At 58.4% G+C, this 54,483-nt stretch carries 61 protein-coding genes (2 of these 61 only partly in view); 24 read left to right on the plus strand and 37 right to left on the minus strand.

Going from position 1 to position 54,483, the window contains the following annotated elements:
• Window positions 1–416, minus strand: partial view of a bifunctional helix-turn-helix domain-containing protein/methylated-DNA--[protein]-cysteine S-methyltransferase gene (locus ACR0DX_RS15255; protein WP_170355983.1) — the beginning only. The gene continues 427 nt to the left of window position 1, outside the view; 416 of the gene's 843 nt are visible here — the first part of the coding sequence; it begins with the start codon at window positions 414–416; the stop codon falls past the left edge of the window.
• Window positions 417–532: 116 nt separating this feature from the next.
• On the opposite strand from ACR0DX_RS15255, the gene nth reads away from it, so the two are divergent.
• Window positions 533–1,177, plus strand: coding sequence for an endonuclease III (nth, locus tag ACR0DX_RS15260; RefSeq protein WP_170355982.1), 645 nt, complete (start codon window positions 533–535; stop codon window positions 1,175–1,177).
• Window positions 1,174–2,163: an adenosine kinase gene (locus tag ACR0DX_RS15265; protein WP_170355980.1), complete on the plus strand. Its 990-nt coding sequence runs from the start codon at window positions 1,174–1,176 to the stop codon at window positions 2,161–2,163. Before nth ends, ACR0DX_RS15265 begins: the two co-directional genes overlap by 4 nt.
• Window positions 2,164–2,167: 4 nt before the next feature.
• On the opposite strand, the gene ACR0DX_RS15270 is transcribed toward ACR0DX_RS15265, so the two are convergent.
• Window positions 2,168–3,007: a DUF547 domain-containing protein gene (locus tag ACR0DX_RS15270; protein ID WP_170355978.1), complete on the minus strand. Its 840-nt coding sequence runs from the start codon at window positions 3,005–3,007 to the stop codon at window positions 2,168–2,170.
• Window positions 3,004–4,377, minus strand: coding sequence for a radical SAM protein (locus ACR0DX_RS15275; protein WP_170355976.1), 1,374 nt, complete (start codon window positions 4,375–4,377; stop codon window positions 3,004–3,006). The genes ACR0DX_RS15270 and ACR0DX_RS15275 overlap by 4 nt, the downstream gene beginning before the upstream one ends.
• A 142-nt stretch (window positions 4,378–4,519) precedes the next feature.
• Here ACR0DX_RS15275 and ACR0DX_RS15280 point away from each other — a divergent pair, with 142 nt between their 5' ends.
• Window positions 4,520–5,197, plus strand: coding sequence for an NYN domain-containing protein (locus tag ACR0DX_RS15280; RefSeq protein ID WP_170355974.1), 678 nt, complete (start codon window positions 4,520–4,522; stop codon window positions 5,195–5,197).
• On the opposite strand, the gene ACR0DX_RS15285 is transcribed toward ACR0DX_RS15280, so the two are convergent.
• Complete coding sequence (locus ACR0DX_RS15285; RefSeq protein ID WP_170355973.1) at window positions 5,185–5,670, minus strand: RNA pyrophosphohydrolase; 486 nt, start codon at window positions 5,668–5,670, stop codon at window positions 5,185–5,187. The two genes, ACR0DX_RS15280 and ACR0DX_RS15285, sit on opposite strands and share 13 nt — an antisense overlap.
• 139 nt (window positions 5,671–5,809) lie before the next feature.
• On the opposite strand from ACR0DX_RS15285, the gene ACR0DX_RS15290 reads away from it, so the two are divergent.
• Window positions 5,810–7,837, plus strand: a complete 2,028-nt coding sequence (locus ACR0DX_RS15290; RefSeq protein ID WP_480846617.1) for an FAD-dependent oxidoreductase — start codon at window positions 5,810–5,812, stop codon at window positions 7,835–7,837.
• A gap of 39 nt (window positions 7,838–7,876) precedes the next feature.
• Here the strand turns inward: ACR0DX_RS15290 and ACR0DX_RS15295 are convergent, their stop codons facing one another.
• Window positions 7,877–8,317: a DUF4399 domain-containing protein gene (locus ACR0DX_RS15295; RefSeq protein WP_170355970.1), complete on the minus strand. Its 441-nt coding sequence runs from the start codon at window positions 8,315–8,317 to the stop codon at window positions 7,877–7,879.
• Between the two features lie 227 nt (window positions 8,318–8,544).
• Between ACR0DX_RS15295 and ACR0DX_RS15300 the strand changes: the two genes are divergently transcribed.
• The gene (locus ACR0DX_RS15300) at window positions 8,545–9,450 is read left to right on the plus strand and encodes a LysR family transcriptional regulator (protein WP_170355969.1); all 906 of its coding nucleotides are present in this window, start codon (window positions 8,545–8,547) and stop codon (window positions 9,448–9,450) included.
• A gap of 51 nt (window positions 9,451–9,501) precedes the next feature.
• Here ACR0DX_RS15300 and ACR0DX_RS15305 read toward each other — a convergent pair whose 3' ends face one another.
• The 4 genes from ACR0DX_RS15305 to ACR0DX_RS15320 are packed head-to-tail and all read right to left on the minus strand — an operon-like array spanning window position 9,502 to window position 12,415.
• Window positions 9,502–10,404 carry an OmpA family protein gene (locus ACR0DX_RS15305; RefSeq protein ID WP_170355967.1) on the minus strand — a complete coding sequence of 301 codons (903 nt, stop codon included), beginning with the start codon at window positions 10,402–10,404 and terminating at the stop codon, window positions 9,502–9,504.
• Entirely contained in the window at window positions 10,401–10,973 is a 573-nt protein-coding gene (locus tag ACR0DX_RS15310) for a peroxidase-related enzyme (RefSeq protein ID WP_170355965.1), read from the minus strand. Before ACR0DX_RS15310 ends, ACR0DX_RS15305 begins: the two co-directional genes overlap by 4 nt.
• Window positions 10,974–10,988: 15 nt before the next feature.
• Window positions 10,989–11,696 carry a GNAT family N-acetyltransferase gene (locus tag ACR0DX_RS15315; RefSeq protein WP_170355963.1) on the minus strand — a complete coding sequence of 236 codons (708 nt, stop codon included), beginning with the start codon at window positions 11,694–11,696 and terminating at the stop codon, window positions 10,989–10,991.
• Entirely contained in the window at window positions 11,693–12,415 is a 723-nt protein-coding gene (locus ACR0DX_RS15320) for a molybdopterin-binding protein (RefSeq protein WP_170355961.1), read from the minus strand. Before ACR0DX_RS15320 ends, ACR0DX_RS15315 begins: the two co-directional genes overlap by 4 nt.
• Before the next feature lie 51 nt (window positions 12,416–12,466).
• Here ACR0DX_RS15320 and sfsA point away from each other — a divergent pair, with 51 nt between their 5' ends.
• Window positions 12,467–13,168, plus strand: coding sequence for a DNA/RNA nuclease SfsA (sfsA, locus tag ACR0DX_RS15325; protein WP_170355959.1), 702 nt, complete (start codon window positions 12,467–12,469; stop codon window positions 13,166–13,168).
• Between the two features lies 1 nt (window position 13,169).
• Here sfsA and ACR0DX_RS15330 read toward each other — a convergent pair whose 3' ends face one another.
• Window positions 13,170–13,472 carry a hypothetical protein gene (locus ACR0DX_RS15330; RefSeq protein ID WP_170355958.1) on the minus strand — a complete coding sequence of 101 codons (303 nt, stop codon included), beginning with the start codon at window positions 13,470–13,472 and terminating at the stop codon, window positions 13,170–13,172.
• Window positions 13,473–13,776: 304 nt separating this feature from the next.
• Between ACR0DX_RS15330 and map the strand changes: the two genes are divergently transcribed.
• Window positions 13,777–14,589 carry a type I methionyl aminopeptidase gene (gene map, locus ACR0DX_RS15335; RefSeq protein WP_170355957.1) on the plus strand — a complete coding sequence of 271 codons (813 nt, stop codon included), beginning with the start codon at window positions 13,777–13,779 and terminating at the stop codon, window positions 14,587–14,589.
• Here map and ACR0DX_RS15340 read toward each other — a convergent pair.
• From ACR0DX_RS15340 to ACR0DX_RS15355, 4 genes are read right to left on the minus strand one after another with little or no spacing between them, the layout of a single operon-like run.
• The gene (locus ACR0DX_RS15340) at window positions 14,577–14,756 is read right to left on the minus strand and encodes a hypothetical protein (RefSeq protein WP_170355955.1); all 180 of its coding nucleotides are present in this window, start codon (window positions 14,754–14,756) and stop codon (window positions 14,577–14,579) included. The genes map and ACR0DX_RS15340 overlap by 13 nt on opposite strands.
• A gap of 22 nt (window positions 14,757–14,778) precedes the next feature.
• Window positions 14,779–15,414 (minus strand): HAD family hydrolase, encoded by a 636-nt coding sequence (locus ACR0DX_RS15345; protein WP_170355953.1) that lies wholly within the window; start codon window positions 15,412–15,414, stop codon window positions 14,779–14,781.
• Window positions 15,407–15,964 carry a 16S rRNA (guanine(966)-N(2))-methyltransferase RsmD gene (gene rsmD, locus ACR0DX_RS15350; protein WP_170355951.1) on the minus strand — a complete coding sequence of 186 codons (558 nt, stop codon included), beginning with the start codon at window positions 15,962–15,964 and terminating at the stop codon, window positions 15,407–15,409. The genes ACR0DX_RS15345 and rsmD overlap by 8 nt, the downstream gene beginning before the upstream one ends.
• Window positions 15,961–17,172 carry an FAD-dependent oxidoreductase gene (locus ACR0DX_RS15355; protein ID WP_170355949.1) on the minus strand — a complete coding sequence of 404 codons (1,212 nt, stop codon included), beginning with the start codon at window positions 17,170–17,172 and terminating at the stop codon, window positions 15,961–15,963. The genes rsmD and ACR0DX_RS15355 overlap by 4 nt, the downstream gene beginning before the upstream one ends.
• 99 nt (window positions 17,173–17,271) lie before the next feature.
• On the opposite strand from ACR0DX_RS15355, the gene ACR0DX_RS15360 reads away from it, so the two are divergent.
• The 4 genes from ACR0DX_RS15360 to ACR0DX_RS15375 all read left to right on the plus strand — a co-directional run bounded on the left by ACR0DX_RS15360 (window position 17,272) and on the right by ACR0DX_RS15375 (window position 18,801).
• Complete coding sequence (locus ACR0DX_RS15360) at window positions 17,272–17,757, plus strand: peroxiredoxin family protein (RefSeq protein WP_170355947.1); 486 nt, start codon at window positions 17,272–17,274, stop codon at window positions 17,755–17,757.
• A gap of 100 nt (window positions 17,758–17,857) precedes the next feature.
• Window positions 17,858–18,103 carry a glycine zipper 2TM domain-containing protein gene (locus ACR0DX_RS15365; protein WP_170355945.1) on the plus strand — a complete coding sequence of 82 codons (246 nt, stop codon included), beginning with the start codon at window positions 17,858–17,860 and terminating at the stop codon, window positions 18,101–18,103.
• Window positions 18,104–18,113: 10 nt separating this feature from the next.
• A complete protein-coding gene (locus ACR0DX_RS15370) occupies window positions 18,114–18,461 on the plus strand; it encodes an EF-hand domain-containing protein (RefSeq protein ID WP_170355943.1) in 348 nt (115 codons plus the stop codon).
• Window positions 18,462–18,489: 28 nt separating this feature from the next.
• Window positions 18,490–18,801, plus strand: coding sequence for a hypothetical protein (locus tag ACR0DX_RS15375; protein WP_170355941.1), 312 nt, complete (start codon window positions 18,490–18,492; stop codon window positions 18,799–18,801).
• On the opposite strand, the gene ACR0DX_RS15380 is transcribed toward ACR0DX_RS15375, so the two are convergent.
• The 4 genes from ACR0DX_RS15380 to ACR0DX_RS15395 are packed head-to-tail and all read right to left on the minus strand — an operon-like array spanning window position 18,798 to window position 21,540.
• Window positions 18,798–19,091 (minus strand): 4a-hydroxytetrahydrobiopterin dehydratase, encoded by a 294-nt coding sequence (locus tag ACR0DX_RS15380; protein ID WP_170355939.1) that lies wholly within the window; start codon window positions 19,089–19,091, stop codon window positions 18,798–18,800. The two genes, ACR0DX_RS15375 and ACR0DX_RS15380, sit on opposite strands and share 4 nt — an antisense overlap.
• Window positions 19,088–20,275 (minus strand): GNAT family N-acetyltransferase, encoded by a 1,188-nt coding sequence (locus ACR0DX_RS15385; protein ID WP_170355938.1) that lies wholly within the window; start codon window positions 20,273–20,275, stop codon window positions 19,088–19,090. Before ACR0DX_RS15385 ends, ACR0DX_RS15380 begins: the two co-directional genes overlap by 4 nt.
• A gap of 45 nt (window positions 20,276–20,320) precedes the next feature.
• The gene (locus ACR0DX_RS15390; protein ID WP_170355936.1) at window positions 20,321–21,088 is read right to left on the minus strand and encodes a glycerophosphodiester phosphodiesterase family protein; all 768 of its coding nucleotides are present in this window, start codon (window positions 21,086–21,088) and stop codon (window positions 20,321–20,323) included.
• Window positions 21,085–21,540: a RidA family protein gene (locus ACR0DX_RS15395; protein ID WP_170355934.1), complete on the minus strand. Its 456-nt coding sequence runs from the start codon at window positions 21,538–21,540 to the stop codon at window positions 21,085–21,087. Before ACR0DX_RS15395 ends, ACR0DX_RS15390 begins: the two co-directional genes overlap by 4 nt.
• Window positions 21,541–21,882: 342 nt before the next feature.
• Here ACR0DX_RS15395 and ACR0DX_RS15400 point away from each other — a divergent pair, with 342 nt between their 5' ends.
• Together ACR0DX_RS15400 and ACR0DX_RS15405 are read left to right on the plus strand one after the other, a co-directional pair.
• The gene (locus ACR0DX_RS15400; RefSeq protein ID WP_480846626.1) at window positions 21,883–22,653 is read left to right on the plus strand and encodes an MlaA family lipoprotein; all 771 of its coding nucleotides are present in this window, start codon (window positions 21,883–21,885) and stop codon (window positions 22,651–22,653) included.
• Window positions 22,643–23,251, plus strand: coding sequence for an MlaC/ttg2D family ABC transporter substrate-binding protein (locus tag ACR0DX_RS15405; protein ID WP_170355932.1), 609 nt, complete (start codon window positions 22,643–22,645; stop codon window positions 23,249–23,251). Before ACR0DX_RS15400 ends, ACR0DX_RS15405 begins: the two co-directional genes overlap by 11 nt.
• A 71-nt stretch (window positions 23,252–23,322) precedes the next feature.
• Here the strand turns inward: ACR0DX_RS15405 and ACR0DX_RS15410 are convergent, their stop codons facing one another.
• The 4 genes from ACR0DX_RS15410 to ACR0DX_RS15425 are packed head-to-tail and all read right to left on the minus strand — an operon-like array spanning window position 23,323 to window position 27,496.
• Window positions 23,323–24,417 (minus strand): ABC transporter ATP-binding protein, encoded by a 1,095-nt coding sequence (locus ACR0DX_RS15410; protein ID WP_170355929.1) that lies wholly within the window; start codon window positions 24,415–24,417, stop codon window positions 23,323–23,325.
• Window positions 24,418–24,422: 5 nt separating this feature from the next.
• Window positions 24,423–25,328, minus strand: coding sequence for a carbohydrate ABC transporter permease (locus tag ACR0DX_RS15415; protein WP_170355927.1), 906 nt, complete (start codon window positions 25,326–25,328; stop codon window positions 24,423–24,425).
• Window positions 25,321–26,193, minus strand: coding sequence for a carbohydrate ABC transporter permease (locus ACR0DX_RS15420; RefSeq protein WP_170355925.1), 873 nt, complete (start codon window positions 26,191–26,193; stop codon window positions 25,321–25,323). Before ACR0DX_RS15420 ends, ACR0DX_RS15415 begins: the two co-directional genes overlap by 8 nt.
• A gap of 58 nt (window positions 26,194–26,251) precedes the next feature.
• Window positions 26,252–27,496: an ABC transporter substrate-binding protein gene (locus ACR0DX_RS15425; protein ID WP_170355923.1), complete on the minus strand. Its 1,245-nt coding sequence runs from the start codon at window positions 27,494–27,496 to the stop codon at window positions 26,252–26,254.
• Window positions 27,497–27,715: 219 nt separating this feature from the next.
• Here ACR0DX_RS15425 and ACR0DX_RS15430 point away from each other — a divergent pair, with 219 nt between their 5' ends.
• Both ACR0DX_RS15430 and ACR0DX_RS15435 read left to right on the plus strand, forming a co-directional pair.
• Window positions 27,716–28,450 (plus strand): response regulator transcription factor, encoded by a 735-nt coding sequence (locus ACR0DX_RS15430; protein ID WP_170355922.1) that lies wholly within the window; start codon window positions 27,716–27,718, stop codon window positions 28,448–28,450.
• Complete coding sequence (locus tag ACR0DX_RS15435; RefSeq protein WP_170355920.1) at window positions 28,447–29,889, plus strand: ATP-binding protein; 1,443 nt, start codon at window positions 28,447–28,449, stop codon at window positions 29,887–29,889. The genes ACR0DX_RS15430 and ACR0DX_RS15435 overlap by 4 nt, the downstream gene beginning before the upstream one ends.
• 4 nt (window positions 29,890–29,893) lie before the next feature.
• On the opposite strand, the gene fliP is transcribed toward ACR0DX_RS15435, so the two are convergent.
• The 4 genes from fliP to fliF are packed head-to-tail and all read right to left on the minus strand — an operon-like array spanning window position 29,894 to window position 33,090.
• Window positions 29,894–30,625 (minus strand): flagellar type III secretion system pore protein FliP, encoded by a 732-nt coding sequence (fliP, locus tag ACR0DX_RS15440; protein ID WP_170724683.1) that lies wholly within the window; start codon window positions 30,623–30,625, stop codon window positions 29,894–29,896.
• Window positions 30,625–30,912, minus strand: a complete 288-nt coding sequence (locus ACR0DX_RS15445; RefSeq protein ID WP_170724681.1) for a FliM/FliN family flagellar motor C-terminal domain-containing protein — start codon at window positions 30,910–30,912, stop codon at window positions 30,625–30,627. Before ACR0DX_RS15445 ends, fliP begins: the two co-directional genes overlap by 1 nt.
• Complete coding sequence (locus ACR0DX_RS15450; protein ID WP_170724680.1) at window positions 30,905–31,501, minus strand: ABC transporter ATP-binding protein; 597 nt, start codon at window positions 31,499–31,501, stop codon at window positions 30,905–30,907. Before ACR0DX_RS15450 ends, ACR0DX_RS15445 begins: the two co-directional genes overlap by 8 nt.
• Window positions 31,501–33,090 carry a flagellar basal-body MS-ring/collar protein FliF gene (gene fliF / locus ACR0DX_RS15455; RefSeq protein WP_170724678.1) on the minus strand — a complete coding sequence of 530 codons (1,590 nt, stop codon included), beginning with the start codon at window positions 33,088–33,090 and terminating at the stop codon, window positions 31,501–31,503. The genes ACR0DX_RS15450 and fliF overlap by 1 nt, the downstream gene beginning before the upstream one ends.
• 119 nt (window positions 33,091–33,209) lie before the next feature.
• On the opposite strand from fliF, the gene ACR0DX_RS15460 reads away from it, so the two are divergent.
• From ACR0DX_RS15460 to ACR0DX_RS15480, 5 genes are read left to right on the plus strand one after another with little or no spacing between them, the layout of a single operon-like run.
• On the plus strand, window positions 33,210–33,707 hold the full coding sequence (locus ACR0DX_RS15460; protein WP_480846632.1) for a flagellar basal body-associated FliL family protein: 498 nt from the start codon (window positions 33,210–33,212) through the stop codon (window positions 33,705–33,707).
• Window positions 33,708–33,716: 9 nt separating this feature from the next.
• On the plus strand, window positions 33,717–34,184 hold the full coding sequence (locus ACR0DX_RS15465; RefSeq protein ID WP_170355908.1) for a hypothetical protein: 468 nt from the start codon (window positions 33,717–33,719) through the stop codon (window positions 34,182–34,184).
• Window positions 34,181–34,753, plus strand: a complete 573-nt coding sequence (locus ACR0DX_RS15470) for a MotE family protein (RefSeq protein WP_480846634.1) — start codon at window positions 34,181–34,183, stop codon at window positions 34,751–34,753. The genes ACR0DX_RS15465 and ACR0DX_RS15470 overlap by 4 nt, the downstream gene beginning before the upstream one ends.
• A 46-nt stretch (window positions 34,754–34,799) precedes the next feature.
• Entirely contained in the window at window positions 34,800–35,669 is an 870-nt protein-coding gene (gene motA / locus ACR0DX_RS15475; protein ID WP_170355904.1) for a flagellar motor stator protein MotA, read from the plus strand.
• The gene (locus ACR0DX_RS15480; protein ID WP_480846637.1) at window positions 35,666–37,807 is read left to right on the plus strand and encodes a hypothetical protein; all 2,142 of its coding nucleotides are present in this window, start codon (window positions 35,666–35,668) and stop codon (window positions 37,805–37,807) included. Before motA ends, ACR0DX_RS15480 begins: the two co-directional genes overlap by 4 nt.
• Before the next feature lie 19 nt (window positions 37,808–37,826).
• Here the strand turns inward: ACR0DX_RS15480 and ACR0DX_RS15485 are convergent, their stop codons facing one another.
• Window positions 37,827–39,188, minus strand: a complete 1,362-nt coding sequence (locus ACR0DX_RS15485; RefSeq protein WP_170355901.1) for an MmgE/PrpD family protein — start codon at window positions 39,186–39,188, stop codon at window positions 37,827–37,829.
• Window positions 39,185–41,629, minus strand: coding sequence for an FAD-dependent oxidoreductase (locus ACR0DX_RS15490; protein WP_170355899.1), 2,445 nt, complete (start codon window positions 41,627–41,629; stop codon window positions 39,185–39,187). Before ACR0DX_RS15490 ends, ACR0DX_RS15485 begins: the two co-directional genes overlap by 4 nt.
• A gap of 371 nt (window positions 41,630–42,000) precedes the next feature.
• Between ACR0DX_RS15490 and ACR0DX_RS15495 the strand changes: the two genes are divergently transcribed.
• Entirely contained in the window at window positions 42,001–42,330 is a 330-nt protein-coding gene (locus ACR0DX_RS15495) for a hypothetical protein (protein ID WP_170355897.1), read from the plus strand.
• 3 nt (window positions 42,331–42,333) lie between these two features.
• On the opposite strand, the gene ACR0DX_RS15500 is transcribed toward ACR0DX_RS15495, so the two are convergent.
• Together ACR0DX_RS15500 and trhO are read right to left on the minus strand one after the other, a co-directional pair.
• The gene (locus ACR0DX_RS15500) at window positions 42,334–42,834 is read right to left on the minus strand and encodes a potassium channel family protein (protein WP_170355895.1); all 501 of its coding nucleotides are present in this window, start codon (window positions 42,832–42,834) and stop codon (window positions 42,334–42,336) included.
• A 69-nt stretch (window positions 42,835–42,903) separates the two neighbouring features.
• Window positions 42,904–43,809, minus strand: a complete 906-nt coding sequence (gene trhO, locus ACR0DX_RS15505; protein ID WP_170724674.1) for an oxygen-dependent tRNA uridine(34) hydroxylase TrhO — start codon at window positions 43,807–43,809, stop codon at window positions 42,904–42,906.
• Between the two features lie 92 nt (window positions 43,810–43,901).
• Here trhO and pncA point away from each other — a divergent pair, with 92 nt between their 5' ends.
• A complete protein-coding gene (gene pncA / locus ACR0DX_RS15510) occupies window positions 43,902–44,495 on the plus strand; it encodes a bifunctional nicotinamidase/pyrazinamidase (RefSeq protein ID WP_170355892.1) in 594 nt (197 codons plus the stop codon).
• Here pncA and ACR0DX_RS15515 read toward each other — a convergent pair.
• Window positions 44,492–45,025: a hypothetical protein gene (locus ACR0DX_RS15515; RefSeq protein ID WP_170355890.1), complete on the minus strand. Its 534-nt coding sequence runs from the start codon at window positions 45,023–45,025 to the stop codon at window positions 44,492–44,494. The two genes, pncA and ACR0DX_RS15515, sit on opposite strands and share 4 nt — an antisense overlap.
• Before the next feature lie 163 nt (window positions 45,026–45,188).
• Between ACR0DX_RS15515 and pncB the strand changes: the two genes are divergently transcribed.
• Entirely contained in the window at window positions 45,189–46,481 is a 1,293-nt protein-coding gene (pncB, locus tag ACR0DX_RS15520; protein ID WP_170355888.1) for a nicotinate phosphoribosyltransferase, read from the plus strand.
• Window positions 46,482–46,484: 3 nt separating this feature from the next.
• Here the strand turns inward: pncB and ACR0DX_RS15525 are convergent, their stop codons facing one another.
• The 6 genes from ACR0DX_RS15525 to ACR0DX_RS15550 are packed head-to-tail and all read right to left on the minus strand — an operon-like array spanning window position 46,485 to window position 53,972.
• Complete coding sequence (locus ACR0DX_RS15525; protein WP_170355886.1) at window positions 46,485–47,936, minus strand: aldehyde dehydrogenase family protein; 1,452 nt, start codon at window positions 47,934–47,936, stop codon at window positions 46,485–46,487.
• A 32-nt stretch (window positions 47,937–47,968) separates the two neighbouring features.
• A complete protein-coding gene (locus tag ACR0DX_RS15530; RefSeq protein ID WP_170355885.1) occupies window positions 47,969–49,567 on the minus strand; it encodes a dipeptide ABC transporter ATP-binding protein in 1,599 nt (532 codons plus the stop codon).
• A complete protein-coding gene (locus ACR0DX_RS15535; protein WP_170355883.1) occupies window positions 49,564–50,379 on the minus strand; it encodes an ABC transporter permease in 816 nt (271 codons plus the stop codon). Before ACR0DX_RS15535 ends, ACR0DX_RS15530 begins: the two co-directional genes overlap by 4 nt.
• Window positions 50,376–51,323, minus strand: coding sequence for an ABC transporter permease (locus ACR0DX_RS15540; protein ID WP_170355881.1), 948 nt, complete (start codon window positions 51,321–51,323; stop codon window positions 50,376–50,378). The genes ACR0DX_RS15535 and ACR0DX_RS15540 overlap by 4 nt, the downstream gene beginning before the upstream one ends.
• Before the next feature lie 40 nt (window positions 51,324–51,363).
• Entirely contained in the window at window positions 51,364–52,425 is a 1,062-nt protein-coding gene (locus ACR0DX_RS15545; RefSeq protein ID WP_170355880.1) for a ligand-gated ion channel, read from the minus strand.
• A 59-nt stretch (window positions 52,426–52,484) separates the two neighbouring features.
• A complete protein-coding gene (locus tag ACR0DX_RS15550; RefSeq protein ID WP_170724673.1) occupies window positions 52,485–53,972 on the minus strand; it encodes an ABC transporter substrate-binding protein in 1,488 nt (495 codons plus the stop codon).
• 170 nt (window positions 53,973–54,142) lie between these two features.
• Here ACR0DX_RS15550 and panB point away from each other — a divergent pair, with 170 nt between their 5' ends.
• Window positions 54,143–54,483: the 5' end (the start) of a 3-methyl-2-oxobutanoate hydroxymethyltransferase gene (panB, locus tag ACR0DX_RS15555; protein ID WP_170527510.1), read on the plus strand. It continues 499 nt past the right edge of the window; 341 of the gene's 840 nt are visible here — the first part of the coding sequence; the start codon lies at window positions 54,143–54,145; its stop codon lies beyond the right edge, outside the window.

Genomic DNA, 54,483 nt, shown 5'->3' on the forward strand with positions numbered 1-54,483 from the left:
ATACCCTTGTCGGTGCCCATCACCAGCGTCGGACCAAAGGGGCAGTCGAACCAACCCCAGTAGACGGTCAGGCCAGCGCCTTTGCGGGCGTATTCGCCGGGGCTCATGGATTCCCATTTCAAGAATAGATCGTGCAGGCGACCTGACCCAGATAGCCCCACATTATGCGCCGTCTCCAGCGTGGTGAAACGCTCGCGCAGCAGCGCCTTGGCGTGGCCCAGCGTTAGATATTGCTGATAGCGTTTCGGCGACACCCCGGTCCAGCGCGAGAACAGACGCTGAAAATGCGCCGGGCTCATGTCCATCTGGCGGGCCAGCTCGTCCAGCGACAGGGATTCGCCGCCCTGATCGATCAGCTCGATCGCGCGGCGCATGACGTTGTAGTGGTATCCGCTTTCGGGGGTCTGGACGTTCATAACTCACCTCATCTGCTGCCCCGGACCATAGCCCGCGCGCCCGGCCACCGCGACCCGAAACCTGCGCATTGGCTTTGGGCTTGTGTCACAGGCCCTTGGGCGGCATTAAGGCCCGGATGGCAAAGCAACTCGACTACCACACGATCCGCGAGATCTTTACGCGTTTTCAGGACGCCGACCCCGAACCCAAGGGCGAGCTGGATCATGTGAACGTCTACACTCTGGTCGTCGCCGTCGCGCTGTCGGCGCAGGCCACCGATGCGGGCGTCAACAAAGCCACCAAAGAGCTGTTCAAAATCGCCGACACGCCGCAAAAGATGCTGGATCTGGGCGAAGAAGGCCTGACCGAGCATATCAAGACCATCGGCCTGTTCCGCCAGAAGGCCAAGAACGTCATCAAACTCAGTCGTATTCTGGTCGATGAGTATGGTGGCGAAGTGCCCAATTCCCGCGCCGCGCTGCAATCGCTGCCCGGCGTCGGGCGCAAGACGGCCAATGTGGTGCTGAACATGTGGTGGCGGCAACCGGCGCAGGCGGTGGACACGCATATCTTTCGCGTCGGGAACCGTACCGGTATCTGCCCCGGCAAAGACGTGGACGCGGTCGAGCGCGCCGTCGAAGATAATATTCCCGCCGATTTTCAACTGCACGCGCATCACTGGCTGATCCTTCATGGACGCTATCACTGCAAGGCGCGCAAACCCCTCTGCGGAACCTGTATCATCCGCGATCTCTGTCAATTCGAGGACAAAACCCTATGAAAACCTACCAGCTCACCGGTATCGGAAATGCCGTTGTGGACGTGATCTCACAGGCCGATGACAGCTTTCTGGAGCTGATGGGCATCGAAAAAGGCATCATGCAGCTGATCGAGCAGGAACGCGGCGAGGTGCTCTATGCATCGATGGAGGGTCGCGTGCAGACGCCGGGTGGCTCGGTTGCCAACACCATCGCGGGTGCGGGCGCGCTGGGTCTGGATGCGGCATTCATTGGCCGGGTGCATGACGACGCGCTGGGGCGGTTCTATGCCGATGCGATGAATGAGGACGGCGTCGATTTCGTCAACCCGCCGGTGCCGGGTGGCGAGCTGCCGACCTCACGCTCGATGATCTTTGTCTCGCCCGATGGCGAACGGTCAATGAACACCTATCTGGGCATTTCCTCGGAACTGTCGTCTCAGGACGTATCCGAGGACGTGTCAGGCAACAGCCAGATCATGTTCCTTGAGGGGTATCTGTTCGACAAGGAAAAGGGCAAAGCCGCGTTTCTTGAGGCTGCGCGCACCTGTCACAAGGGTGGCGGCAAGGCGGGGATCGCGATTTCCGATCCGTTCTGCGTGGAACGTCACCGGGTCGATTTCCTGCTGCTGATCGAGAACGAGCTGGATTTCGTGATCGGCAACGAGGCCGAGATCAAGTCGCTGTTCGAAACCGATGATCTTGAGGACGCTCTGGCCAAAACTGCCGCGATTTGCCCTCTGGTCGTATGTACCCGGTCGGGTGATGGCGTGACGGTTTTGTTCGGCGGTCAGCGCGTGGATGTACCGGTGGAAAAGGTTGTGCCCGTGGACGCCACCGGTGCGGGCGATCAGTTCGCGGCAGGGTTCCTGTTTGGCATGGCCACAGGGCGCGATTACGAGACCTGCGCCAAGATCGGCAATGTCTGCGCCCGCGAAGTGATCAGCCATATCGGCCCCCGCCCCGAGGCAAACATGCAGGAGCTGCTGCGGGCAGAAGGCTTGCTGTAAGCGCCTAAGACCCCGCTGCCGCGTCGTTCAGGGCCCAATCATATTGATAGGCCCGAACACGCGGCACGTCCTGCAATCGTGCCTTCAGATCCGGATCGGCGGCAGTCTGGATATACGCCAGAATCGCCTGCTCGTTCGGTCCGAAATCCTCGCGGAACCAGATGAAAATCTTGGACAGGATCAGTCCGCCATTGTCAGTGAATCGGATCCCGCGCGGGTCGTTGATATAGGCGCGCTCGGCGGCAGCAAAGTCACGCTCTAACGTCTCGGCCTGCCAAGCACGGTCCATCAGGTTGGGGCAGCCCACGGCGGCGCAGTTCAGGGCATAGTGAATGCGCGGCTCGTTGAATTCGGGCCGGATGATGCGGTGCTCGATCTCGTTCAGAGTCAAGCTCTGCCCAGCGACCGTGACCAGAGGCCGGTTCCATGGCCCGATCGACAGCGGCCCGTCCTTGATGTCGCGGATTGAGGCGACGGGGTGGTTTTCAAGAATCACATCCACCGTCACCGCGTTGTACATGTTGATCCAATAGGCCAACTGTTGATCACGGGTCAGCGCCGCAGGGTCCACTGCTTGCAAATCTTCGATATACCCGTCCAGACGCAACCTGTCGTCGGCCGAGACCTGCCCGTAAGCCACGCGATTTACCCCCTGCGCATCAGGCGCGACATATCGGTTCAGAAAGGCGGTCCAGTCGCGGTGATCCACACGCTCTCCGGGTGGTTGGGCAGCGCGGGTCAGGGCACTGTTTGTCAAAGGTTCGGGCGCAGGAAGGGCCAAACGTTCGACACTGGCACAAGCCGCCAGCAAGGGCAGCAACAGAAGGATCAGCAAACGTCTCATGAGGCATCCTTTCGAGCTTGGCGCAGGGCGCGCATCTGCCCTTTCAGCCGTTTCATCGGGGCAAGAGCTGGGTCGCTAAGCTCGGGCAGGTCCGGCCCATTCGACAAGCGCGGAACAGCGGCGTTCCACCAGCTTGGGCCGGTGGGCCCGTCAAGACGATCAGGACTGGCCAAGTGCATATCGCGTTGAGCGTTGTGGACGCACATCGACAGCGGCCCATTCGCCGTGGCCACCATGAACACGCACGAGGCGCAGCGATCCTCCTCCAGCTGATCCGCCGCCATGAAATTGTGAATGAACACGGCTTGCCGCCTCACCGGGCCACGCAACAGACCAGTGCCCAGACGAGCGACGCTCAGCCCAAGTTGACCCAATGCGCGCAAGGCCAGCAAAGGATGCCGCCGGATCATCCGCATGACCTTGGGACGAATGCGGATATGGGCATCCTGATTGTCGTCCACCCCTTCCAGAGCCGCCATCACCCGATGCACCAGCGGTTGGTTTGACAACAACGAAACAGCCCGCCCCCCTGCTGTGACAACACTGGCATAACTGTTGCACTTGGAATGCCCTACAGCTGCCGTGCCGAAATGCAGCGGGGCCTCGTATCCCGCTTCAATCGAACGCGCGACGCTGTCCTGAGTGATCATCTCGGGGCGTTCGCGCAGAACACCGCGCCCGGTATCGGCCTGCATCTGGAACGAGACAAAGGCGACCTCGGGTCGGTCACGCAGAAACCGCGCCAATGCGGGAAGGTCATCAAAATTCCCCTCGAACACGGTGGTGTTGAACAGGATGCGCAGGCCCAACCCGCGCGCGCGTCGGATATAAGCACGGCGGACGGTGTTCAGCTCGACCTCGGAGGTGAACCCCTTGCGCTCTTGCGTCATATCCACGTGAAAGGCCACATCATCCAGCCCCGCCGCCGCCAACCGCGTCAGGAAAGCGCGGCTGGCGCGGATACCATTGGTCATCAGGCAGGACCGCATCCCCAAACGCTTGATTTCGCGGCATAGCGCCTCAAGGTCTTCGACCTTGCGCAGGGTCGGGTCGCCCCCAGTCAGCTGAACCGACACTCCGGTACCATAGTGGCTGTAGATCGTCTTCAACCGCGCGAACAGAACCGAAAGAGGCGGGTCATAGGTCATCTCGGCCCGGTCCGAGAGATAGCACAGCGTGCAATCCAGATTACATCGCTGCGTGACCTCAAGCGCGACGCAGGCGATAGGATAGAACCGCCCCGCCGTCTGCCCGGCGTGATATTCCCCACAGCTTTGCAATCCCTCGCGCAGAGGCGCGCGGCGGTCGTAACCGGTGAATTTGCGCCCGGCGGGGACGATGGCGGGGGGGCTGTGAACGGTGTCTCTCATGCGCACCAAGCTAGAGACGGGCCGACGTGCGAACTACGCCCCCTCACGGCAAGTTGTCGCAGGGTGAGTGAAGGGGGGGCCCAAGTTTCGCCTTAAACCGAAACTATCAAACCGAGAATTGAACAAAGGATATTTAATACGCATGACACAGCGCGTTGCCGTATTGGTCGATGGCGACAATTTGAGTGCCCATCACAGCGATATGATCCTACAGGCCGGTCATCAGGCGGGTCGGGTGGACGTCGCGCGGGTATACATGAATGCAAGGCGCAATTCCTCCTGGCATGAGGTCGGCGCTTTTCAACTGATCCACAGCGGAAGCGGAAAGAACGCGACCGATCTTTTGCTTGCCATCGACGCGATGGACGTGGCTCTGCAACAAGGTATCGACGTTGTCGTGATCGCAAGCTCGGACGGGGACTTCGTTCACCTGCACCGGAGATTGCGCGAGCGTGGCGTGACCACAATCGGTGCAGGTGAGGGCAAAACTCCTGAAAGCATACGCGCGTCCTGTGTTCGTTTCGTCGAGTTAATACTTTCGGAACCTAAGGCGCTGCGACCCAAATCGGTCTCTGATTTGGATTGCCAAATCCGCAATATTATTGCGAGCAACAGCAAAACCGGGACAGGGATGCAACTGACCATCCTTGGGGCCAAAATGCACCGGCAGCACGGCATCAGAATTAGCGACCGCCCCGAGAAAACCTGGCGGCAATACCTGAAATCCAAGCCTGAATTATATGAGTTGGACCCGGCTGGTCAGAATGCACATGTGCGGCTCAAACCGGACGGGTTTGAACAAATCGCTCAGTCCAGGTGATCCGCAAAAGCGGCGATCACTTGTTCGTAAACGCCCCGCTTGAAAGGCACGATCTCGTCCACCAGATGGGCGGGCTCCTGCCATTTCCATTGGGTGAATTCCGGGTGTTCAGTTTCGATATTGATCTGATCATCGCGCCCCGTGAAACGCAGCAGGAACCATTTCTGTTCCTGCCCGCGATAGCGCCCCTTCCAGATCTTCGGCACGATGTCATGAGGCAGATCATATGGCAGCCAGCCGGGGGTTTCGGCCACCACCTTGACCAGATCTGCGGTCACGCCGGTTTCTTCCCACAACTCGCGCAGGGCGGCATCGCGCGGGTCTTCACCTTTGTCCACACCACCCTGCGGCATCTGCCATGCGTCCTTGTGGCGGTCATTACGTTGCCCGACGAAAATCTTGCCCTCTGCATTCATGAGCATCAACCCGACACAGGGACGATAGGGCAGTTTAGCGATCTGGTCGGGGGTCATGCTGGGCCTCGTAATTTTCCTATGCAGGTTCTGTATCAACTGCCAGACTAACAGCAAAGACTTTGACGTTAGGTTTCACGTGACAACGTTGACGTGAACGTCAATCTAACGCTCAAACAACCGAGAGGGAGAGTTCGCCGTGACTGCGTACCCAAACATGCTGGCCCCGCTGGATCTGGGCTTCACCACTCTGAAAAACCGGGTCCTGATGGGTTCGATGCATACGGGGCTCGAGGAAACGGGCGATTGGAATCGCGTGGCGGAATTCTATGCCGACCGCGCCCGCGGCGAAGTTGGGCTGATGGTGACGGGCGGGATTGGCCCGAACCTCGAAGGCTCGGTTCTGCCGGGTGCGTCGATGATGACCAATGACGATGAGGTCGCCAAGCATTCCATCGTGACCCAGCGCGTGCATGAGGCGGGCGGCAAGATCGCCATGCAGATCCTGCACGCGGGCCGCTATGCTTACGGCCCCAAATGCGTGGCCCCCAGCCCGGTGAAATCGCCCATCTCTCCCTTCCCGCCCAATGAGCTGGACGAAGAGGGGATCGAAAAACAGATCAGCGATATCGTCAACGCCGCCGCGCTGGCCCAGAAAGCGGGCTATGACGGGGTCGAGATCATGGGATCGGAAGGGTATTTCATCAACCAGTTCCTCGTGACCCACACCAACAAGCGCGAAGATCGCTGGGGCGGATCATATGAGAACCGGATGCGCCTGCCCATCGAGATCGTGCGCCGCACGCGTGAGGCGGTGGGCAGCGATTTCATCATCATCTACCGCCTGTCGATGATTGATCTGGTCCCCAACGGCTCGACCCATGATGAGGTTGTCGAACTGGCGAAACGGGTTGAAGACGCTGGTGCCACGATCATCAACACCGGCATCGGCTGGCATGAGGCACGGATTCCGACCATCGCCACATCCGTTCCACGCGCGGCCTTTGCGTGGGTGACGAAAAAGCTGATGGGCAAGGTCGGCATTCCGGTCATTACCTCGAACCGGATCAACACGCCCGAAGTGGCCGAAGAGGTCCTGTCCACCGGCTGCGCCGACATGGTGTCTTTGGCGCGCCCGATGCTGGCGGATGCGGATTTCGTCGCCAAGGCGATGGAAGGCAAGTCGGCACAGATCGCGCCCTGCATTGCCTGTAACCAAGCCTGTCTGGACCACACCTTCAGCGGCAAGCTGACATCCTGTCTGGTCAACCCGCGCGCCTGTCACGAGACCGAGCTGGTGATCGAACCCGCCGAGACCCGCAAAACCGTGGCCATCGTCGGTGCAGGCCCCGCAGGTCTGTCCACCGCAATGACCGCCGCCCAGCGCGGCCATGACGTTACCCTGTTCGACCGCGCCAGCGAAATTGGCGGCCAGCTGAACATGGCCAAACAGGTGCCCGGCAAGGAAGAGTTCTGGGGTTTGGTCGATTGGTTCCGCACCATGATCGCTGATCTTGGAGTAAAGGTCGAACTGAACCGCGAAGTCACGGCTGACGACCTGACCGGCTTTGACGAGGTGGTCATTGCCACCGGCGTCACCCCGCGCGACCCGCAGATTCCGGGACAGGATCGGGACAACGTGATCGACTATATTGACGTGCTGCGCCACAAGGCCGAGGTCGGCAAATCCGTCGCCGTGATCGGCGCGGGTGGTATCGGGTTCGATGTGTCCGAATTCCTGCTGGAGGACGGCCACAGCATTACTACTGACCTGCCTGCCTGGATGAAGGAATGGGGCGTCACCGACCCCGCCGAGCATCGCGCCGGTCTGGCCCCCGAAGGCCCGCAACCCGCCGCGCCTGCGCGCCAGGTGACTCTGCTGCAGCGCAAGAAGCAAGCGCATGGCAAGGGTCTGGGTAAAACAACCGGCTGGATCCACCGCGCCACGCTGAAGATGAAGGACGTCAATTTTGTCGGCGGCGTGAATTATGAACGCATCGACGATGACGGCCTGCATGTCAGCTTTGGCGAAGAGCGTGCCGACCCGACCGTGATCGCGGCGGATACGATTGTTTTGTGTTCCGGTCAGGTTTCGGACCGCAGCCTCGCGGATGCGCTGATCGAACGCGGCATCACCCCGCATGTGATCGGCGGCGCGGATGTTGCGGCGGAGCTGGACGCCAAACGCGCAATCAATCAGGGTACACGACTGGCGGCTGGTTTCTAAAGCGGCAAGCCGGGCCTCGTTGCGGGGCCCGACTTGCTTTTATTCGACGGTGATTGTGATCACCTCGGAGACGATGGGCGGATTATGGGGCACATGTCCCGCATCACCCAACACCAGCTGCAGCGTGTGTTCACCAGGGGCCATCTCAAGCGTCACCTCGGTTTGGCCGCCGCCAAAATGGATGTGGTTGTCATCTGCGGGCAGACCGTAGGCCAGCTCATCCGCGCCATCCTCGCCCTGCCCCAGAGGCGGACGGTCAATCAGAAGGTGATGATGGCCGGTATTTTCGGCCTCTGTCCCGGCAGGCGCCACACCCATGCCGTTCAGGCCAAAGACGATTGTTACTGGGGACTGCACGGAATCACCGTCGGACAGATTAACGAAATAAACCTCGGCATCTGGGTTCGATGGGGTCTCTCCTGCGGCCAGAACGATGCTGGCAGAAAACATCAGAGCAGCGATGGAAAAAAAGGCTTTCATAATCTCCTCCTTGGTCACAAATTTGCCATTCTCATCTTAGCATATTTGCCTTGATCCCCATAAAACCCAGCGTTTATTGGGTTTGTGGCGAATTAAGAAACCACCGTTTCCACGTTTCCTATATTCGAACGATCCGTTTTAAATCCCTTTTATTATCCCGAATATGCCCTGTTTCCGCCCAGATTGCTGGCCAAACTGGTTGAAACGAAAAGACCTGGGGAACGAGAATGGACAGACTGACCGAAATGGAAGCCTTTGCCAACGTGGTGGACCAGGGTGGCTTCACTGATGCGGCGAAAAAAATGGGCATCTCCAAATCGGCCGTGTCAAAGCACGTCTCGAGCTTGGAGGCGCGCTTGGGCGCACGCCTTTTAAACCGCACAACGCGCCGTGTTTCACCGACCGAGATTGGCCTTGCGTATTACGACCGTGCCCGTCGGGTGCTCAATGACGCAGGCGAAGCCGATGCGTTGGTTACGTCAATGCAGTCCGCTCCGTCCGGCCTGCTCAGGATCAGTGTGGCGACCGATTTCGGCGTCAATCACCTGTCACCGGTTCTGTCCGAGTTTTTGTCAGCTTATCCCGATATCACCGTCAACATGGTCCTCAACAACCGCTACGTTGAACTGATCTCGGAAGGTTTCGACGTAGCGGTGCGTATCGGAGAGCTGGAAGACAGCACCTTGCGCGCACGCAAACTAACAGAAACCGTGAAACGAATGGTTGCTGCGCCAAGCTATATGGAAAAATACGGCTTACCGCAGAAGATTGATGACCTGAACGAACATAAGCTGCTGCACTATTCCAGCCAGTCTTCGGGCAATGTCTGGAAGCTGACCGCCCCGTCTGGCGAAAAGCGTCAGGTTCGGACCGCCGGCTGGTTGAGCGTGAATGATGGGCAGTCCCTGCTGAACGCGGCGATCTCGGGCCTTGGGATCGCGCATTTGCCCAGCTACCTTTATGCAAGTGCGTTGAAATCCGGCAAAGTTCTGGACGCGATGCCATCTTTGCCAGACGAGGTTCAGGGTGTCTTTGCGGTCTATCCGCCTGGTCGCTTTACGCAACCCAAAGTACGTGCATTCATTGATTTCCTGGTCGAGTCCTTCAAGGACAGAGGACCAATGGATTGGTAATTTCTCCCCGGTGAAGACTGAACGGCCCGTACGAAAGTACGGGCCTTTTTTTCAGTTCACCAGCAGGACTGCCTCGACCCTTCGATTCTGATCACGGCCTTCTGGCGTCGCGTTCGTTGTCATCGGTGCCAGATACCCAATCCCGCGGGCCTCAAGACGATTTCCCGCAACGCCATGACCCTCAATCAATCGAACCCGGACAGCCTGCGCGCGCCCCGTGCTGACCGAGATATTCGCCTCGAGCGTGCCTGTATCGTCGGTGTTCCCGACAAGCGCCAGCCGAACATCAGGATTTTCGGACATATAGGCCGCAATCAACGCCAGCGACGGAAAGGGACCTTCGCCCAGCGTAATCTCTCCGGTTCTGAAATGCAGGTCGTCCAAAATGACATGACCGTTCTGCTCCAGCTCGGACAGCAGACCACCGGCCTGATTTACCGTTTCTTCGACAACCAGCGCAGGCGGTTCGGGTGCATCCACAGGCGTCACGCGGATCATCTGCACGTAGCCATCGGGGGGGGTACGGCTGACCAGCAGACTCAGGGCCTCTTCGCCGCGTGTGGCGGACAGAAAGCGATAGTCCTGAATGGCCACATACATGTCGGGCGTGGGTACGACCTCGGTGCCAAAACGGAAATCGAAGCCACCGCAGGTAATCGCCTCGCATTCAAATGCTATATCAAAACCCTGATCCACGACTTGCTGACGCAGTGGCGCCAGTATCTGCAGCGTCGTACTGGACCCGGACTGCAATCGCCACGTCAACCGCTCAACCCGGCCTTCAATCACGCGATCTGGGACTTTGCCCGATTCAAAGCGACCGATGGGCATGTCATAACTGTCTAGTGCACTGGTGCGATCGCTCACCAGACGCGACCCCGACGGCAAAGCAACTTCCTGCGCCGCAGCCGACCCCTCCAGCAACATGGATATCAGGACCGCGCGGCGGATCATCGGGCCTGCGCGTGATACGCGTCATTCGGAGCCATCGCTGTTGCGCTGGCGACCCGGTTTGACATGTTGAAAAAGCCTGCGACGTTGGCGATATCCCAGATATCGCGATCGCTGAACCCCACGTCGCGCAAAAGCTGGCGGTCGGGCTCCTCGATCTCGGCGCTGGCGGTTGTCATTTTGACCACAAAGTCCAGCATCGCCCGTTGCCGCGCGTCCAGAGGCGCGACCCGGTAGTTCATCACCAGCATCTCACCCAGTTGGGGGTTGCCCGACATCTGCCGCACCGCAGCCCCATGCGCCACAAGGCAGTAAAAGCACTTGTTGATGGCCGATACGACCACTGCAATCATCTCACGTTCAAGCTTGGACAACCCGCTATCGGCCAACATCAGATCGTTATACATGGCGGTAAAGGCGTTCAGCTTGTCGACATCAAAGGCATAGGCCCGCAACACGTTAGGCACAAATCCCAGCTTTTCGACGCAGATATCGAAATACCTCTGCGTTTCGGGTGGCAGAGGATCAGCCATCGGTAAATTCAGCGCAGTCGGTAGAGGATGGTCGGTCACGTCAGGCTTTTCTCCTTAGATACACTGACGGTAATGGTATTCTCCGACGATCTCCATTCCAAGTGCCTGATAGAGACCATTGGCCCCAGCATTTGCCTTAGTGCAGATTACGCTCAGGGTTTGCGCGCCTTGTTCCTGCGCCCAGAACGCTCCTGCACGCATCGCCCATTTTCCCAGCCCGTGGCGACGATGATCGGGCAGGATTTCCAACGCATGGACCATGGCAATAGCGTCATGCATGGCGACAAAACCCGTACCTGCGGGTTGATCCGAACGCCGCATGAGCAGACCCGTTTTCGGCCCCGTGGCACGAGCCATCACGGCCAATCGCGCAGGTCCGATCCCGCCTTTGGCCCAGATCTCATTCATGATGGCCAGCGGATCCCAGATGGCAAAGGCTGTCACACGCGGAATCGGGATATCCGTCAAGTGACCAACCGGGCAGGAATAGATATTGACGGGGTCCAGAACCTCATAGCCTCTGTTCTCGAGTTGCCGATCAAGCACCTCATCGCCGGGCCACAAACAAAAGATGCACTTCTGACCCATCGCCAGCATCGCCGTCTCGGCGGAGTCGATCTGTGCCTCGGTCGCCGGTCCAAGAGCACTGGCCGCCGACACACGAGAACCGGCACCCTGCCCTTCGCGCAGTTGAAACGGCCCAAGCCGTTCGTACCGTGCAGCAGGCCATGTGCCATCAACGATACTGGCCCAGCGCGTCAAAGCTGAAGCTCTTTCGCAAGCCGGGTGATTGCGGCATCGACTTGCGGCCCATCGGTGCCTCGGACGACAATATTGGCACCGAAGACACCGTTGACCTGAAATGGATAGCTGCCAATCGCCAAATCTGGAAAATCAGCAGCCAAGACGGCCAGAGGCCCCGCGATGTCGCCTTCGCCGCGATTGACGCGCAGCGTCTGAGACAGCAGCGGGCTTCCACCAGTCAGGCCCGGCAAAACGCTGGCCACCATGGCCTGAAACACCGAAGGCACCCCGGCCATGACATGAACGTTCCCGATCGTGAACCCGGGTGCTGTCGATACTGGGTTGTCGATCAAGGTCGCGCCATCCGGGATGCGTGCCATGCGCAAGCGAGCCGCGTTCAGCTCTAACCCGGAATTTTTATAATGTGCTTCAAGCAGAGCCCTGGCGTCAGCGCGCACATCAATGGCCGCACCAAAGGCCCGTGCGATGCAGTCGGCAGTGATATCGTCATGTGTCGGGCCGATTCCACCGCTGGTAAATACATGGTCATGTGCATGGGACAGCGCCTTAACGGCCGCCTCAATCGCCGGAGCGTCGTCGCTGACAATGCGCACCTCTTTCAGGTCGATGCCTTGTTTGGTTAGCTCACCGGCGAGATAGTGCATATTGGCATCGCGTGTGCGGCCCGACAGGATTTCATCCCCGATCACCAGCATTGCAGCGGTTGGATTGGCCATGGCGCATACCCTCTCTTGATCGACCCTACGGGCAGGTATAGGCCGTGGGACATGCGATTTGAAACCCCTCTTGTCCCCGCCCGCCTGATCCGCCGCTACAAACGCTTTCTGGCCGATTGCCAGCTGGAGGACGGGCGTGAGGTGACAGCCCATTGTGCCAATCCGGGCTCGATGATGGGGCTAGCGGAGCCTGGCCAGAAAATCTGGCTGGAACCCAATGACGACCCGAAGAAAAAGCTGAAATACGGCTGGCGGCTGGTCGACCATGAAAACGGGCATTTCACCGGGGTGGATACATCCGTTCCCAACAAAGCCTTGCGCGCCGCACTGCAGGCTCGTGACATCCGGGCTTTGGCTGCTTATGAAACCGTCCGGCCCGAGGTCAAATATGGACAAAACAGCCGCATTGATTTTCTACTGACCCAACCCGGCCTGCCCGACGCCTATGTCGAGGTTAAAAGCGTTACCCTGTCGCGCCAACCCGGTCTGGCCGAGTTTCCCGATAGCGTCACGGCGCGTGGCACCAAACACTTGGGCGAGTTGGCTGAGATGGCAACACAAGGACATCGGGCAATCATGCTGTATCTGGTGCAGCGCACCGATTGCGGCAGGTTTGCTCTGGCTGCAGACATCGATCCCGCCTATGTGGCAGCTTTTGAAGCCGCTAGAGGAGTGGAGCGGCTGATCTGCGGCACGACGATTTCGCCCCAAGGTGTTTGGGTCGACGCAGGCAAAGACTGGCAAATCACATAACTTAACCAGAAAACCGGAATTCGCCCAGATATGCACCGGTTTGCGGATTGAACCCGCGATAACTGCCATCTTCTGCCAGTCCCACGACCGCGCACAGCTTGCGGCCCTGTCGGAAAGTGGCCCAACGGCTGCAAATTTCACTCCCTTCCAACCACCAATCGCCAGTGTCCTGCCCCAGCTGCGGCACACGGATTTGAAATCCGCCGTCGCTATGTATCCGGGCGGATCCAGTGATATGAAACCGCTGAAACGCGATTTTGCGGTCCGTTGTCAACAAAGCAGACAGGTCATCCGCGGACAGCATCTGCACCTCCTCTCGGCACCCGGCAAGGACGCAAAGGGCAAGGATCAGGTTTCTTCTCAAACGTCGTGTCCTTTGTTGCGCAGCGTGACCCTATCGTCATTCTGCGGGTGCGCAGATCACAAGATCGCGCGAAATTACCCGCCAACTGACAACCCAATTGCATCTAAACTGCAGGCATGCTTGAATTTCTGCAGTATCAAACCATTTTTATTGATCTGCAAACCCGCGACCCATCGCCCTCTGGAACTTTCTGCACAAGCAGCGTAAACAAAGTGCTGCGCGAAACATTTGGAGCCTAGCGTCGATGAAAGAGCATCGTGGCCGCCTGACCAAGGACGGTATCCGCATCTATGAACAGGGTGACTTTGCCGGCATGCATGCGGCAGGGGCCTTGGCTGCACGGATTCTGGATGATATCGCCCCGCATGTGTTCCCGGGCCAGACCACCGGCGCGATTGACGGGTTGATCACCCAGATGGTCGAGAACGCGGGCGCGACCTCGGCAACCATTGGATACAAGGGCTATCAGCACGCCAGCTGCATCAGCGTAAACCATGTTGTCTGCCACGGCATTCCCGGCGACAAGCGGCTGAAAGACGGCGATATCCTGAATATCGACGTCACGGTTATTGTGGATGGCTGGTTTGGTGACACCTCACGCATGTATGTGGCCGGAAAGCTACCCCGAAAAGCCGAGCGTTTGATTCAAGTGACCCATGACGCCCTGTTCAAGGGCATCGAGATGGTCAAGCCCGGCAACACCTTCGGTGATATCGGCCACGCGATTCAGGCCTATGTCGAGGCGCACCGGATGAGCGTCGTGCGCGATTTCTGCGGTCACGGTCTGGGCCGGGTGTTCCACGCGCCGCCCAATGTGCTGCATTACGGCCGTCCCGGCACCGGTGCCGTCTTGGAAGAGGGCATGTTCTTCACCATAGAACCGATGGTCAATCTGGGCCGACCCGAGACCAAGACGCTGGCCGATGACTGGACCGCCGTGACTCGCGACAAGTCGTTGTCAGCGCAGTTTGAACACTCGGTGGGTGTGACGGCCAATGGGGTCGAGATTTTCACCCTGTCACCGGGCGATATGTTCCACCCGACCTATTCGTCCTGATCAAGCGCCTGATCGCGGAGCAGTTTCAGCAACAAAGTTTCATCCCGCCACGGGATGACGGCGTCATGGATAAACACCGGCGCGCGCAAGGGCTTGCGCTCGGGGTTGGTTGAGGTTTTGGCATCCTGCGAAGGTGCCCAGAACGGAGGGGTGAGTGCGCGATCCATACCGTAGCTTACCACATCTGGTTCAGAGTCCCAAAATCACCGGAACTTGAGCCATATCCGTAAACAGCTCGGCCCCCAGATCAGCCAGTTTTTGCCCTCCGCCCTGTGGCGCATAAGCCAGACAGCGCATATCGGCGCGCATTGCGGCGGTGACGCCGCTAGGGCTGTCCTCGATCACGACGGGAGCTTTCGCGCCAAACTGTCCAGCCGCCGTCAGAAACAGGGTTGGATCGGGTTTCGCCACCTTTAGAACATGGGCCGAGAAAGCCACATCCCGAAACCTGTCCCACAGTCCGTTTTGGCCCAGTGTGATCTGCATCTTGTCCGGACTGCCATTTGAGGCGACGCAAAACGGGATATCTTGCGCGTCCAGCGTGACCAGCAGATCGGCAACACCCGGCATCAGGTCCACTCCGCCGCGAAGACGCGCGTAGGTCTCTGCATAGACTTCATCGACCCAATCCTGGGGTAGGTCCGCGCCGAGCGCGCGAGCCTTATCACGCACCCCGGTCATGGTGCCGCCAAGAAAGAACCCCACACTGTCTTCAAGAGTCAGGTCCAGCCCATAGCGTGAAAGGTTTTCGACCAGCACCTGATTGGACAGCGGCTCACTGTCCACCAGCACGCCGTCGCAGTCAAAGATCACCAGATCATGCATCTGTACCACCCTTCCACATCAGCGTGATATGCGTGTCGCCATATTTCCGACTGTCTTGCAGGATGAACCCTTCAGGCGGCTGCATGGGGGCGTTTTCCTCCCACACGATCAGGGCGTCATCCTCGATCCAGCCGGGCAGCGCGGCGATGGCCTTTTGGCCCATGGACTTGCCATAAGGCGGGTCCAGAAAGATCAGGTCATAAAGCGTGCCGGGATTGTCACCCAGCCGGGTTGCATCGCGGCGGATCAACTGGGTTCGGTCAGCACTGCGAGTCAGGTCGATATTCTTGCGGATCAGCCCCTGCGCCACACGCCCGTCATCCACGAAGGTCACATGGGACGCACCGCGCGACAGTGCCTCAAGCCCCAGCGCGCCGGTGCCCGCAAACAGGTCCAGCACACGCAGACCGTCGAAATCAATCTGATGGCTTAGCACGTTGAACAGGCTTTCACGCACCCGGTCCGTCGTAGGTCGCAAATGCGCCCCGGCATCCCCCTTACCGACCGAGGCCAAGGCTCGGCCCCGGAATTCGCCAGCGATAATCCTCACGCTTTGAGCAGCGGTTTCAGGTCCGCATCCGGGTCGGCAACCACAGCCGGATCGGCGGTTTTGCCCGCGTCGATCAGGCGTTTGCCGACCATATAGGCGCGCGGGTCGTTCATCGCGTCAACCGCGATCAGCTGGTCGCCTTTGTAATACCAGAAGGACACCGTCTGCCCCTCACCCTGCCGCGTCACCACACGATCATAGCCCGTGTTCAGACCCGCGATCTGTAGCTTGACGTCATATTGGTCCGACCAGAACCACGGCGTTGCGGTGTAATCCTTGGCCGCGCCCAGCATGTTCTGGGCCACGATCTCGGCCTGATCAATGGCGTTGGGTACGCTCTCCAGACGGATACGCCCTTCGCCATGTGGGAAAGACGCGCAATCGCCCGCCGCCCAGATCGACGGATCCGAGGTGCGGCCATGGGCGTCGGTTTTGATGCCGTTCTCCAGCTCCAGCCCCGCCATTTCAGCCAGCTGAGTCGCAGGCGCGATGCCCACGCCGACTACGACGAAATCAACGGCAATCTCGGTGCCATCGGTCAAAATTGCGCCTGTCACTTTGCCATCTTCGCCCAGCAGACGGTCCAGCCCAACGCCTTCACGGATATTGGCCCCGTATCCGGAATGCAGCGCGCGGAAATAATCGCTGGTCTCAGGTGCGGCGACCCGTTGCAGGATGCGGTCTGCCATCTCGACCAAGGTCACCTTGACCCCGCGCTTGGCGCAGACCGCAGCCGCCTCGAGCCCGATATAACCTCCGCCTACGATCAGCGCGCGGGCGCCGTCGGTCACGCGCGGCTCCATCTCGTCGATATGGGCAAGATCGCGCACCACATGTACGCCTTGCAGATCGCCACCAATCGCAGCAGGCAGACGGCGCGGATCGGACCCGGTGGTCAGGGCCAGTTCGTCATAGGAAATGACTTCATCGCCCAGCGACACGGTCTTGGCTTGCGGATCAATCGCAGTCACGCGCTGGCCCAGACGCAGAGTAATGTTGTTCTCGGCATAAAAGCTCTCGGGGCGCAGGAACAGGCGCTCCAACTCCATCTCGCCCAGCAGGTAAGCCTTGGACAAGGGCGGGCGCTGATAAGGCAGATGCGGCTCGGCCCCGATCAGGGTGATATCGCCCTCAAACCCGTCTTTGCGCAGCCGCGCCACCAGCGATGCACCCGCCTGCCCGGCACCGATCACGACAATATGGCTCATCTTCCCCTCACCCTGTCGAATTCCCGTGGTCTCCTCCACGCGACCACCTATATTGCGGCTAAGCCCGACTCTGCAAATCCAAACGACAGGAGCACAAAAATGATTTCAACAGGTGATACGCTGCCCGACGCCACACTGACCCAGATGGGTGCCGAAGGCCCTGAAGAGGTTCGGATTTCCGACAAGACAAACGGGCGCAAAGTGGTGATCTTTGCAGTCCCCGGTGCATTCACGCCCACCTGCCATTCGGCCCATGTACCCAGTTTCATGCGTACAAAAGACCGGTTCGACGCCAAGGGCGTGGACGAAATCATCTGCGTCTCGGTCAACGACCCCTTCGTGATGAAAGCCTGGGGCGAGGCCACCGGCGCGACCGATGCGGGCCTGACCATGCTGGCGGATGCCGCGTCCGAGTTCACCAAGGCCATCGGTATGGATTTCGACGCTCCGCCGGCCGGGCTGATCGCGCGGTCGAAACGCTATGCAATGCTGGTCGAGGATGGCAAAGTCACCGCGCTGAACCTGGAAGAAAGCCCCGGCGCGTGCGAAATCTCTGCTGGTGAGGGCCTTTTGGACGTCATCTGATCCGGTTTGGCCCCGGTTCTGTCGGGGCCTTTGCCCTATTTAACTTGATAGGTAACTCTGAACGGCAAATACTCGGCCTAGTTGTTCAGGGAGTCCTTTAATGAAGCTCAAGTCCATTACCCTATGTCTGGGCACGGCAGGCGTACTCGCCGCGTGCGGTCCGGCCCCCACACCCCAACAACAAGCCGCCCGCCAGCATGAGATCGCCTGCCTCAGCGGTACGGTCGGCGGCGCGCTATTGGGTGGCGTCATCGGCAATCAGTTTGGCGGCGGGTCCGGCAAGACGATCCTGACAGCAGCAGGGGCTGCCGTCGGCGGGATCGAAGGTCAGAAATTCGCGTGCTGAGGAGGACATCATGAGACTTGGGATTTTGACACTTGGCCTGACCCTATTGGCCAACACCAGTGTGGCCGAAACCGTGGCAGAGCTGCATGAGAACGAACTGAAAGCCATCGACGCCAACAATGACGGTTTTCTGTCCAAAGACGAGTTCAACGCCTTTTCAGACTATGCATTTCAGGCGATGGATGAGGACAAGAGTGGCACGCTGGGTCTGCAGGAAGCCAAACCCTTTCTGGACATAAAGCAATTCCAAAGCGTTGACCGCAATCGTGATAACGTTATCTCTCGATCAGAATATGATGCGCAGATGACTGAGGATTTCTCATCTGCCGACAAAAACAGGAACGGTCAGTTGGACTAGGACCGCCCCAACTCGACAGGAGCGCGCTATGAACAAATGGATTTCTCTGGGTGTTCTGGCTTTGCTTGCAGCGTGTGACGTGCCGCAAGCGCCGATTGTAACCGGACCGGATGGTCAGCAGCGGATACAAATAAACACCAGCGGGCTGACCTGTTATGACACGCGGTGTCTAGACATTAACCCGGCGGCGCGGTCGGTGCGATCGAATGGCCTACGAGAAACTCGCATCCCGAAAAATATCGACGTGAGCAGTGGCACTGTAACGCCTGATGAATTCCGGCAAATGGGTGTGGCTGCCTCGCTGGCGGGTGGCGTCGGCTCGGCAAGCGACCGGGGTTAAACCAGACTGTCCATCTTTCGGGCCAGCTTTGCGTCCAGCGCCGACAATCCACCCACATCATGGGTAGACAAGGTCACCTCGACCGTACGGTAGACATTGAACCATTCGGGGTGATGGTTCCATTTCTCGGCAAAGATGGCCACTTGGGTCATCCAGCCAAAGGCGTGGACAAAATCCTGGAAGATGAAAGTCTTGGTGATTGCGTCCCGGCCTTCCACCATGGTCCAGCCATTTTGAAACAGAGGGTCCAGAAGGGGGCCGCGCGTTTCCGTTGACAAAAGTTCGGTCATTGCTGTTCCTCCGGGTTCGCTTTTCTGAACGGGCCGTAATCCGTCAGAATCTCGATCTCTTCTCCCACTGCGCGGGCCTCGGCGTCCAGATATTTTCGGATCGCGTCGGAAAAGCCAGGGTCGTTGACCCAGTGAAGACTGTGCGTGCGCGTTGGCAGATAACCGCGGGCCAGCTTGTGTTCCCCCTGCGCGCCCGCCTCGACCCGTGACAAGCCTTGCGCAATGGCAATATCGATTGCCCGATAGTAACACAGTTCGAAATGCAGGCAGGCGTGATGTTCGATGCAGCCCCAATAGCGGCCATAAAGCGTCTCGCGCCCGATGAAATTCAACGCACCCGCAATTGGATATCCATCCCGTTCAGCCAGCACCAACGCCATGTCGTCGACCATGGTTTCATGAACGATGTCAAAGAACTGACGGGTCAGATAGGGGACCCCCCACTTACGTGACCCAGTGTCCTGATAAAACCGCCAGAACGCATCCCAGTGCTCTGGCCGTAGGTCATCGCCCGTGTAGGTGCGAATCTGGCCGCCAAATCCACAGGCCTGCGCACGTTCCTTACGGATATTCTTACGTTTGCGCGACGAGAGCGCCGCCAGAAACCCGTCGAAATCCGCATAGTCATGATTGAGCCAGTGAAACTGTTGCGAATGACGCACCATCAGGCCCATTTCTTCACCCGCTTCGGCCTCGGCATCGGTGCAAAAGGTCGCGTGGATGGATGAGACCTGATTATCCGCCGCCAGTTGCACCGCACCTTGTACGAGGGCCGACAGGCCGACGCCCTCATACCCCGGCCGCACCAGAAACCGTCGCCCCGTGGCGGGTGTGAAGGGCACCGCAATTTGAAGCTTGGGGTAATAGCGCCCGCCCGCATTCTCATAAGCGTGCGCCCAGTTGTGGTCAAAGATGTACTCACCCTGCGAATGCGACTTGGCATACATCGGGGCCGCGCCGATCAGCATTCCGTCCAGATACGCGGTCAGATATTGCGGTTGCCAGCCTGAGCCGCGCCCGACCGAGCCGCTGTTTTCCAGCGCCAACAAAAACCGATGCGTGGTAAACGGATCCAGTGGGCGACCGCCATCGGCCGCCTCGGGACAGGCGCAACTGTCCCACTCTGCAGCAGGGATTTGCGACAGCGACCCCAATACCCGAACCTCGATTTGCGCCTGATCCATGTGCCCTCCGCGTCTTGTCTTTATCTGTGACGGATGGGGTGGGGTTCAACCCGAGTGGGCGGCCAAATACCCCTCGAAGGTCACATTATCGGCAACCTTGCGGGCCTCTGCCTCTTGTTCGGGCGAGCGGATGGTCCAACACAGGATCGGCACACCCTGCAACTTCAACTCGGCCACACGGGGACGCGCCAGGTCTGCAGCCTCATGACTTATAAAACTGGCGCTGACCCGTTCGAAATCGGGAATGCCACGCAAATGGTCGCAGACTGCTTGTGGCAGATGTTCGACCTTGGGCTGATACGAACAGGTTGTGATGCCACGCGGTAGATGGGGGGCAATTCGTGCCAGTTCGGCGACGGAATTTGGATTGAATGACATCAGCGCCACAGCCCCGTCATAGCCCTGCAAAGCACGCACGGTGTCTTGCTCCAGAGGGCCAACATCAGTGCCCATCGCGCCATCCTGATCTTTCAATTCGATCAGCAGAGGCACTTGCCCGGCCACGATCTCAAGCACCTCGTCCAACGTCGGGATACCGTCTGCGGCATGCAAAAGCTGCGTCGTTTGCGCCTCGGCCGCCGAGATTTGCTGAATCGGGCCAGAACGGCCCGTCAGACGGGTCATGTCATAGTCGTGAAACACCATCGCCCGGTTGTCGCTGGTGCGTTGCAGATCAATCTCGATACCATATCCGGCCTCGACAGCCGCGCGAATGGCCGCCCGGCTGTTTTCCGGGCGGTTGTCCGAGAGGTCGTGCAATGCCCGATGCGCGATCGGAGACTGCAGGAACACGTCAGGCAAGGCGGGTGTCATGCGACCTCGAAAATACCTTCGATCTCAACAGCCACGCCCAAAGGCAGCGCCGCAGCACTGACAGCCGAGCGCGAATGGCGACCAGCCTCACCCAGCGCTTCGACCAGAAAGTCCGACGCGCCGTTGATGACCTGTGGCTGTGCTGTGAAATCAGGGGTCGAGTTCACGAACCCTGTCAGTTTGATCACCCGCACCAGCTTGTCGATATCACCGCCACATGCCGCTTTGACTTGCGCCAGCAGGTTGATCGCACACACTTTGGCGGCTGCTGCACCAGCTTCGACCTCCATGTCATCGCCCAGCTTGCCGATGATCATCGAACCATCGTTCGAAATCTGCCCCGAAACATAGACGATGTTACCAACGCGCACGAAAGGCACATAGTTGGCCGCCGGTGCCGGCGCGTCGGGCAGTGTAACGCCCATGCTGTCCAGTTTTGCTGCAATGCTCATGTGATGGTCCTCACCTTAATTCGAGTCGGTCGGACGCTAACCGGGAAAGACCGGTTCGAAAAGCACCAAACCGCCGAATTAAGCGTCAATGGTGCTGTAAGCATGACTTCTCTTATTCTTTAGTGTTGAACTCGTGTCACTTTACCTTGACCTCTTAACCGGGTTACACGCTGGCTGTTTCAATAGATTTGTGAAACACCTATGTGACATTGAATTGCGCCGTTAGAAACGGCCAAAGGCAGAATTGATTGAACGTTCAGGCGCATTCGTTCCTGACGTGTTGGAGTGGCAAAGACCGTGCTAAGCAAAATCCGCTTGAGGCCCCTTATCCTCCTGTCCCTAGTGGCTACTCTCGGCGCCTGCGCTACACGCCCGCCGGAAGGCACCCCTCCGGGTGAGGTGTTTGACCCTTACGAAAGAAATAATCGGGGTATTCATAAGTTCAATCTGGGCGTTGACCGGTTTCTGTTCCGTCCCGCCTCGAAAGGCTATGTGAAGATCTTCCCCGATCCGGTTGTGACCAGTTTCAGCAATTTCGCGGAAAACCTGACCATGCCGGGGCAGGCGCTGGACTATCTGTTGCAGGGAAATCTGAAACAGTCGGGCAATGCCCTGCTACGCTTTGCAATCAATACTACCGTTGGCGGGGCAGGCTTATCCAAACCTGCGGACGAGTTGAACCTGCCGCCGGTTGACACCGACTTTGGCGAGACACTGCATGTCTGGGGTGTCGGAGAAGGCGCTTATGTGGAACTGCCACTATACGGCCCATCGACCCAGCGAGACGCAATTGGTGTTGTGGTCAATCTTTTCTCGAACCCGATCAACTTTTCGCCTGTGCGCCCGATCGACAATATCGGCGTCTATGCCGAGGTTGTGCGGCGCGCCGGGGATCGGGGCCGGTTCTCGGATACGGTCGACTCGATCCTGTATGAAAGCGCCGACAGTTATGCGCAGTCACAGACCATCTACCTGCAAAACCGCCGGTTTGAACTGGCGCGAGACGATGAAAACGCCTATCTGGGCCTATATGACGACCCCTACGCAGACATCGGAACCGACCCTGTCAGGGACCCCTACCTAGACCCCTACGAGGACCCCTATGCTGAATAACCATCTGAATCGACGCGGATTTGTCGCCACTGGCCTAGCCGGTGTTTTGATGGCCGCCCTGCCCGCCTACGCCCAGACCGAAGCCAGCGCCAAGGCGCTGGTGGTAAGTGTGGTGGACGACATCAACCGCGTGATCGCCTCGGGCAAGTCCGAAAAGTCGATGATCCGCGATTTCGAGAAGATTTTTGCGCAATATGCCGACGTACCAATTATGGCACGTTACGTGTTGGGGGCCGATGGCCGATCTGCTAGCCCGGCGCAGCTGCGACAATTCACAGACGCTTTTCAGGGCTATATCTCGAACAAATATGGCCGCCGCTTCCGTGAATTCATTGGCGGTCAGGTCACCGTGCGCAACGCCCGCAAGATCAAAGCGGGGTATGAGGTGCGCACCTCGGTTAAACTTCAAGGCTCGTCCCCGTTCGAGGTGACGTTCCTGGTGTCGGACAAATCGGGCCGCGACCGGTTTTTCAACATGTTCATCGAAGGGGTGAACATGCTGCTGACCGAGCGCACCGAAGTTGGCGCGCTGCTGGACGCGCGCGGAGGCGATCTGAACCGTCTAATCAAGGACATGAAGCAGAACAAGCTGAGCTGATCGGGTTCACATGACAAAAGCGCCGCGCGACCCCCATCGCGCGGCGCTTTTTTGTTGGGGCTTGAACGCCCTTAGTTCAAGCGCTCGCCGGTTTCTTTGGCGAAATACGACACTTTGCTCATGTCGAAGGCGAGGTTCAGAGGTTTCCCCGCCTGCGCGCTGGTTTCCGCGTGCAGACGCGCCGTGACCTGCTTGCCGCCCAGCTCCGAGACCACATAGGTGTCGGCCCCTGCAGGTTCGACCATATCGACAAGACATTCAGCCTCTTGCACACCGTCACCTGCGCGGAACCCGGCCTCAGCGATGTCCTCGGGACGCAGACCCAGGATCACGTCCTGCGGAAGAGCCAGATCACGCGAATCCGTCAACAGCAGGTCGCCACCCTCACGCGCGATGGCGATCTGGGTGCCCGAACCATTCTTGCGCGCCTGTGCCGGGATCAGGTTCATCGCGGGCGAGCCCATGAAATCCGCCACAAACAGGTTGGCCGGGTTGTTGTAGATCTCGGCCGGGGTGCCGATTTGCTGCACCACCCCACCTTTCAACACGACGATCTTGGTCGCCAGCGTCATCGCCTCAATCTGGTCGTGGGTGACATAAACGATCGACGCATCCAGCGTCTGGTGCAGTTTCTTGATCTCGGTCCGCATCTCGACCCGCAGCTTGGCGTCGAGGTTGGATAGCGGTTCGTCGAACAAGAACAGCTTGGGATCGCGCACCAGCGCCCGACCCATGGCCACACGCTGACGCTGTCCACCTGACAACTGGCTTGGGCGGCGGTTCAGCAGTGGTTCGATCTGCAACAGCTGTGCGACCTCTTTCAGCTTGGCATCCTGCGTCGCCTGATCGACCCCGCGCACTTTCATGCCAAAGGTGATGTTCTTGGCCACGGTCATGGTCGGATACAAAGCGTAGGACTGGAACACCATCGCGATGTCGCGGTCCTTGGGGCTGACATGGGTCATGTCCTTGCCACCAATGGACAGGGTGCCGCCAGTGATCTCCTCCAACCCCGCAATGCAGTTCAGCAGGGTGGACTTGCCGCAGCCCGAGGGGCCAACCAGCACCAGGAAATCGCCCGGCTCGATCGAGATGTTGATGTCCTTCAGAATCTCGGTCGCACCGTAATTCTTATAGAGTTTGTTGATATCAAGGATGGGTGCCATGGGTCTTATCCCTTCACGGAACCGGCGGTCAGGCCGCGGATGAAATACTTACCGGCAACGACATAGACGAGCAGCGTCGGCAGCCCCGCGATGATCGCGGCGGCCATGTCGACGTTGTATTCTTTGACGCCGGTGGTGGAGTTTACGATGTTATTCAGTGCCACGGTCACGGGTTGCGTGCCCGCCTGGCTGAACGACACGCCAAACAGGAAATCGTTCCAAATCTGCGTGAACTGCCAGATCACGGTCACAACGATGATCGGCAGCGACAGCGGCAGGAAGATCGACCAGAAAATCCGCAGGAACCCGGCCCCATCGACGCGCGCGGCCTTGGTCAGCTCGGACGGGATGGTGACATAGTAGTTGCGGAAAAACAGCGTGGTGAAACCCAGCCCGTAGATCACATGGACAAAGATCAGGCCCGGGATGGTGCCGGCGATCCCCATCATGCCCAACAGGCGCGCCATCGGCAGCAAAACCACCTGAAACGGAATAAAGCAGCCAAACAGCATCAGCGAAAAGATGATGTTCGCGCCTTTGAACCGCCATTGCGCCACGACATAGCCGTTCAACGCGCCGAGCAGGGTCGAGATCGCCACCGCAGGCACCGCGATGAGGACCGAGTTCCAGAAATAGGGGCGCAGGCCTTCGCACTGAATGCCGGTACAGGCACCGGACCAAGCTGTCTTCCAGGCGTCGAAGCTGACCTCACGCGGCAAGGAAATCAGGCTGCCAGTGCGGATTTCCTCAAGGCTTTTCAGCGATGTGGTCAACATCACGAACAGCGGCATCAGGTAATACAGCGCAAACAGGCCCAGCAGCACGTACAGCAACCAACGCAGGGCAATCTTGCCGACGGCACTTTGGCTACGGGGTTCGGTTTGGGATTGGGGCATCGACAGATCAGTCATTTTTCGCCCTCAGCTCTGAGTAAAGATAGGGAACGACGATGGCAAAGACGACCAGCATCATGATCATCGCGGATGATGCCGCCTGACCAATATCGCCGCGCGAAAACGCCATGGCGTACATGTAGGTCGCTGGCAGATCGGTTGCGTAACCGGGACCGCCACCCGTGAGGGCGATGACAAGGTCAAAGCTCTTGATCGCAAGGTGGGCCAGCACGATGAAGGCCGACAGGAAGATCGGAGCCATCGACGGGATGATGATCGCCGTGTAGATGCGCCATGTTGGGATACCATCGACTTGGGCTGCCTTGATGATCTCACCATCGACCGAGCGCAGGCCAGCGAGAAACAGCGCCATGACGAAGCCCGAGCTTTGCCAGATCGCGGCCATCACGATGGTGTAGATGGCGTAGTCCGGGTTCACCAGCCAGTCGAACTCGAAATTCGTGAAACCCCAACCCTGCACCATGGATTCGATCCCCAGACCGGGGTTCAAGATCCACTTCCACGCGGTGCCGGTCACGATCATCGACAGCGCCATCGGGTACAGATAGATCGTTCGGATGGCCCCTTCGACCCGGATCTTTTGATCCAGCAGAATAGCCAGAAGCAGGCCAAGCACCATCGCAATGATGATGAAAAGCGCGCCAAAGATATACAAGTTGTTGATCGCCGTATCCCAGCGGGGCGAGTCAAACAGGCGTTCATACTGGATGAATCCCTTGATCTCGTATTTCGGCAACAGTTTCGATCGTGTCAGTGACACCCAGGCCGTCCATCCGATAAAGCCGTAGACAAAGATCAATACGGCAATGAACGACGGTGCCAGCACCACCTTGGGCAGGTGGTTTTCCAGCCATTCGGACATGATTTCCTCCGGGGAAAGATGCTCTGCCCCGTCAGTATAGGGGGCAGAGCGATTTGGATCAGTAGCTGTTAGCCACTGCTGCCGCCAATTGCTGAACCGCGTCAGCCGACGACATATCCGAGTTGAAATGCGCGGTCACAACATCCGTGATCGCACCAGACTGCGACCCGCGCAGCGCCATGCCGTGGGCATAAGACGGCAGCAGCGAGCCTGCGTCCGAGGTCGAACCCATATCTTCGGCCGACAAGTTGGCGCAGATGTCAAAGTCATCCAGTGCCACGTCGGTCCGTGCCGGGATCGAGCCTTTGTTCAGGTTGAACACTTTCTGGAAGTTCGGTGCGACGATCAGCTTGGCCAGCAGGTCCTGACCGGCTTTCTTGTCATCTCCGTCCACATCGAACATTGCAAAGCTGTCGACATTGTACAGATAGCCGTCACCGGGGGTCGAGGCGCACAGGAAATCCTCGCCGGGTTTTTTGCCCGCCGCCAGGAACTCGCCCTTGGCCCAATCACCCATGATCTGGAACGCCGCCTCACCGTTCATGACCATCGCGGTGGCCAGGTTCCAGTCGCGGCCCGAGAAGTTCTCGTCCACGTAGCCGCGCATTGTGCGCATCTGGTCGAACACCTGCACCATCGTGTCCGAGGTCAGCGCCTCAGGGTCCAGATCAACCAGCGCTTTCTGGAAGAACTCGGGACCGCCAATGCCCAGTACCACGGTTTCAAAAACGGTCGCGTCCTGCCATGCCTGACCACCATGGGCCAGCGGGATCACACCTGCGGCTTGCAGCTTATCCGCGGCAGCGTTGAATTCGTCCCACGTGGTCGGCATCTCGATGCCATTTGCGGCCAGAACGTCGGCGTTGGCCCAGATCCAGTCAACGCGGTGTACGTTCACAGGCGCGGCGCACCACGTGCCCTCGCATTTCATATGGCCCGCGATCGAGGCGGGCAGAACGTCGGCCCAGCCTTCGGCCTCGGCCACGGATGAGATATCGGCCAGCACGCCTTCTTCATACCATTCCTGAATGGCCGGGCCTTTCAACTGAACGGCGGTCGGCGCGTTGCCCGACAGAACGCGGGCGCGCAACGCGGTCATCGCGGCATCACCGCCACCACCGGCCACGGGCATATCGGTCCAGCTGCCACCATTGGCCGCGAATTCCTCTTGCAGGACGGCAACCGACTTGGCCTCGCCCCCCGATGTCCACCAATGCAGAACTTCTGCCTGGGGGCCCGCCAACACCGACGATCCGGCCACAACAGCCAGCGTCGATACGGTGGCAAATGCAAAACGTTTCATTTCTTGTCTCCTCCCTAGAGAACGAAGTGACTGCCGCAGCAGCGATGTCGGCCATACTGGGGCGCACGGGCCGTCTGGCAACTTGGAATCCGCACCAAACCGGTGCATCAGCCCAATTTTTCATCGCTTCTGTTACCGCGTGTTACGTTGACATTGAATCTGTTTCCGTTCGTTACAATTGACGATATCGGAGGAACAGTGACTGGGAGGACAAACCGCGTGAGTATCCCGCGACTTTTGGTGGTGGATGACGACCCCGAGATGCGGGCGATGATGACCCAGTTCCTGCAACAGAACGGGTTCATCGCCCTGCCCGCCAGTTCTGAAAATGAAATCCGCAGCCACCTGAACACCGGCCGCATCGACCTGATCCTGCTGGACGTGATGCTGGGCGATGAAAACGGCGTCGAGATCTGCGCCCGCCTGCGCGCCGAACAGGATGTGCCGATCATTCTGGTCTCGGCCCTCTCAGCCGACCATCAGCGCATGGCGGGGTATGAAGTCGGGGCCGATGACTATATCGCCAAACCCTTCAACCCTCAGCTTCTGCTGGCCCGCGTGCGGGCGGTGATGCAACGGGCGCGGCGGTCATCGTCACTGGCCTACCGCCGCCGCATCCACAGCTTCCGCTTTGACGGCTGGCTCTATGATGGCAAACGCGATGAGGTGCATTCGCCCGAGGGCTATTTGGTGGCGCTGTCACAACGTGAGACGGCGTTGCTCAAGGTTTTGCTGGCCAATCCGCATATCCCCCTGACAAGGGATGAGATCGTCGCCGCGCTGGATGTCACCGGCGGCACCGAGAAACCCGAGGCGCAGGGCCGCGCCATCGACATGCTGGTCGGGCGGTTGCGGTCAAAGATCGAAGTCAACCCGAAGGACCCGCAGATGCTGCGCACCGAACGCGGCGTCGGGTATGTTTTTGCCGCCGACGTGTCGGTGCAAGAGGAATGACGCTGCGCCTACGCAATTTAGGCTGGTTTTGGGTGATCTCAGCCTTCGCAACAGGGCTGGTATCGGCCAGCCTGTGGTTTGCTTCGGCCCGCGCCTGGAATCAGTTCCTGACGCAATCCTTCGTCGCGGGGTTTACGGTTTACGAAGACCTGCGCACCGGAATGGCCCCAGCAGCCCCGCTGTCCATTACGCCCTTGTCACCGGCGGATGCCGTCCTGGCCGATAAGGGAGAGTTCCAGCAATTGCCTGGGTCTTCGGGCCGTCGGTTCCTGACCAACCTTTCGATCCTGACCGACAGTTCAGCGCCGCTCAACGGGCGTGAATTGACGCTGGCGATCCTGTCCGATCGTCTAGTCTATCCGGTGTCAGATATCGTCTCGCGTAGCGATCAGACAGGGCCCGAGAAGATGGGTAACCTAACACGATTGCTGGCCACCTATTGCAGCGAGCCGATCCTGATCGCGCAGTTTGGACGTGGGCCATGGTACCGCGTGGACGGAACCGGTATCTGGGGGTGCGGCGCGGCCCCGACCGATCTACGCCTGCCTGCGATATTGCTGGGAATCGTAGCGCTGGCGGTGATCCTGACCTCGGTCGGTAATGTGTCTGACACGTTCACCCGGTTTGCCCATGCCCTGCGCGACCGTCGTAGGCGCGGAGGACCCGATAGTTACGACGCAGATGGCCCGACCGAGCTGCGGGACATCGTGTCTGCCGTAAACGCCCATCTCGATGCCGAGCGCGCTCAGTTGGAACAACGTGCCACTGTCCTTTCGGGCGTCAGCCATGATCTGGGAACCCCTGCAACCCGAGTCCGATTGCGCGCTGCGCTCATCGCGGATGACGAACTGCGTGAAAAGCTCGAAGCGGATGTGGATCAGATGACAGGCATGATCGAAAGTGTCCTGACATACACGCGCTCCGAACTGAGTGTCGAAGAGCCTCGTCAGATTTCACTGACATCCCTGGTCGAGTCGGTTGTCGACGACTACCAGGATATGGATCGCCCCGTGACCTTGCAGAACATTGATCCTGTTGCGGTTGAAGGTGCGCCATCCGTTTTCATGTCCCGGCGCGGGCACGGCACCTTGCAGGAAGCGCGGCGCATGCTGGTCACCGCTAGACCGATTTCGCTGAAACGGGCCTTGACCAACCTAATCGACAACGCGCTGAAATACGGCCGCCATGCCGAGGTCCAGCTTGAAACCGACGCGCATTCTGCCACGATCACGGTCGAGGACAAGGGTACCGATCTGTCGGTTCAGGATATCGAAGCTCTGATGGCCCCTTTCCAGCGTGGAACCAATACAGGGTCGTCAGACGGGTTCGGCCTGGGTCTGACCATTGCCGCGACGGTCGCGGAACAGCACGGCGGCGCGCTGCGGTTCGAGGCCGGAGATCAGGGGTTGCGCGCCCGATTGACGATTACACGGCACTGATCTGTCAGGCCATGTAACTTCGGACCAAGGCGCTTGCGATCAACGACCATCCGTCCGCAATTACAAAAAACGCCAGCTTGAACGGAAGTGATACCGTGGCCGGCGGTACCATCATCATACCCATCGACATCAGCACCGCCGCAACGACAAGGTCGATGATCAGGAACGGCAGAAAGATGAGGAAGCCGATCTGAAAAGCGCGCGCGATCTCGGACAGCATGAAAGATGGCATCAGGATCGACAGCGGAGCATCCGGTGACACATCGACTGTAATGCCTTCTGGTCGAAGCGCAGCCATTGCGTGAAAAGTATCGGGGTCCAGCCTTACGGCCATGAAGGCGCGAAATGGCTGCAACGCCCGTTCCAAAGCGGGCTCAACCTCCATCGTTTCATTGACCATGGGGCGGATGCCAGTGGTCCAGGCTTCGGTAAAGACGGGCTCCATTATGAAATAGGTCAGAAATAAAGCCAGGCTGACGATCAGCATGTTGGGGGGCGATTGTTGCAACCCGATCCCTTGCCGCAGAATTGCCAGTACCGTGATCAGAAACGGGAAGCAGGTGATCATGATCGCCAATCCGGGTGCCAGGCTGAGAACGGTGATCAACAGGATCAACTGGACCGTCCGAGCCGAAATCGAGCCCCCATCCTCCAGCGACAAAGATAGCTCCTGCGCCATGGCAAAGGACGGAGTCATCCCTATCAGCGCAACGATAAGCCACGGCAATACGCGCATCAGCCGATCCCGTTTTGCAGGTCAGCAATCTCGGTCAGGCGTACAGCCAGTTGGCCCGGCTGATCCCCTTCCAACTCTTCCAGAAGACCCCGTGCAACAAGCTGGTCGCCGACATAGAGGTCGACCGGGTCCTCGATACGTTTATCCAGCGTCAGCACCGCATTCTCACCCATGTTCAACAGGTCGCGGATCAAAGGTCGGGCGCGCCCCACGGATACGGTGACTTCGATCGGAACAGACTCGAACGGATTGACTTTCTCTGGTTTTGGGGTTTGGGGATCACTCATTGCTCATTGCCTCTTTTGCCTCAAATACATACGCGTCGAACGCCCCGGCGACCGATGCCAACAGCCCATCAGTATCAACTTCACGCTGGGCCACGCCGACCTGCAGCCTTGCCTGTCCGGCTTCGAGCGAGGGATCTTCGATCACCTTCGCCGCCGTTGGCAGGCTGGGTGGGATCAACTTCTGAACCTCAACCGCGCGCCCCTTGGGAACAAACACTTGCATCGGTTGTCCGATCTGTTCCTGTGCCATCTCGCTGAGCTGTTCGACCAACCGCGCGGCGAACCCGCGATCTAGCGTGTCGGGCAGAACCGCGTTCACAAGGCTGTTGAACATGGGCTCCAGTGACAAAGTCATACGCGTCACGGCTTCATGGTAGGTGAAGGACATGTCCTCCAACGACTTGGCCAACTCGGCTGAGACTTGCTTACGGCTTTGCTCCTGCGCTTGCAGAGCGTCTTCCCAACCTGCGCTGTAGCCTTGTTCGAATGAGGCCAACCGCTGTTCTTCAAGCGCGTCTTCATCCAACAGGTGGAGCTTTCCTCCACCGGTTTGCAGAGTGAAATCTTCAAGAAGATGGGCTATCGACATCAAGCACGCTCCTCGCTTTCTTCAAGCCAGCTGCGCAGGATTTCCACGGTCTCTTCCTGCTTGTCGCCGATCATCGTTCGCAACCGGTCCACAGGATCGGCGCCGGACGCGTTGGCAAGGGTCGGAACATCACCTGCCGGAGCTTGTCCAGGCAGCGACTGGTATTGGCCAACTTCATCGGTCGCGATCTCTCCGGTCAGGTACGCTTCGGGTTCTGTCGCGGAACCTGCCGGCAACAAGGCAGGCACGGCGGCCGGTTTCATCAAAATGGGTCGAATGACAAACAGGGCAAGGATCAGCGAAACCGCTGCCAGAATGGTCATCTGGATCAACGACATCGCATCAAGATGGATACTCCCCCAAATCGAGGACGAAGCCGCGGTTCCCTGCGGTTCAACCACGGGCAAATTCATGGACTTCAGTGTTATGACATCACCACGCTCGGCATCGAATCCAACAGCCGAAGCGACAAGCTCTTTCAGTGCTTCCATCTCGACTTCCGGCATCGGCACAAAGCCCTCGACGCCATTTGCGCTTGACGATGTCGTACCGTTTACCAGAACAGCAACCGTCAAACGTTTGATGGCTCCTGGCGCGTTGTGGACCTCCAGCTCGGTTTCCGAAACCTCATAATTCACCCGCTCGCGCGTTTGGGTCGCGTTCGAATTCGATTCATCGCCACCGGCCCCGTCCCCATCCGGCAAGTTCGATGCAACGGTCACATCTGCAGATTGGTTACGGGCACTATCCGATCGTTCTTCGACATCGGTACTGATTGCGACACGGCCATTAGGGTCAAATCGACGCTCACGGATCGACTCGGTTTTGGTGACGGTGTCCACGCTGACTTCGACCACTGCGTTGCCGGTCCCCACGCGGGCTTCAACCAGGCGCAGAACACGCTCGCGCAGCTGTTGGGCTTTGTCGTCGGCCGTATCGCCCGCCACAGGATTGTCTTGCGCACCAATGACCGCACCATTCGAGTCGATCACGGCGACGTTTTCCGGCGCCAAGCCACTGACAGCGGACGACACAAGAAAGCGGATTGCCTTGGCCTGATCCGAAGTAATGTCGGCCCCTGAGGATACCAGATAGACCGATGCCGTCGGAGCAACGCTGCGTTGGAACGGATTCGAGGATCCGTTCGCGATATGAACCCGTGCCTGACTGATGTGCGGACTACCGACAATGGTACGTGCCAGTTCCCCCTCTTTCGCGCGCCAATACGCAGCGTCGAACATCTGGGACGTCGTGCCAAAGCCGCTCAGCGAGTCCAGCAGCTCGTATCCCCTGTTTCCATTCGCAGGTAGCCCTTCACCGGCCAGGGTCATGCGCAGTTCATCACGCTGCGAACCCGGTACATAGATCGAGCCGCCGCGAATCTCATACGGCACCCCACGCTGGTCCAGCGACCGCACGATATCGCCAGCTGCGCCACTTTCCAGCCCCGCATAAAGCAAGGTCATCGACGGCGCGCCTACCAGTCGCGACATCGTTAGAACCCCAAGAAACACCAGCACTACTGCACCGGCAACGATGATTTGTTTACGCCTGTCCAAACTTGCCCAGACAGTTCCGATCTGCTGCACGCTCACCTCCGACTCGCCGGCATTCTGCCCGGCACATCCCTTGTTTGAACGATTGCCCTTAACAATCGGTTAGTCCCTGCCGGGTTATGACAGTTGCGGAACGGATGAATGAGGACGCCATGACCGACGCGACTGCAGAACAGGCAGAAGAGACTGAAAAATCAGGGAAAAGTGGGGTAATTATCGGTGCGATTCTAGCCGTGGCCGGAGCAACTGGCGGATACTACATGACCATGTCGGGAATGTTGCCCTTTGGCCCGAAACCAACCGCTGACGCACCTATGAAAGAAGGTACGGAAAAACCTCTCAAGGCCCTGCCCGACGTGGTTTTTGTCGATCTGCCGCCGGTCATCGTTTCGATCAAGTCGGGCGATTCGCGGCACCTGAAGTTTCATGCGCAGCTTGAGGTGAACCCAGAACAACTGAGCGACGTTGAAAAAATGAAGCCGCGAATCATGGACGTCCTGAATGGATATTTGCGTGCCGTTCAAGTTGGGGATCTGGAAGATTCCCTGGCGCTGATGCGCATACGCGGCCATCTGCTGCGTCGAATCGCGATCGTCGTCGGAGAAGACCGCGTGCGCGATGTTCTCGTGATGGAATTCGTACTGAACTAGGAGGCGAAATTGGAATTGATCGCAGATATTTTTCTGGTTGCCGGCGCTCTTGGTGCAGGCCTGTATTGTTTTGTTCTATCGCGCCGCCTCAGGCGTTTCACGGATCTTGAAAAAGGCGTTGGCGGAGCGGTGGCCGTTTTGTCTTCGCAGGCAGACGAACTTAAGAAATCACTGGATTCGGCCCGTGCGACGTCAGATCAGGCTGGTGATGAACTCAAGTCGCTAACTCTCAGAGCGGAATCTGTGGCCCAGCAGCTAGAGTTGATGATGGCGTCGATGCACGACGTCATTCCAGAAAAAGACGAGGTCGAAGAAACAGTTTCAGCAGGGGAGACCGAAACCGCTTTTTTACCGAAGGACGAGGTTTCGACAGAACCCGAATCCACGACCGAGCTGACAGAAAAGCCCGAGCCCAAACGCGCGATGGGTCTCATGTTTATGCGACATACGCGTAAAATCGGTGAGGGAACGACATGACTCGCAAGGCTTCCAACCGGCCCAAAGGCGGCGTTCTTACAGTGATCTCGTTGTTGATGGTTGGCTCTGCAGCAATACGCGTTGGGCTTGAAGCCGGACCTGCTTTGGCCAAGGCCGCTGAGCCGTCGGTCACTGCCGCGAAACCGATAATGGACGACCATCCCAAAACCCGAGAATTGCTGACTGCTTTGTTGCGCCGCGAACAAGCATTGAGAGAGCGTGAGGCGGCGATTTTGGAAAAGGAAAGAGCCCTCGATATCGCTGATCAGGCGATCGAGGCGCGCCTTGTTGCATTGCAGGACGCTGAAACGAGCCTTCGGGAAACGTTGTCCTATGCCCAAAAAGCAGCAGAGACCGATCTGACGCGGCTGACCGATGTGTACCAAAGCATGAAACCGAAAGACGCCGCAGCCTTGTTTGAGACAATGGATCCGGGTTTCGCAGCAGGTTTTTTGTCGCGCATGCCGCCGGACGCAGCTGCCGGCGTCCTTGCCGGGCTCAGCCCCGAGGCGGCCTATACGATCAGCGTCATCATGGCGGGGCGAAATGCTGCCGCCCCTCAGGAATAAACTCTATGTCCTTTAATCCCGCATTTGACTTCGTCGGAGAGCACACATGATCGGAATAATCGGAATCTTCGTCATTTTCGCCATGGTATTCGGCGGCTATTTGGCTGCGGGCGGCAAAATGACGATCATCCTTAAGTCATTGCCATTCGAGATGATGATGATCGGAGGCGCGGCCGTGGGCGCCTTCTTGATCAGCAACGACATGAGCGCCGTGAAACACACCATCAAGGATATGGGCAAGGTTTTCAAAGGTCCCAAGTGGAAACCCGAAGACTATCGCGATCTGCTTTGTCTTCTGTTTTCGATGATCCGTATTGCCAAGGCGAACCCGATCGAGGTCGAACAGCACATCGAAGACCCTCAAAACTCGTCTCTTTTTTCCGCCTATCCCAAGATCCAATCGGATAAGGAAGCCGTTGACCTGATTTGTGACACAATGCGATCCGCGTCGATGAATTACGACGATCCGCATCAGGTCGAGGAAGTTCTGGAAAAGCGGATGGAGGCGAATTTCCATCACGCCATGCATTCCAGCCATGCTTTGCAAACGGTGGCCGATGGCCTGCCCGCGTTGGGTATCGTTGCTGCCGTTCTGGGGGTTATCAAGACAATGGGCTCGATTGACCAACCACCCGAGGTATTGGGTAAGTTGATCGGTGGTGCTCTGGTCGGTACGTTTCTAGGGGTTTTTCTGGCTTATGGTCTGGTCGGACCCTTCGCTGGCAAGCTGAAGGCCGTGGTTGAAGAGGACAACCATTTCTACCAGTTGATCAAGGAAGTACTGGTCGCCAATTTACACAACCATAATGCCGCGATGTGTATCGAGGTTGGCCGACAGAATACACCGACGCATAACCGCCCCGGCTTCTCGGACCTTGAAAAGGCGCTGAAAGAGCTTAAGCAGGCAGCCGCATGAAAAAGTCCTGGGGCATAGCGGCCATCTTGCTTGGGGCGGCTCAAGCCGTTTCCGCCGAGGAATTGACCGTCCGGACGGGTGAACATGACGGTTATACCCGATTGGTTGTACAGATCCCGCCTGATACCGGCTGGATTCTGGCTCAAACGAAAAATGGTGCCCGCCTTAACGTGGCACTCGATGACGTGACTTTCGAAACTGGATCTGTGTTCCGCCGTTTAACGCAAAACCGCCTGTCGGCATTATCACAAAAGAAACCGGGGGAGGCGCTAGAGTTGCAATTTGGTTGCGACTGCGTGGCGTCCTCATTTCTTTACAAAGACACGATGATCGTGGTGGATATTGCGCCCGCTGCCTCCCTTCCACCGCTCAGCGAAGATATCCCACCGCCTTTGCTCCCCAAAGTGGCTGTGCAGGAAAACCCGCTTGAGACAGTCCAAAAAACCGAGGTGGCGGCGCTTCCTTTGCTTTATTTGAATGCGCGGCAATTTGAAAATCAGCTATCCACAAAACTGCTGCAAGGTGCAGATCGTTCTATCGTCGATCTGAACCTTACTCCTGCTGGCCCAAGATCAACCGGATTCCAAAACGCGCCTCTTCAGCCTTCAGATCTGGAGGCGAATATCAATGTCACCTCAATTCTTGACGAATTGAATGATCTGCTTGGCCCAGATCTCATTGAACTTGAACGTCAGCCGTCCTGCATAACCAACGCCGAGATTGGGTTTGACACCTGGTCTGACCTGCGACCGTTCTCGAAACAAGTGGCAAGCGCCCGCGCCGTTCTGTTTCATGAATTTGACCGCATCGATCGCGCACGCGCGTTAGGGCTTGCAAGGCTCTATGCCTATCACGGGTTTGGCGTTGAATCGCTCGCCATGTTGGACCTTGCGATGCCTGACGAAAGCGAGCGGCATATGATTGTAACAATCGCCCAGATTCTTGACGAACGCTCGGTGGATGAGCCGAACCCGTTTCAGGGGCAACAGCGATGCGACAGTGACGCAGCCTTTTGGTCTGTATTGTCGGAAGGCGTACTGGCAAAAGATGCGCAACTGACGTCAATCGAACATGCGTTTGCTCGTCTACCTGATCATTTGCGCAAGCAAATTGGCCCCAGACTGTCGGAAATTATGGTGGAAGGCGGCCAATTGGAAGCCGCAAGACGGGTGCTTCGATCCGTTGATCGGGTTGAGAACACCAGCAGCGCCGATACGTCCAAAGCCAAAGCAACGATAGCTAAGGCGGAAGGCGACGGCCAAGAAACAGAGCTCCGTCTGAAAGAAGCAATCGAAGCGGAAGATGCGGGTTCCGAAGCGCCCCTTTCTTTGGCGCGCCTTATTGAAAAACGTTGGTCTGAACGCGGTGCGGTTTCACCCAAGGAATTGGGTTTGGCTGCGGCCTTTGAGATAGAATATCGCGAGTCCGAGATGCATCCAATGTTACAGCGTGCGCATGCGGTTGCACTAAGCCTAAGCAATGATTTCGATCAGGCGATGAATACTGCACTGCAAATACCCGATGGGCAAGACCACGAGGGAGCCGTCAACCGCGTTGTGCAAATTCTAGTTGAGCGGTCCGAGGGCATAACATTTCTGCGCCATACAATCGGCTTATCCGGCAATGTCTCGAAGGTTTTGACCACTGAAACCGCTGTCTCTGTCGCAGAGCGGTTGGTAGAACTTGGGTTCGCCAGCCGGGCATTTGCGCTAGCGAACCGGCCTCAGGACGAGTCTTTTAGGTCCAAAAGAGCAAGGGTCAGGGCGCATTCATCGATACTGCAGGGACGTCCACATCAAGCTTTGCTGGAGTTGGAGGGAGACGTATCCCAAGACGCGTTGGCTCTAAAGACGCGGGCCTTGCAGGACATCGGGGATTTTGTACAAGCGGGACAACTTTTGGGCGATGCTAACGACCATGATGAAGCCAACAGGTTATTCTGGCTCGCTGGTCAATCCGACGCAATCACCAAAGAGCTTGAAGCCAAATATGGAACGGTCAACGACTTGACGCAGACTCTCGCCAGTTCGCCTGAACGACACCCCGGAAAACCCTTGGCAGATGCAGAGGGCCTTTTGCAGGACAGTGCGGACACACGGGAAAATATCTCGACGCTTCTTGAAACGTTGAAAGACTAACTCTTGGAGTCTCTGAAATTTACTGTGCTTTTCTAAAATCAGGTGCGAAAAGTTGCGGGCTTAGATCGGAAAATCGTGAAGACTCACCTGTCCAGCCCAAAATAGCCGCGGCGATGGCGTCTGTGCGCTCGACACCGATCGCAGGCATGGCAAAGTCCTTGAACTTTGCGATCACATCTGCGCGGCTGAACGGATCTTCGGGCCCGCCTCGCGCGTGAACGTCGCCCGACGCAAAGACACGGCCGTCAGTTGTAGTAATACGCACATCCGCCCAACGTCCTTCGGGAAACCGTAGGGAATGACGTTGATCCTCGGATACCTGAATACGGGTGATGAAGGCGGCGACTTTTGGATCGCACAGACCCGCGCCAGAAATATGTTCGACCCCGATCCGCCCGTAAATCGCCTGAACGGCAACCGCAAAAGGCAGCGAGTATTGTGCTTGAGACGTCGTATCGGGCATTCCTGCGAATAAACGGGCGGCTTCATGAAAGCTGTTGATTTGCACCGTTTTGATCTGGCCCGCCGATAGTGCATTGTTCAGCATCAGCATTCGCACCCCGTCAATGGCAGCGTGGGCCCATCTGCAGATAGGGTAAGGCTTCACGTATTGATGCTCGACTTGCCAGAACTGGCCCAGGTCAGCCCAGTACTGCGCGGCCGACTCGGCCTCGACCGTGATCGCCGGAGCGCCGGTAAAACCGCGTTCGGCCAGAACGGCGGCAGAGAGCCCGACCAATGCCCCCCAGCCAGAGCCATCATGCAACATGGTAGGGTTCGCAATCTCGCGCATCATTTGACTGCGCGGGCCGTGATATTCGGCAATGCCCATGGCATGTCGCATCTGTTCGCGAGAATGGCGGCGCAACCGGGATGCCATGGCCACGACGCCCAACGCATTCCAGGCGCCCGATGTGTGATAATCACTGACAGATGCGTGCAGTGACATACCGGAACGCCCGGCAACCTCGTACCCGGTGACGACGGCTGCCAGTGCTTCGGGGCCGGTCAGGTCCGGGCAATGTTCAGCCAGAGCGACCAGAGCCGGTAAAACCACCACGCCGATATGCCCTTTGGCAGGGTTGTAGCCGTCATGGCCGTCCAGATTGTCAATCTGCGTTGCCGCAGCATAGGCCGCGCCGGCCAGGCTTACGGTCCGCCCGTCAAACATCATCCGCGCGCTGAAACCAGGATCGGAACTGGCATAGAGCAGCGCTGCGGTATCCCGCGCGATCACACCAGCCTCCATCTGGGCGGACGCGATCAGGATACCCATCGTATCCAGCATCATCAGCGCAGCCGCTTCTTTGGCGGACTCTGGCATATCCGCCGCTGGCCGGTCCAAGGTAAACTCAGCAACACGGGTGAAAGCATTGGTCATTCGGCGGGCTCTGTAGCGGGTTGATGGAGGCCGCGCAATCGAAGCCCGGACGGATCGAACGGAGGCTCTGCCAAGACAGTTGCGCTGTGTGGAGTGCCCAGAATGAATAGCTCGACCTTGTCGCCGGGTTGCGCAGCATCGGGGTTCACATATCCAATGGCGAGCGACTTGCCGACAGAATACCCATAAGCACCCGACGTGACGCGCCCGACCGGGCGTCCGTCAGGCGTGAAAATGGGCTCTCCCCCCGACGCATCGGCTGTCTTTGCATCAATCTCAAAGATCGACAGTACTTCTCGGGGCGGAGTGTCCTTGATCGCCAGATAGGCGTTTTTGTTCAGGAAGTCCTTATCCAGTTTGATCAATCCTGAAAGGCCGACCTCGTGCGGCCAATATTCCTGTGAATATTCGCGACCCCACGACCCATACCCTTTTTCGATGCGCAAAGACCCCAGCGCGCGACCACCAACTGGGCCTCCGCCAAGATCGTTTGCAGCGTCTAAAAGCGCAGTATAGAGCCTAACTTGATCCTCTTCGGCACAGTGCAACTCCCACCCCAAATCCCCGGTAAAGCTAACACGGATGGCTAAACACTGAACGCCCGCCACCTCGATTTGACGAGACCGCATGAAACGGAACCCCTCGTTAGACAGGTCTGCATTCGTCAGCCGTTGCAACAGATCGCGCGATTTGGGGCCGGCAACGTTGAAGCCAGCGAAGCGGTTTGTGGCAACCTCGAAACTGGTGCCTTCTGGCAGATCAACCATGTTGAAGAACCGCTGGTGGTACCGCTCGGCCATGCCTGAACCGATCATCATGTATTCGTCATCTGCGACTTTAGTGATGGTGAAGTCGCCCGCCACGCCACCACGCACCGAGATCAGAGGCGTCAGGCAGGACCGTCCAACCTCGGTTGGTACCCGGTTGGCAACAAGACGATCCAGCCAATCGTGCGCCCCCAACCCCTTGATCACGTAGTTGGCGAAGTTCGAGATGTCGATCACACCCACATTGTCCCGCAGCATCTGGACTTCACGGCCAACCGGTTCCCACCAATTCTGGCGGGTGAAGCCGGTAGTCTCGACCACACCAGGCTGATCGGTGAACCAGAGGGGGTGCTCCCACCCGCAGTTCATGCCAAAGACACAGCCCATGTTCTTTTGCATCTGATAGGCAGGGCGCACTCGGGCAGGGCGGCCCGCGCTGCGTTCTTCGTTCGGGAAGTGAATGGCGAAGCGATGCGTGTAAACGTCCTGCACCCGCGCTTTAGTGAAGGCCTTGTCGGCCCAGTCGCCAAACCGCGCCAGATCCCAGGCAAACATGTCGTATTGCGGCTCGCCCTCGATCATCCATTGCGCCGACAACAGGCCAAGCCCGCCCGATTGCGAAAATCCGGGGATGATGCCGGTGCAACAGAAATAGTTCTGCAGCTCGGGCACAGGCCCCCAGATCGCGTTCGAATCCGGCGACCAGATCATCGGGCCATTGATCACCCGCTTCACACCGGCGGTCGCGGCCACTGGTACACGGTCGGTTGCGCGGATGACGTTCTCCATGATGCGATCCAAATCGTCGGGGAACAGATCATGGGCGAAATCAAGCGGCGTGCCGTTTTCGGCCCAAAACCGCATGTCTTTTTCATAGGCACCGATCAGCAAACCGTTGCCTTCTTGCCGGAAGTAGTACTCGCCATCCCGGTCGGCGATGGACGGCAAGCGGCGGCCCAACGCGGCGACTTCATCAATCGCTTCGGTGACGAAGTACTGATGTTCAGTTGGTTGCAGGGGCAGTTCAATACTCGCCAATGCGGCCACCTCACGCCCCCACAGGCCGCCGGCATTCACCACCCATTGCGTGTGGATATCGCCCTTTGCGGTGCGTACGATCCACGATCCGTCAGGTTGCTGTTCAGTGCCTAACACAGGGCAAAACCGCTCAATACTGGCACCCATCGCACGTGCTCCGGCTGCATAGGCATGGGTCACACCCGAGGGGTCAACATTGCCGCCATCGGGTTCGAACATGATACAGCGGATATCATCGAATTGCGCCAGAGGGTGCAATTCCATGGCCTGTTCGCGGCTGATCTCGTGGAAGTTAAGACCGTAGAAACGCGCCTTGGCTTCTTGCAGGCGCAGTTGGTGTTCGCGATCCTCGGTCTGCGCCAAATAGAGCGAGCCGGATTGAAACACGCCACAGCCCTGCCCTGTTTCAGCCTCCAGCTGCTTATACAGGTTCATCGTATAGTGCTGGATACGGGTGATGTTGTTGTTGTCGTGCAGCCCGTGGATATTGGCCGCCGCGTGCCACGTGGATCCGCTGGTCAGCTCATCGCGTTCCAGCAGGACAACATCAGTCCAGCCCAGCTTGGCCAGGTGATACAGGATCGAGCAGCCGACCAGCCCCCCTCCGATGACAACGGCCTGAGCATGGGTTTTCATTGGCGCACCTCCTACAGAGCTTGCACGAAAGTCAGCCACAGGTCAGGGGCTACTGATGCTCTGTTCCCGACGCAAAATGTCGGTAATGACGATCAAAACGCCGGAAGCAAACGCCGCGTCGGCGGATCATCGCCCTGTGGCACCAAACGCGCGATGTCGTGAGCGTCTGTGTCTTGAAATGAGACGCACTGATTCTTTGATTAAATTAGGAAGCACGAAAATACGTGCCGAATTGGTCGAAACGCGACGGGACAGGCTGGTTTGAAACGCGGTAAAAACCGTGTGGATCAGCGGAAATCTTGAAAAAGTTCCTAAAATGTTCTATATTTGTTCCATCATTATGCCTGAGGTGGAACGGAGGTATTCGAGCTATGGCCAACGCTGCCCGTCAAAGCTGGTACGACGCACCCAGCAACGATTATCACATGCTGCCCGTCACAGACCGGCAGATGCGCTATGCGCGCGCGATTGCCCAGCAATCGGCGCTTGAAATCCCGGTCGAGGCACAACGCGACCGCAGGGCCATGTCCCAGTGGATTTCGGCGCATAAACAAGATGACCCGTCGCCATTTGCCAATTACCCCACTGGCAAACAGGTCGCTTTCGCTGAACGGATCTCGCGTTCCAAACGCAGACCGATACCGTCTGGGTGTTTCCGCGACAAGCACATGATGTCCCGGTGGATTGACACCAACAAATAGGCTCTAATCCGAGTGGTTTCGGGCATAAAGTGCCACGGCAGCGGCGACGAAGAGGCCCAGCAGGATGTAGCCTGTCACCGCTTCGGACACGGCCAACGCGCGGCACAGGCCGGTCGGGGCCATGTCGCCATATCCAACGGTGGTGAAGGTGACATATGAGAAATACAGGATGTCCCCCGGTCCTCTGGCACCGACCACGCAGTTGTCTTTATAGCCGAACGCACCATAGACGGCGGCGAACAGGAAGGGGACGACCTGAATAAAGGAAACGCCCATCAAGAACAGCACACGACGCGGCGATTTCACTTGGGTCATGTAGAACCAGGACTGCGACACGATCCACAACAGCAACCCGACCGAGGCGAGGGTACCGATCGTATCACCTGCGGTGGCCTCGCTCAGACGTGATAGGCCAAACCACGCAAAGAAACTGGCAACAACCATGCCACCCGCAGCCAGCAGGGTCGATTTCCATTCCGCCAGGGTGGTGGGTTTGCGCGACATTGGGCCTCCGGTCACAGGGTCTGTGTGTGATCATCCCGGTTTGCACCGGGGCCTGCAACCGGAATTGGCTTATTCTGCGCCCAGATGTTCCTGCCCGCGCGAACGTGCTAGACCGATCTGCTTTTGCCGCTCGCGGAAGCGCATTTTGTCTGCTTCCGAGGTCTCATCTACGCATTGGTGGCACGCAACGCCGTGCTCATATTCAGGCCGTTTCATATCCTCGGGCAGGATCGGACGGCGGCAGCCATGGCACAGATTGTGCGGCCCCTCGACCAGCCCATGCCCCACAGAAACGCGGTTGTCGAACACAAAGCACTCACCTTGCCAGGTGCTGTCCTCAGCGGGCATTTCCTCAAGGTAACGCAGGATACCACCCTTGAGGTGATAGACATCCTCGACCCCCTGCCCCAGCAGGAAGTTGGTTGATTTCTCACAGCGGATACCGCCCGTGCAGAACATGGCCACGCGCTTGTTGTGGAAGCGCTCCTTGTTTTCTTCCCACCACGCCGGGAATTCACGGAAACTGGCTGTTTCAGGGTCTATTGCGCCCTCAAACGTACCAATCGCCACCTCGTAATCGTTGCGTGTGTCGATCACCACCACATCGTCCGAGCGGATCAGGTCATTCCATTCCTCGGGCTCGACATAATTGCCGACGCGGGCACGCGGATCGACATCCGGCTGGCCCATAGTCACGATCTCTTTCTTCAGCCGCACCTTCATCTTTCCAAAAGGCGGGTGGTCGGCGGTGGCCTCTTTCCACTCCAGATCGGCACAACCCGGCAGCGCCTTGATATGGGCCAGCACCGCGTCAATCCCGGCGCGAGGGCCAGCGATGGTGCCGTTGATCCCCTCTTGCGCAAGCAGCAGCGTGCCTTTGACGGATTGCGCACGGCACAAGTCCAGCAAAGGTTCGCGCAAGGCGGCGTGATCAGCGAAACGGGTAAAGTGATAGAGGGCAGCGATGGTATACATGCGCGCGGTCTAGCCTCACGCGCGCAGAGTCGCAAGGGACCGGATTGACGCCCCCTGCCCGCGCCCTTACCGATAGCAAAAAGGAGATCGCGATGACCCATGCCCTGATCGTAATCGACGTCCAAAACGATTTCTGCCCCGGCGGCGCGCTGGCGGTGCCCGAAGGCGACCAGATCGTGGCCCCTATCAACGCGATGATGGACGACTTCGACGCCGTGATCCTGACGCAGGACTGGCACCCGGCCGGGCATTCGTCTTTCGCCAGCTCTCATGCGGGGAAAAACCCCTATGACACGACCGAAATGCCCTATGGCCCGCAGGTTCTATGGCCCGATCATTGCGTGCAAGATACGCAAGGCGCCATGTTTCACCCCAATCTGCGCACAGATGCGGACCTGATCATCCGCAAGGGGTTCCGCCCAACCATCGATAGCTATTCTGCCTTTTTCGAAAACGACAAGACCACCCCAACAGGGTTGGAAGGATACCTGAACACGCGCGGCATACGAAAATTGACGATTGTAGGGTTGGCAACAGACTTCTGTGTACACTTCTCGGCCGTGGACGCAGCCCGGCTGGGATTCGAGGTTACAGTTCGGTTGGACGTTTGCCGCGCTATTGATCTGGATGGTTCACTGGCGACGGCTGAAGCCGCGATGCGTGACGCCGGTGTAACGCTGTCCTAAGGGGTCGCGCCACGCTCGGCCAGGTATTTGACAATAACAAACAGAATTACGGCCAGCCCCAGTGCCACGCCGATCCGTCCCGGCAAGGTACGGCGTTCGGGCGATGCAGGGGATTTGTACCGAGGGTTTGGCGTCCAGTCCGCAACTGTACGGCGCTGACCATTGCGCGGACGGGCATTTTTAATGTCCCGAAGGAACTTTCGGAAATCGAACTCGCCGCAATATTCGCCCTGAACGCCCATCTTGCGAATATTGGCAAACAGAGCGCGCAGGATCCGCTCCCGTTCAGCCTCATCCCTTGGCCGGTATAGGCCGTGCACAAGATCGCTGCCGGTTGCGTCCAGACCAAAGCCTGCATCCTGAAAAATCTTGCGAATTTTTGGAGAGGCCGCCCTCAGAGCATCCGCAGTCTTCACACTGCGAAACATCGCACGCAGCACTGGTTTCTTCGAAAAACCATCCGGGCCCGAATCTGGATCCCCTTCCCCCGGATCGACGACAACAATGTCAAAATCGTACTCGAGAACCATTCACCAACTTAACCTCGTCCTTCGACCTCTCTTCTCACTAACCGGTGAAAAGAACACACAATATGCTCGCTTTGTGACCTGACATTGTCATTGTCACCAAACCAGCGACTCTTGCCATTCCACACACCGATTGATCTAACAACGGAAATCGCAGGAGTTCCTCATGGTCGATATTGCGGCACGTGTGTACAATCATAAATGGCAGATTGACCCGATTGTACGGTCTTTAATCGACACAGATTTCTACAAACTGCTGATGTGCCAGTCAGTGTTTCGAAATCGGCCCCAAACGGATGTTGTGTTTTCGCTGATTAATCGGTCGAATCACATACCTTTGGCCAAGCTCATCGACGAGGGTGAACTGCGCGAACAGCTGGATCATATCCGCTCACTCAGCCTCAGCCGCGGCGAAAGCACGTGGCTGCGGGGCAATATGTTCTACGGCAAACGACAGATGTTCCGGTCCGGTTTCATGGAGTGGTTCGAGAATCTGCGCCTGCCCCCCTATCATCTGGAACGTAAAGGCGATCAGTACGAGCTGACGTTCGAGGGCAAATGGCACGAGGTCATGCTGTGGGAAATTCCCGCGCTTGCCGTACTGATGGAGCTACGCTCGCGCGCCGTGCTGAACGACATGCGCCGGTTCGAGCTGCAGGTGCTCTATGCCCGCGCAATGACCCGCGTTTGGGAAAAGATTGAACAATTGCGCGACATTGATGGACTGGGCATTGCGGATTTCGGCACCCGGCGGCGTCATTCGTTCCTTTGGCAGGACTGGTGCGTACAAGCCATGATCGAAGGATTAGGGTCTGCATTTTCCGGCACCTCGAACTGCCTGATCGCCATGCGGCGCGAGGTTGAAGCCATCGGCACCAACGCGCATGAACTGCCCATGGTCTATTCCGCGCTGGCCGATACGGACGCGGAACTGGCGCAAGCTCCGTATGATGTTCTCAGCGACTGGCATGAAGAACATGACGGCAACTTGCGCATCATTTTGCCAGACACCTATGGAACACAGGGCTTTCTGGATAGTGCGCCCGACTGGCTTGCAGGCTGGACTGGCATCCGTGTCGATAGTGGCGACCCAGCAACGGGGGCGGAAACCGCGATCAACTGGTGGAAATCACGCGGCGAGGACCCGCGTGAAAAACGCGTGATCTTCTCGGATGGGCTGGATGTCGACAAGATCCGAGAGCTGCATGGCCAATTTGCTGGACGGACAAAAGTGTCTTTTGGCTGGGGTACATTGCTGACCAACGATTTCCGCGGGCTGGTCCCGAATGACACGCTGGCACCGTTTTCGCTGGTGTGCAAAGCGGTCTCGGCCAATGGACGTCCGACGGTGAAATTGTCGGACAACCCTGAAAAGGCGATGGGACCGGCGGACGAGATCGAACGTTACAAACGCGTCTTCGGCGTTGGCGCGCAAAAAGCGATCGAGGTGATCGTTTAGACCCTAACCATGGTAATTTGCCACGGTTTTAAGCTGTGAAAAGCCGTATAGCGCCTCGAAACCCTTTTCTCGGCCATGACCGGATTTGCCGACGCCACCAAAGGGCAGCTCGACCCCGCCGCCTGCCCCGTAGTTGTTGACGAAGACTTGCCCCGCATTCAGCCGTTTCGCCAGCCGCATCTGCCGTGCGCCGTCGCGGGTCCAGATGCTGGCGACAAGCCCATAGTCGGTGCTGTTGGCGATCTCTGCGGCTTCGTCCTCGGTGTCGAAAGGGATCAGCACCTGCACCGGGCCGAAAATCTCTTCCCGCGCCAACATGTGATCAGGCGGCACATCGGCGAACAGGGTTGGCCGCACATAAGCACCTTGAGCCGGAGCATCCTCAACGATCTGTCCTTGGCCGGCGATGGTCAGATCTTTGCCTTTGGCCAGAAACCCTTCGACAATCTCTTTTTGACGGGCCGAGATCAACGGCCCCACCCGCAAATCCTGCGCCGCAGGTCCAACGGTCAGATCAGCATAGGCCGCAACCATGCGCGCCTTGACCTGCTCGTAAACCCCACGCTGCACTAGAATACGGGACGAGGCCGAACAGGTTTGCCCCGCGTTCTGAATACCCGCATTCACCAGAAACGGAAGGGCCGCGTCCAGATCGGCATCATCAAACACCAGTTGCGGGGATTTTCCGCCCAATTCCAATGTTACTGGTACAACATTGCGCCCCGCCGCCTGCTGCACCAAGGCCCCTGTCGCGACCGACCCTGTAAACGAGATATGGTGGACGCCCGGATGCGCCGACAGTGCCGCTCCGGCTTCGGCCCCTAAACCTGGCACCACGTTTAACGCACCAGCTGGCAAACCCGCTTGTTGGGCCAGATGAGCTAAGGCCAGCGCGGTCAGGCAAGCCTCTTCCGCCGGTTTCAGGACGCAGGCATTGCCCATCGCCAGTGCCGCCCCGATCGAACGCCCGATGATCTGCATCGGGTAGTTCCACGGCACAATATGGCCCGTCACCCCATGGGGTTCGCGCAGCGTATAAACGGTGTAGCCGTCCAGATAGGGAATCGTCTCGCCCATAACCTTATCCGCCGCACCGCCGTAGAATTCGCAATACCGCGCCAAGGCCACCGCATCTGCGCGCGCTTGGGTCAGCGGTTTGCCCACATCCATCGCCTCCAACGCGGCCAGATCGTCCACGCGTTCGAGTACCAACTGACCTAAACGAGTCAGGATGCGCCCGCGTTCCAGGGCGGTTTTATGGCCCCAATCCCCATCCAGTGCCGCCTGCGCGGCTGCGACCGCCGCACCGATATCGGACGCATCCCCCCGAGCGATGTGACAGATTTCAGTGCCGTCCGAGGGGTTGATCAAAGGCAGGTCGACGCCAGCAGAGGGCGCGATCCACTCTCCACCGATCAAACAAAGTGCGGGGTTGAACCAAAGAGGATTGGGCATGTTTCTCTCCATTCAGGCTCTAATCATACATTTCAGCCAACAAGCGCCCCGATATCAGGCAGCACCGGCGCGGCGTCGATCAGGGTACGGGTATAGACGTGCTGCGGATTGGCAAAGACCTGCTCGGTCTCGCCCTGTTCCACGATCTTGCCCGCCTGCATGACCATCACCCGATCAGTGATCGTGCGCACCACGTTCAGGTCGTGGCTGATGAAAAGGTAGGTCAGGTCGTAGGTCGCGCACAGCTCGGCCAGCAGATCCAGGATTTGCGCACGAACTGAAACATCAAGGGCCGAGACGGCCTCATCAAACAGGATCAATTCGGGGCGAATGATCAAGGCACGGGCAATAGCGATACGCTGACGCTGCCCGCCCGAGAATTCGTGGATGTACTTCCCTGCGTCATCGGGGCCGAGGCCCACGGCGGTCAGCATCTCGGCAATGCGGTCCTGGCGCTCTGATCCGGTGGGAGGCATGTCCAGCAAGTGAAACGGCTCGGTGATCAGGCGTGCGACTTTGTGGCGGGGGTTGAAGCTGCCATAGGGGTCCTGAAACACCACCTGCATTTTACGGCGCACCGCAGGGTTTGGTTTATGGCCGGTGAAAACGAGTGCACCATCCAGACGGATTTCCCCCGCTTGTACCTCTTCCAAGCCCAGAATAGCCCGCGTTAGGGTCGATTTTCCACATCCAGACTCACCTACCAAACCCAGCCGTTCACCTCGATTGAGCGTAAAGCTGACCTGGTTCACCGCGCGGTGGTGGCCCGGCTTGTCGAACAGACCCTTGCGCGGCAAGCGATAGTCGCGGACGACCTGAGTGACCTCTAACAACGGGCGACCCCCCGCTGTGTCGGGCAAGGCCACCTGATGATCCGAGGCCTCAAACAGCATACGGGTATAAGGGTGCTGCATGTTGCGCAGCAGATCGTCGGTGGGGCCGGCTTCCACGACCTCACCGTGCCGCATCACGACGATCTGGTCTGCCATGTCAGCGACCACGGCCAGATCATGGGTGATCATCAGCAGACCCATGCCATATTCGCGAACCAACCCTTTCAGCAGATCGAGGATTTGTGCCTGCGTGGTCACGTCCAGCGCCGTTGTCGGCTCATCCGCGATCAGCAGCTTGGGCCGCAAGGCAATAGCCATGGCAATGACAACGCGCTGGCGTTGTCCGCCTGACAGCTCATGCGGATAGCGAGACAGGGGAAAGCGGTCCGGGGGAAGGCCCACGCGGCGCAACACTTCCTTCGCGCGGTCCAGAGCCTGCGTGGCAGGCATGGCCTTATGGATCAGGATCGTTTCCATGACCTGATCGCCGATGGTTTTCACCGGGTTCAGGGCTGTCATCGGCTCCTGAAACACCATCCCGATCTTGGCACCACGCAGGGCGCACATCTCGGCTTCGGGAGTGGTCAGCACGTCGCGCCCTTCTAGCCGGATCTCGCCCTGCGTCTGCGCCCCGCTGGGCAACAGTTGCATCACGGCCAAAGCGGTCATCGACTTGCCCGAGCCGCTTTCACCTGTCACAGCGACGATCTGGCCGGGATCAATGGACAGGTTGACCTGTGTCAGGATCGGCACGCCGTGGATGGACAGCGACAGATTTTCGACCTCAAGCAAACTCATGCGCGCGCCACCCTGATCCGAGGGTCTAGACAATCGCGCAACCCGTCGCCCAGCAGGTTCAGGCCCAGCACCGTGACAATGATCGCCAGCCCTGGAATCAGAGCCAAATGCGGGGCAAAACTGACCATTGTCTGCGCATCGGCCAGCATTCGGCCCCAGCTGGGCGTGGGCGGTTGCGCACCAAGGCCGACATAGGACAGCCCGGCTTCGGCCAGTATCCCCAGCGAGAACTGGATGGTGCCCTGTACGATCAGCAGATTGGCGACATTGGGCAGGATATGTTCCGCCGATATGCGCGCAGCACCCTTGCCCGAGACACGGGCGGCGAGGATGAACTCACGCTCCCACAAGGACAACGCGGCCCCTCGGGTGATACGGGCGAAGACGGGGATGTTAAAGATACCGATGGCGATGATGGCGTTTATGGCCCCGGCACCGAATACGGCTGTGATCAGGATCGCAATGACCAGCGATGGGAAGGCAAAGACCAGATCATTGCCGCGCATGATCACCTCATCCAGCCAAGATCCCTTGCGCGCCGCCGCTGTCAGGCCAAGCGGCACGCCCAGCGCCATACCGATCCCCACGGCAACCAGAGCAACCGCAATCGACGTACGAGCGCCCACCATGATCATCGAAAACATGTCGCGGCCGAAATGATCCGTCCCGAACCAGTTCTGTGCACTTGGTGTCTTGAGCTTGCCGGGAATGTCCAACGCGGCGTGGTCGTAAGGTGTCCAGACAAAGGACACCAAAGCCGCCAGCAGAACCAGCGAGGACAGCAAGGCGCCAAGGATCAGGTTGCGGCTCATGTCCGGCTCCTGAGGCGGGGATCGACTGCGGCATAGGCCAGGTCGACCAGGAAATTCACGGTGATGACGGCAAAGACCAGCAACATGACGACCGATTCCACCACAATCAGATCACGGGCCGAGATCGCCTGAAACACCAAACGCCCAAGGCCGGGCAGGTAAAAGACCTGTTCGATGATGATCGACCCAGCCAAGAGGAATGAAAACTGCAGCCCAATGATGGTCAGCACCGGGATCAGCGCGTTGCGAACGCCGTGCCGCCACAGGGCCTGACGGCGCGACCGACCCTTGGCGCGGGCGGTGCGCATGAAATCCTCGCCCAGAATATCCAGTAGGGATGAGCGCATGACCCGTGCCAGAATCGCCGCCTGCGGTAAGGCCAGCGCGATGGCGGGCAGCGTCAGCGAATGCAGCCCGGTCCAAAGCCCCTGATCCCAGCCAGCGAACCCTCCGGCGTTGAACCAGCGCAGGTTGATGGCAAAGATCAGCACCAGCATCATGGCGAACCAGAAATTCGGCACTGCAATGCCCAGCTGCGTCGCCCCCATCACCGTCAGATCGCCAGGCTTGCCCCGACGCGCAGCAGCATAAATCCCGGCGGGAAACGCGATCAGCGTCGACAGGGTCAGCGCGTATAGCGCCAGCGGCAGGGACACCCACATACGGTCGGCGATCATTTGGGAGACCGGCGTGCGATAGGTATAAGAAGTACCGAAATCACCCACCAGCATTCCGCCGACCCAGTTGAAGTAGCGCTCGAGCTTCGAGCCATCCAAGCCCAGCTCGGCCCGCAACGCGGCCAGTGTGTCCTCTTGCGCGTTTACGCCCAGCATGAAGGACGCCGGATCGCCCGGCGCGACCTCGATCACCGCGAAGATCACGACCGAGGCAACGGCCAAACTGATCATCAGCGATATCAGGCGTTTGAGAGCGTAGCGCAGCATAGATCGCACGTTAGGGTCACAGGAGCCGTTGGTCCAGCGTCTAAGGTATCAGCAAATAAGCAGAAACCGCGTAGCCGACGATCGCGGCATAGCCCAGAGGATAGATCCACTTAACCGCGTAATTGTCCAGCTTTCGCGCCGTGTCTTCGCGCCCGGCGACCTTGAGTCTGCGCAAGGCGACATTGAACACGATCAGCGCCCCGGTCATCAGGAACATCCATTGCAGAACGAAATCCAGAAAGGTCAGATAGCCCAGCTTGGGCAGATCAGCAGAAATCGCCCAGTTGAAAGCAACGAAGACCAGCAGGTTGCCGCCCGCAATCTCGATCCGTTTGCGGTATTCGTCCAGAAAGAACAGCGCCCAGCCAACAGCAACGAGTACCAGCATGGGCATGAACACCCGGATCATGTAGTAGGTTTGATGCCTGCTGCCCTGAAAGGCCAGCGCCAACTGATCGCTATCTTTCCCTGACAGACCCTGAACCTGGGTTTTCACCATTCGCGCATTGCCCAGAACCCATTCTTCCTCGCCCAGCAGATCGCCCAGACCCGAGTAGTCTTCCAGCGGGTAATACGTCACGTAATCCGCGGGAAAGACTGAAACGACCTCGAAATAGAAATCCTGCGTGTCGAACGGGTACTTACGGAAATCGAAGTGAGGTGCCTGCAAGGTGAGCGAGGATTTCTCGACATAAACCACTCGCCCGTCACTGCGCACCGAGGCGGCGGCCTCGTGTATCCATTTGTTGGATTGCTGATTGTGGATCACGAAGGCGGGCATGACGGCGCCAATCTCGGCCGCGTGGTCCGCCAGGTCAGACGGGTTGAAGACCCGAATGTCCCGCCCCGTCTGCTCTGCGTCAAATGCCAGCAGAGGGTCCGTCCATTCGAACCGCAAAACCGCCACCGCCCCATAGTTTTCCGCTTTTTGATCAACGCCGGTGATCTGGTCGATCCTGATCCCGACGCCCACATTCAGCGGATTTTCAGGGGTGCCAGCCAGTGCGTCCAACCGGGTGCTCAGCGCATTTTGCGCACCGGCCATCGAGGCCAGTCCGCACAGCGTTAACACGCATAGCAAAAGAACACGAAAAGACGTCATGATACTGTTCACCCCGACCCTTGAAAAACTGCGGCCGCACAATGCGGCCCCAGTTCCGGTCATTCAGACCAACTGATCTGCGTCAGATCGATGGCAGCTGTGGGCGCGTTCTCCCACAGGCCCTGCACACCGGCTTTGGCAACACCCAGCTTGGCCAGCTGGAACAGATAGCCATTCACGAAATCGGTGGCGATCAGGCGTTGCGCATCGCCCAACAGGTTCTTGCGCTCATCAGGGTCGGTGGTCTCGTTCAGAAGTTCCATCAACGCTTGAAAATCGCTGCTGTCATATTGGAAGTAATAGTCGGGTCGCGCATAGATACCGATATCCATCGGCTCGGTGTGGCTGACGATAGTCAGGCCGAAATCCTTGCCCTTGAACACCGATTCCAACCATTGCGCCCATTCAACATTGATGATCTCGGCCTTAATCCCAACCTCCGCCAGCTGTGCGGCGATGATCTCACCCCCGCGACGGGCGTAAGAGGGCGGCGGAAGGTGTAACGTTGTCTCGAACCCGTCGGCATAGCCAGCATCAGCCAGTAGCTGCGCAGCTTTCTTGGGGTCATAGGCCGAATTGCCGGTCAGATCGACATAGGCCGGATTGTGCGGCGCGAAATGGGTGCCGATGGGGGTTCCATAGCCAAACATCGCGCCGTCGATAATTGCCTGACGGTCGATCGCATGGGCCATAGCCTGCCGCACCCTTATGTCGTCGAATGGAGCTTTCTTATTGTTGGTGGACAGGATCGTTTCGCCCTCGGTCGAACCGACCAGCACTTGAAAACGGGGGTCGGCCTCGAATTGCGGCAGGTTCTCGGGCGCCGGGAAGTTGTCGAACACGTCCACGTCCTCGGCCATCATTGCAGCGAAGGCTGCGGTGGGGTCCGAGATGAATTTGAACGTTGCTGTCTCAAGGCTGGGCTGATCGCCCCAATAGTTCGGGTTGCGATTCACCGTGATGCTGTCGCCCTGCACCCAGTCGCCAAAGGTATAGGCCCCGGTTCCGACCGGGTTGGTCTTGATGTTGTCGATGCTTTCCGGCGCGACAATCACTGCGTCGCCCCAAGCCATATTGAACAGGAAATTCCCATTCGGCGCGGACAAAGTGACCTTGACGGTCAGCGGGTCCATGACCTCGACGCTGTCGATCCCGGTGAACAGAGCTTTCTGCGCATTCGCGCTGTCTTCGGCGCGGGCGCGATCGAGGCTGAACTTGACGTCCTCGGCATCCATGGTCGATCCATCGTGGAACGTCACACCTTCGCGCAGCTTGAACGTATAAACCGTCCCGTCATCCGAGATCTCCCAGCTCTCCGCAAGACCGGGCACGACCGAGCCGTCCCCCATGAAACGGGTCAGCCCTTCGAAGATATTGGTATAGACCACCGAATCGATGGCCTGCGCGGCGGCGCTTGTCGGGTCCAGATGCGGCGGCTCAAGCTGCATCGCGATGGTAATATCTGATTTGGCCAACGCCGCGCCTGCGAACAAGCTGGCACCGACGGCCAAAGCGGACGCAAAGGACCGAAATCTCTGCTTTGTCATGAAAATCACTCCCCACTGAAATATGCAGCCGCGTGTTTTTTCGGGCTATTGTCAGACCAATCTTCCCATAAACCTACAGTCAATCAAGGAAATGTTCGCGCAACCGGGGTTTCTATGCGGTGCCGCAATCTGCTATGCCGCGCTGCAACATAAACCCCGGAGGAGCGATCATGAGCGCCACCGCCCGCAAAAAAGCCCCCAACGCCGAAGATATTCGGGCGCGCAAAGGGGGCGAGCCTCTGGTCTCGTTGACCGCCTACACTACGCCGATGGCCCGATTGATGGACGACCATTGCGACTTCGTTCTTGTCGGCGACAGCGTCGGCATGGTCCTGCACGGACTGGAATCGACGTTGGGCGTGACGATGGAGATGATGGTGATGCACGGTCAAGCCGTCGCCCGCGGGCTGAGCAATGCGATGATGGTCATCGACATGCCCTTTGGCAGCTATGAACACTCGCCTGCCGACGCGTTCCGCAACGCAGCGCGGCTGATGGCTGAAACCGGCGC

Source organism: Ruegeria sp. D3 (assembly GCF_056534465.1).

Coding starts and splice junctions, on each gene's coding strand:
- nth (WP_170355982.1), top strand. CDS start 533: ATGGCAAAGCAACTCGACTACCACACGATCCGCGAGATCTTTACGCGT.
- ACR0DX_RS15265 (WP_170355980.1), top strand. CDS start 1,174: ATGAAAACCTACCAGCTCACCGGTATCGGAAATGCCGTTGTGGACGTG.
- ACR0DX_RS15270 (WP_170355978.1), bottom strand. CDS start 3,007: ATGAGACGTTTGCTGATCCTTCTGTTGCTGCCCTTGCTGGCGGCTTGT.
- ACR0DX_RS15275 (WP_170355976.1), bottom strand. CDS start 4,377: ATGAGAGACACCGTTCACAGCCCCCCCGCCATCGTCCCCGCCGGGCGC.
- ACR0DX_RS15280 (WP_170355974.1), top strand. CDS start 4,520: ATGACACAGCGCGTTGCCGTATTGGTCGATGGCGACAATTTGAGTGCC.
- ACR0DX_RS15285 (WP_170355973.1), bottom strand. CDS start 5,670: ATGACCCCCGACCAGATCGCTAAACTGCCCTATCGTCCCTGTGTCGGG.
- ACR0DX_RS15295 (WP_170355970.1), bottom strand. CDS start 8,317: ATGAAAGCCTTTTTTTCCATCGCTGCTCTGATGTTTTCTGCCAGCATC.
- ACR0DX_RS15300 (WP_170355969.1), top strand. CDS start 8,545: ATGGACAGACTGACCGAAATGGAAGCCTTTGCCAACGTGGTGGACCAG.
- ACR0DX_RS15305 (WP_170355967.1), bottom strand. CDS start 10,404: ATGATCCGCCGCGCGGTCCTGATATCCATGTTGCTGGAGGGGTCGGCT.
- ACR0DX_RS15320 (WP_170355961.1), bottom strand. CDS start 12,415: ATGGCCAATCCAACCGCTGCAATGCTGGTGATCGGGGATGAAATCCTG.
- sfsA (WP_170355959.1), top strand. CDS start 12,467: ATGCGATTTGAAACCCCTCTTGTCCCCGCCCGCCTGATCCGCCGCTAC.
- ACR0DX_RS15330 (WP_170355958.1), bottom strand. CDS start 13,472: ATGCTGTCCGCGGATGACCTGTCTGCTTTGTTGACAACGGACCGCAAA.
- map (WP_170355957.1), top strand. CDS start 13,777: ATGAAAGAGCATCGTGGCCGCCTGACCAAGGACGGTATCCGCATCTAT.
- ACR0DX_RS15340 (WP_170355955.1), bottom strand. CDS start 14,756: ATGGATCGCGCACTCACCCCTCCGTTCTGGGCACCTTCGCAGGATGCC.
- ACR0DX_RS15345 (WP_170355953.1), bottom strand. CDS start 15,414: ATGCATGATCTGGTGATCTTTGACTGCGACGGCGTGCTGGTGGACAGT.
- ACR0DX_RS15355 (WP_170355949.1), bottom strand. CDS start 17,172: ATGAGCCATATTGTCGTGATCGGTGCCGGGCAGGCGGGTGCATCGCTG.
- ACR0DX_RS15360 (WP_170355947.1), top strand. CDS start 17,272: ATGATTTCAACAGGTGATACGCTGCCCGACGCCACACTGACCCAGATG.
- ACR0DX_RS15365 (WP_170355945.1), top strand. CDS start 17,858: ATGAAGCTCAAGTCCATTACCCTATGTCTGGGCACGGCAGGCGTACTC.
- ACR0DX_RS15370 (WP_170355943.1), top strand. CDS start 18,114: ATGAGACTTGGGATTTTGACACTTGGCCTGACCCTATTGGCCAACACC.
- ACR0DX_RS15375 (WP_170355941.1), top strand. CDS start 18,490: ATGAACAAATGGATTTCTCTGGGTGTTCTGGCTTTGCTTGCAGCGTGT.
- ACR0DX_RS15380 (WP_170355939.1), bottom strand. CDS start 19,091: ATGACCGAACTTTTGTCAACGGAAACGCGCGGCCCCCTTCTGGACCCT.
- ACR0DX_RS15385 (WP_170355938.1), bottom strand. CDS start 20,275: ATGGATCAGGCGCAAATCGAGGTTCGGGTATTGGGGTCGCTGTCGCAA.
- ACR0DX_RS15390 (WP_170355936.1), bottom strand. CDS start 21,088: ATGACACCCGCCTTGCCTGACGTGTTCCTGCAGTCTCCGATCGCGCAT.
- ACR0DX_RS15395 (WP_170355934.1), bottom strand. CDS start 21,540: ATGAGCATTGCAGCAAAACTGGACAGCATGGGCGTTACACTGCCCGAC.
- ACR0DX_RS15405 (WP_170355932.1), top strand. CDS start 22,643: ATGCTGAATAACCATCTGAATCGACGCGGATTTGTCGCCACTGGCCTA.
- ACR0DX_RS15410 (WP_170355929.1), bottom strand. CDS start 24,417: ATGGCACCCATCCTTGATATCAACAAACTCTATAAGAATTACGGTGCG.
- ACR0DX_RS15415 (WP_170355927.1), bottom strand. CDS start 25,328: ATGACTGATCTGTCGATGCCCCAATCCCAAACCGAACCCCGTAGCCAA.
- ACR0DX_RS15420 (WP_170355925.1), bottom strand. CDS start 26,193: ATGTCCGAATGGCTGGAAAACCACCTGCCCAAGGTGGTGCTGGCACCG.
- ACR0DX_RS15425 (WP_170355923.1), bottom strand. CDS start 27,496: ATGAAACGTTTTGCATTTGCCACCGTATCGACGCTGGCTGTTGTGGCC.
- ACR0DX_RS15435 (WP_170355920.1), top strand. CDS start 28,447: ATGACGCTGCGCCTACGCAATTTAGGCTGGTTTTGGGTGATCTCAGCC.
- fliP (WP_170724683.1), bottom strand. CDS start 30,625: ATGCGCGTATTGCCGTGGCTTATCGTTGCGCTGATAGGGATGACTCCG.
- ACR0DX_RS15445 (WP_170724681.1), bottom strand. CDS start 30,912: ATGAGTGATCCCCAAACCCCAAAACCAGAGAAAGTCAATCCGTTCGAG.
- ACR0DX_RS15450 (WP_170724680.1), bottom strand. CDS start 31,501: ATGTCGATAGCCCATCTTCTTGAAGATTTCACTCTGCAAACCGGTGGA.
- ACR0DX_RS15460 (WP_480846632.1), top strand. CDS start 33,210: ATGACCGACGCGACTGCAGAACAGGCAGAAGAGACTGAAAAATCAGGG.
- ACR0DX_RS15470 (WP_480846634.1), top strand. CDS start 34,181: ATGACTCGCAAGGCTTCCAACCGGCCCAAAGGCGGCGTTCTTACAGTG.
- motA (WP_170355904.1), top strand. CDS start 34,800: ATGATCGGAATAATCGGAATCTTCGTCATTTTCGCCATGGTATTCGGC.
- ACR0DX_RS15480 (WP_480846637.1), top strand. CDS start 35,666: ATGAAAAAGTCCTGGGGCATAGCGGCCATCTTGCTTGGGGCGGCTCAA.
- ACR0DX_RS15485 (WP_170355901.1), bottom strand. CDS start 39,188: ATGACCAATGCTTTCACCCGTGTTGCTGAGTTTACCTTGGACCGGCCA.
- ACR0DX_RS15490 (WP_170355899.1), bottom strand. CDS start 41,629: ATGAAAACCCATGCTCAGGCCGTTGTCATCGGAGGGGGGCTGGTCGGC.
- ACR0DX_RS15495 (WP_170355897.1), top strand. CDS start 42,001: ATGGCCAACGCTGCCCGTCAAAGCTGGTACGACGCACCCAGCAACGAT.
- ACR0DX_RS15500 (WP_170355895.1), bottom strand. CDS start 42,834: ATGTCGCGCAAACCCACCACCCTGGCGGAATGGAAATCGACCCTGCTG.
- trhO (WP_170724674.1), bottom strand. CDS start 43,809: ATGTATACCATCGCTGCCCTCTATCACTTTACCCGTTTCGCTGATCAC.
- pncA (WP_170355892.1), top strand. CDS start 43,902: ATGACCCATGCCCTGATCGTAATCGACGTCCAAAACGATTTCTGCCCC.
- ACR0DX_RS15515 (WP_170355890.1), bottom strand. CDS start 45,025: ATGGTTCTCGAGTACGATTTTGACATTGTTGTCGTCGATCCGGGGGAA.
- pncB (WP_170355888.1), top strand. CDS start 45,189: ATGGTCGATATTGCGGCACGTGTGTACAATCATAAATGGCAGATTGAC.
- ACR0DX_RS15525 (WP_170355886.1), bottom strand. CDS start 47,936: ATGCCCAATCCTCTTTGGTTCAACCCCGCACTTTGTTTGATCGGTGGA.
- ACR0DX_RS15530 (WP_170355885.1), bottom strand. CDS start 49,567: ATGAGTTTGCTTGAGGTCGAAAATCTGTCGCTGTCCATCCACGGCGTG.
- ACR0DX_RS15535 (WP_170355883.1), bottom strand. CDS start 50,379: ATGAGCCGCAACCTGATCCTTGGCGCCTTGCTGTCCTCGCTGGTTCTG.
- ACR0DX_RS15540 (WP_170355881.1), bottom strand. CDS start 51,323: ATGCTGCGCTACGCTCTCAAACGCCTGATATCGCTGATGATCAGTTTG.
- ACR0DX_RS15545 (WP_170355880.1), bottom strand. CDS start 52,425: ATGACGTCTTTTCGTGTTCTTTTGCTATGCGTGTTAACGCTGTGCGGA.
- ACR0DX_RS15550 (WP_170724673.1), bottom strand. CDS start 53,972: ATGACAAAGCAGAGATTTCGGTCCTTTGCGTCCGCTTTGGCCGTCGGT.